This window comes from Amycolatopsis sp. NPDC051045, from assembly GCF_040682955.1.
Lineage (GTDB): Bacteria > Actinomycetota > Actinomycetes > Mycobacteriales > Pseudonocardiaceae > Amycolatopsis.
The window spans coordinates 1-56,315 of record NZ_JBFBCC010000032.1; the positions used below are offsets into that span (position 1 = coordinate 1).

A 56,315-nucleotide genomic window follows, 5' to 3' on the forward strand; every position below is an offset into this window, starting at 1 on the left:
GCAACCGCCACTGCCACCCCAAACGCCACTTCGCCGTCAACTCCAAGATCCGCCGCCCCGATTACCTACCCAACGTTGCTTGATGAAGCACTAGCTGTATGAGGCCATGACGTTGGTGACGCCGGTGTGGAGCCGGGTGACCGGCGGCTGGTTTCCAGCGGCTGTGTGTGGTCGACGGTAGTTGTAGTGGATGTTCCAGACGGCCAAGGCCGCGGTGCGATGGGCTTCGCTGAGCCAGACATGCGCGTAGAGGAACTCGTCGGCCAAGATCCGGTTGTAACGCTCGACCTTGCCGTTGTGACGCGGGGTGTAAGGCGTGATCCGCTGATGCCGGGCCCCGCGTAGCACGGTGGCGAAGTCGTTCGCGCGATAGCAGGCGCCGTTGTCGGTGACCAGGCGGTCGATGTGGGTGATGCCATGCCCGGCGAAGAACGTGCGAGCGCGGTGGACGAACCCGATCGCGGTCCGGGCTTTCTCATCGGGCAGGGCTTCGGTGTAGGCCAGGCGGGAGTAGCCGTCGACGGCGGAGTGCAGGTAGGTGTAGCGGGCCCGCTGACCTCGAGTCTTGGTGCGGGCGACTTGCCGGTCCTGGTCGCTGCCTTTGCCGTGGATGCGCCAGCCACCGCCGTCGGGGATCTGGCCGGTTTTCTTCACGTCGAGGTGGACCATGTGTCCAGGCCAGCGGGCGATGATTCGCCCCGGTTGCCGGTTGTTCTGTCCAGTCGGGTCGATGAACCGGCGACGGTTCAGCCCGAGCTGCAGCAGGTGCCGGCCGGCGGTGCGCACCGAGATGGTGACGCCCTCGGCGGCCAGCTCGGTGGCGATCCGGCGGGCGGAGTACTTCCGGGTCCGGCGCAGTTGCTCGATCCGGGCCACCACCTGGGCGGCGGTGGCGGTGGGCTGGTGGTGCGGGACGCTCGGGTGGTCGAGCAGGACGATCTCGCCGTGGCGGCGCCAGCGGTTGACCCACTTGGAGGCGCATTGGCGGGAGATGCCCATCTCGGCGGCGATGTGGGCGATCGGGCGGGTCTGGCAACGCGCGACGAGCCGGCGGCGGCCCTCGATCGACAGCGGGGCGTTACGGTGGTGCATGGACGGGTCTTTCTGCTTGGCGGACGAGTGGGTCGCACTTCTCATCCTGCCGCTGAAAGACCCGTCCCTCGTCTCAGGCCCTCGCCCACGTCACCAACGTCATGACCCGCAACAGGTAGCCGCAGATCAAGTTGCCGGTGTTTCACGGAGCTACCGAGATCCACTCGAAAGTGCCGCGTCCGCACAGCCGGCCGTGGGCGCCCTGTAGCCGCGTCCGCGGCGATCCGCCGGCGGCAACGCCCTCGCCGCGACGTTCGGGCTCGGGAACCTCACCAACCGCTACGGCGTCGACGCCACCACCGGGCGGGAGGACCTCGGCGCCGCGAAATACTTCCTGTTCCTGGGCACCCACCAGGCCGAGACCCACCCGGTCACCTTCGACTATCTGCTCAGGTCCAGGAAGAAGACCCACGCAAAGCTCGTCGTCGTCGATCCGCGCCGGACGCCGAAACAGATGGAATGGCGGTCCATGTGGCATGACAACGATGAGCTAGGTGTTGGTCGTCTGGCTACGCCAAGGTATTCGAGGTTCTGGGCATCAGATCACCAGGGCCGCGGTAAAGAAGACGAATACCGGCGTGACTCCGGCTCCGCCGAGCGCGTAACACGCCTTGTCGCTGGTGATCGAGTTGAACGGGCGCCTCGCCGAGTAGGTCGAAGCCAGTGGACCAAATTTCGATCTTGCCCGGGGCCGTATCGGTCACGCGCAGCCATGTGCCCGAGGTAGGTACTGCGCCGTACCACGTCACATCCTGCACGTCTTCGGTCTGACGACGCCAACGCCGCGAACGGCGGGCACGCGTCGGATTGGCGAACGTTTCCCAGGCTGAGCGGGATTCGGGTGTCGGCCAGTTCTCGTTGAGGGCGTAGGAGGGGTCAAGATCAGCGATCCATTGGCGCATGCCGGCCACCGAGTCGAACGTCGCGTTGGTACTCGTGGCGGCCGAAATCGCGGCGAGACGGTGGTCGAAGCCGGAGCGAATAAGGATGGATGCTGCCTGACTAAAGGTTCCCGTCTCGATCGCAGTCACCGCCGAGCCTAGCAAGGCGTCAGCGTGAGCGTTGCCCTGAGCAGCTTCGTAGACTCGGGCGGCTTCCATGCCCCACACCAGCCGGTAGACGATGTCGCCCTCGATGAACTGCGCCACCTCGACACGGTCGCCGGCAACGGCACTAAGCGCTGACCCATGTATCCAGTGCCGCAACACGTCGTCCCGATTGCCAAGCTCCGTCTCAGGCTTGAAGACCTGCATCTCGAACACGATCCCAGCAATCGCCACGAGCAGGTCAGCGGCCGTCTCGTGATCTCCTTCGGCAATGGCGGTCTCAGCTTGCCAGGCCAAGGCGATGATACGACGAGATGCCCGTGATAGTTCGGATCCGGCGTCTGCTCCCAGTCCAGCAAGGTACCAGCCGCGACGCTGGGAAGGTGTCGCTGTCCGCCACAGGTGCCTTGTCCGGCTATAGACGAGGGCACGTACTGCCCGTGCCGTCGCATCATCGGCGCGGCTGAGTTGACGCTCCCATAACGAGTTGCGGAGGGCGTCGGCGACGACTTGCGTTGCGGCATCAGCGACGACGGCCTGATCTCCGTCGCCGACGATGCTCAAGATTCCGATGTCGAGCAGTGAGAGGTTCGACCTCCAACTCTCGACTGCCGCCGAATGTGCCTCATCGGTCTCATAAGGTACGGCGGGCAAGGACCAGTCCGGCCCGCCGGTGAGATAGGTCAGAAAGGACTCGATCGAAGCCTGCCCCTGGGCCGTGATCATTCGCCGCAAGAGTTCGATGCCGACCTCGATCAATCCTGATCGTAAAGTCTTACCGCTGTCCCCTTGAGTCAGACTGATCCATTCCCGGCGTTTTCGCTCAGTGGGTTCGAAGACCGGATAGAGCACAAGGCCTTCCGTGTCGACGAATGCTCGGCCTGCTCGTCCGATCACGTTCGCGAACTCAGAGCCCTTGAGCGTGTCTCTCCCGCGACGCAGTCCGTGGAACAGCACTGCCGAAGCGGACAAGTTCAACCCTTGAGCAAGAGTCGGCGAGGCGATGGTGATCTTCAAGGCTCCTCGTTGCAGAAGCCGCTCGATCTCGCGTCGGAAAGGACCAGGTAGCGCTCCGTGGTGAATTGCCACGCCGATTCCGAGGCATCGAAGAATGGGGTGGCCAGCGCCGAACCACTCGGCTCCGACCGTCAGCGCATCTGTCAGGTCGATGCCCGGTGGCAACACCGAGGGCACCAGGTCCCGGTCGTAAAGATCGATGATCGCGCGGGCGTAGGGCTCGACGGAGTTCCGCTGGGGACAGAAGACCAGCACCGTCTGGCCTTCTTCGACCAGCCGCCACCCCGTGGCGATGACGTGCTCACGCTGATTCTGCGGGAACATCTTCTTGCGCCGGCCGGTCGGCGCCTTCTGCTCGAAGTAGCGCGGAATGTATGGCTGTTCCGCTCCAAGCGTGATGGACAACCGGGCATGGTCTCTGCGCCACTCAACGAGGCCGAAGCGCTGCTGAGTCGGGCGCCAGAACTCCCGGTGAAGGCCGTCTGCCTCGTCATCGGTGATCCAAGCGACGAAGTCGTCCAGGTCCGGCCCCGAGGGGAAAATCGCAGAGAGGCTGAGAATGCGGCGATTCGAAGCGTCCGCTCGGCGCAGCAATCGTTGGATCTGGGCTTCGTAGCGAACCTCGCGCTCGGACGCTCCGATCATGTGTCCCTCGTCCAGGACAACCAGGCCGACGTCATCGAGCACAGAGGGGTCGGACCGGAGGGCGAAGTCCAGCTTCTCCGGGGTCGCCACGACGATCTCGCTGGATACCAGGGTGTCTTCGTCAACGTCGCTCGTCCCCATGCTCCCGTACAGAGAGGACACTCGGATGCCCAGCGGCGAGAAGGTCCTGGAAAGGACGTGCTCGGTCTGTGCGGAGAGTGCCCGCAGCGGGGTGACGTACACCGTACGGCGCCGTTGCGCGAGACAAGCCAAGATCGACAGCTCGGCGATGCGGGTCTTCCCAGCGCTGGTCGGCAGTGCGACGACGAGATCGCGACGGTTCTGGAAGATCCGGTCGACAACGTGGAGTTGGGATGGCCATAGATCTATCTCGGAGCGCTCCCGCGCCAGCAAGGACGCGACGAAATTGTTTCGAAGGTAGTTCCATCGCTCGACGAGGTCAGTGGCTCCGGATGGTGGGTCGCGCGGGATGTTGGTCTCAAGACTGGTGTCGTACAGGCCACCCATTAGGTACCGGGTCAGCCGGTAGATCCACCACGGGCCGGGGGCGCTCTGGTCCGAGGACGCCTGCTCGCCATCTCGAAGCTCGTCAAGAGCACTCTCAAGGAGTGTTCGGTTGCCGACTTCGATCGCGAAGAGGCCTGCCGAGACCGCCGAAAGATAGTTTTCACTGAGAAGAAGGACGAGCGGCCCGAACTCGTCCGGGATTGTGTCCTCGTCCACGCCGCGACCTGTTGAAGTGAGAGCTGCTAACAGCGCTTCATCGGAAACTTGAGCTGAAGCTCGCAGTGTCAGGGTCCGCCGCTCTATCGAGCTCAAGTCACGCATGAGCAGATCTGTCAGCGTCTGTTCCATCGGCGTCAGTGGCCCCGATTGTCGGCTGGCCCGGATCAGTGAGAATGCTCGCGCGGCAAACCCGCCGAGGTGACTGGCCGCGCCGGCGACAAGCCCGTGAAAGACCAGGTCTGCTTCGGCGGCCGCGTTCCGGGTAGCAGCTTCGAGAGCGTAGGAGCTCTGGATGCACCCGTACTGCGCGAGAGAGATCTGCCCGGTCGAGTCGTCTTCCGCGATCTCAAGCAGTTCAAGGCTCGTGGCCAAGAGCGCATACCCGTAGTTGAGCAGGTCCGCATCTAGGAACGAACTGAAATCCGGCGCATCCGGGGGTAACACACCGTCGCGGCGGATCATCGATTGGGCTTGCCCACGAGCCAGCAGCCGACCGCGGAAACCGCCATCAGTGGCTGAAGTCAGGATCTCTACCAGTTCTCGTGCCTCACGGGCCACCAAAGATCACCTTCTCGTAGGCGTTCTTAATGAACTCCTTATGGCCCTGAACGTGCAGCGTAACCGTCAACTGCGACACGGAACCCTTATACGCTACAAGATCAGCTGCCACATACGCACTCGGGTCACTGCTCGTGAAAAGAAACATCAGATGAGCTACGCGGTCGGGGCGGACGCCCTCTCGAAGCTGCAATGTGAGCACGGCGTCACCGACGTCGCTGTCCGGGGTGGATAGGAGGCGTTCGGAGAACTGGGCGAGAGACTGAGGCGACGGCAACTCCTCGTTGCGCGCTAGGCCTTCGCGGGCCTCCGCGACAGTGCCTCCGCCCAGCCTGACGCGGCTCTTGGCTTCCGCCTTTATAATAATTAGCTTGCCGTCGTGTCCGAATTTGGCTGCGAGCGCATCGTCGCCTCTCATGGCCCACTCTTGATGGTCGCGTTCAATGAGTCGGCTTGGCCCAACTACGCATCCCTGTTCCTCGTGAAGATAGGCCGTTGCGAGGATCTCGCCCATGTCTCCAGACCGGGCGCTCGCTTTAGTAGGGAGCTTGTTGCGGAGGTGTCGCGCAACGGCATTCTTTCCTAGCCGGTCGGCGATCCGAGCGAGCGCATCGGCTCTGGCGTACGTATGCGGCAACTCTGCGGCGAGGGTCGTAGCACCCATTACGTCATCGAAGGACTTTATGACGCCTGCAAGCTGACCGCCGATTGCTGCGGGCAGCCCGACGGTACACCAGTTGTGGAAGTTGGCCATGTCCCGCCGCTCACGCATCCTTCCTCTGGTCGGCTGAGTATCAGATGTATGCGAAGATCCACTAGGAAGCCTAGCCTGGAAGGATACCTGACTATTCGAACAAAGCCTCGCGGGTGCCGTGCCCGGCGTGGAGATCAGAAAGATCCAGCCAGCGACGCCGCCGTAGTTGCGGCCGAAACAGTCCCACGGCGGGACGGTCATCAATGGCACCGCGATGACCACCGGCCTGGGAGACGCGTTCGGCGCCGTGGGGTCGGTGACCAAGGTGGTGGCGCCGGCCCCTCGGACGCCGGGCCGAGCCTGACGCCATCCGCCCCGGCGACTGCTGTGATTGCCGCCGGAATCTCACCTGGGCACGGACGCCTACTGAACCCAACATACTGCAGCGCAGCGTCGGATCTCCCGTCGATCGAAGCGACGTTTCGACTCGGCTCGCAGCGCGTGCTAACCTGCATTCATCCTCCTAGTGGGGATGCGGCCGTGTGTGAAGGGCTGCGATGGCATGAGCGGGCATGGCTCCGGCGCCCCTGCTGGCAATGCCAAGGGTGTGGGGCACCCGCTTTGCGCGTAGTGATGGAAATGATCGTACGAACGTGACCATGTGCGGGCCGGAACGCGGAATGGATCACGCATGCCCTCGTCACCCCGTCGCAAGCTGAAAGACGTCCGCCGGTCGTTCACCGGCGAGGACAAGGCGAGCGCAGCAGCCGGCGTCGGCCGGGGCGACCTGGGACTCGACCGCTGCTCAGCGCGACAGCGACGATTTCGAGCCTTCCTCGCGCTGTACCTTTTCAACGCCAACGTGCCTGACACGCCTCTCGCCGCCCAGCACAGCGCGAACGCCTTCCTCTCCTACACGATGACCCTGTCGCCGTGGTTTGACAGCCTTGTCTGCATCGTGCCTGGGGCAGTTGACAACGCCGTTGGTCGACTCTTGGCATCACCCGCACGCGGCGACCTTCAGTACGGCGTGCCAGGGTTGCGAGTCAAAGCGGCCATCGACTTCAGGACGTACCACCTCGTCCATCTACCCACTGACGCAAAGATGGTCGTGGCGTCACGCCCGGACTTTCCTCACCTGAGCGAACTCGAGCGCAGGGGCCCGTATGGCGAGACATGGAGCGCCGAGCACTACGTCGGCGCCGAAGTCCCGCTGGCCGACGTCGAACGGGACGCGCTATCCCACCTCCCCTCGATGCCCTCGGGCATCGAGGGCATCCTCGCGGCACTCGTAGCCCGGCTCGAAACACGCGATCCGTCCGGCAGCTGGGCCCTGGGCAACTGGTGGTATGACCCGCTCCTTCGCCCCCGCCCGAGCGGGTACCGCCGCGACGGCAGGATCGCGCTGTGGGGCCAAGGCCGGACATGGGAACTCCGTTGGAACGGCCAACCACATCCAGAGGATGTCATCGCGTGCCTGACCGCACCTGTCGTCGGCGTTGCTCAACTCAGCGCCACGCATCTTTCGCCATTCGAATGGGTCGTCACACTCGACGGATGCCGCCTTACTTTGAAGTACGGCGCCGCATGACAGCCGAGGACGTTGAGCACTGATCGCGAAGACGTGTATTCTTCGTCCAACACTCGGAGCGCAAGGAGCCGGGGCCGCGGCGGATCTACCCAGACGATCCCGCTAGCGGCGAGAGGGTGTGGGGCACCCACCTTGCAATTCACCGATGTGGAGTCGTCAGCATGCCTGGCGCGTGTCTACGGTCGAGTCTGGGCGACAGGAGACGCGCTATGTCTGGAAACGCTGCCCGTCGGCGCTTCGCTGGCTTCCGTAGCCGGTTCAGTCACGAACCCCACGCGCTCGCAGCACGAGCGATTCCGCGGATCACTCCCGGGACTACGCCGCCAGCCCTCGGGTTGGACACCTGTGCGCCTGCCCAGAAGCAATTCCGCGCTTTCGCTGCTCCCTTCTTGCTCAACACTCCCGCCGTGCCGCGTCACCTCAGGGTCGCCGAGCGCGCCCAGCTCGTCGCGAGCTCAGGAGCCTCGCGGGTCGGTTGGAGCAACGTCGTCGTCTCGCCACAATATGACGACCTCAGTATCCTCACGGAGGACCCCGATCACCTAGTGCAATGTCTCGCTGATACCGCCAACGACTCAGGCCACGGCATCCCCGGACTGCGACCCGTGGAGGTCGAGGGAGCTGGCGACGCGCTGTTGTTGAAGCACCACCCCACCGGCGCCCTCTTGCGGATGCGCTACCACAGCTACTACACGCCCGACCAACGAACGCCACCGTGGTTCTTCCCCACCAACTGGCGACGCTTACGACGAGACCCCCAACTGGGTACCCAAGAACGCAACGCCTTCGACGCGATCCCCTCGATGCACGAGGATGCTGTGGACCTGCTCGCCGGCCTGGTCGCCCGGTTGACGTGCCGACGCGGCGACGAGGGTTGGGCAGTCGGGTGGCTGATCAGCAACCCCACCCCACGCCCCTTTCGGGAGCAGAGCGGGTTCGACTTCATCCAGTTGTGGGGCGACGACACCAACTGGACCTTGCAATGGGGCGGCTGCAGTGCGGTACCAACGAGCGACGTAGTCCGAGTCCTGACCCACCCTGTCATCGGCATCCCCGGTGCCCGCGCCGTGACGTCAAGCGAGACTCGCGGAGAGGTCCACCTCCGGAAAGCCTCTTTGATTCTGGAACTGCACGATGTCCCTGTGTCCGAATACTTCGGAAGCGAGAATCGTGTTGAGCTCGACGAGGTGCACCGATGAGCCGCACCCAGGAACCATCCTCATGGAAGAGCATCGTGGACAGCTGCCTCCGCGACCCTCATCGCTTCCGCCGCATGCTCACGTTGATCCTCGTCCTCGCAGCCTTCGCAATCACACTCGTAGCCATCGCAGGCTGGCCGCTGGCCGGCATCGGCTCAGTAGTGATGTGTGCCTTAGCACGTCGTTCAACACGAGCGCGATCCTCGGCACGTGACCGGCGAGCACGCCACCGATGAATGGCGATCGCCTCGTGAACCACAGTTCGAGTCCTTGACTCCCGCCAGACGGCGCACCTGACCATATCGGCCGACGCGGCCGCACCCGCCGTCGAACAGCCCACCGTTTGACATGGACTCGAACCAATGCGCCGCCGACCTGGTCCGCTGACCAGTTGCACCGCGGGTGCGTCGTGAAGCCGACGGGCTCAGTACGGCAATGATCCGAGGTCACGCTCGTGCTTGGGCGCAACCTCGACTTGACCTGATCGTCCTAGTGAATCAGCCCGGATGATCGCTACGAGCAGCCTGGAGCGAGCAGCGCCGATACGGAGCTTCCGCCGAAGCGTCTCCGCGGAGATCGGTCGACGATGCGCCTCCCAATGACGCGCGTCCTCCTGCCTCGCCCGCTCAAGCAGATCGTCGTCAACCAAGCCGGACGCCGGCCGACCGCCCTGCTTCTCGGCGCCATCGGGCATCGCGTCGCGGGACGTCTCCGACACCGCCCGTCCGCTACTGAGCGGATCATCGGGACACGTGCCCTGCGCCGGCTTCACGTCGTCGGGCGTTGCTGTGGCGCGCCGAGTTGCGATGGCAAGGGCGCTCAGCAGGTCCGGGCCGACTTCAGCCCATCCAATGAGCAGCAAGGGCCCGACTGCGTCAAATGCAGCCTTGCCCCACTGATTCGCACAGATGGGATCAGCGATGTTCAGAGCAAGTGTCGCCGCGCTGGCCGCGAGCAGGAGACGCCGCGCTGGCCGCACCAGGTGACCCGGTGCGCCGTTGAGGGCAACGTGCCGTGTTCCCACCAGTAACCCCAGGACGGTCAGGTCGACCGCCGGAGCCACGAGTGGAGCGACGTAAGGGGGGACTCCGATCCGCAGCGCCAACGCTAGGACGTTCCCGAAGCCGAAGAGGAAGGTCAGACCGATGACGATGCCCATCGCCGTCGTCACGAACCTGGCCACGCCCGACGAGGTGCCCATCACGACCTCCCGCGCATCGACGAGAGGTCGTACGTGCCCTCGATGACCAGCGTCCCGGTCAGCCGGGGCCGATCAGGGTGATGATGGTCTGCGTGGTGCCCCCGACGGGACTCGAACCCGCACTGAATCGATTTTAAGTCGACTGCCTCTGCCGATTGGGCTACGGGGGCACCGCACACTCTAGGTGATGCCCTCAGTTCCGTGTCCAGGGCTGGTTCGCCGCGCCCGTGCACGTCCAGATCTGCAACGATGTGCCCCGCCGAGCTTGGGCCGGTTGCGTCCAGGCACTTGGCCGAGGCCGGGTTGATCAGCTGGTTGCCTGTGTGCGTCCACTGCTGGGCGCCCGTTCCGTTACACGTGTATAGGTCCACCGCCGTGCCGTTTGCGGATGACGCGCCGGCCACGTCGACGCACTTGCCGTCGTTGCACGTGATCGTGCCGTCACCAGCAGGCGGTGGCGGTGTGGTGCCGCCCGCTATTGGTCAGGACGGCGGCACTCAGCGAAACCGCGAAGAGTGCCGCCTCGACGTCCCAGTTGTCCAGACCATGCCGCCCACCGGCACCCAGCCGGTCATTTCCCTTGCCAGGCCCCAAAAGCCCCGAAACGACGAGAGCCCCCGGTCGCCGGACCGGGGGCTCTCCAGACGAACAGCGTCAGGACTTCGAGACGCGCGCGAACTCGTCCTTCGGGTTGTTGATCTGCCCGAGCGAGATCACCTCACGCCGGAACAGGCCGCCCAGGATCCAGTCGAACAGGATGCGGATGCGGCGGTTCCAGGTCGGCATCGCCTTGAGGTGGTAGGCGCGGTGGAACAGCCACGCCGGGAAGCCCTTGATCTTCAGGTTCAGCGCGTCGGCGACACCCTTGTGGAGACCGAGGCTGGCGACCGCGCCGAGGTTCTTGTGGTAGTAGTCCTTCGGCTGGCCGCCGCGCAGGACCTTGATGATGTTCTTCGCCAGCAGGCGCGCCTGGCGGACCGCGTGCTGCGCGTTCGGCGGGCAGGTCGCCGTCGGGTCCTCTTCGGTGCGCGAGAGGTCGGGGATCGCCGCGTTGTCGCCCGCGGTCCACACGTCCGGGTGACCGACGACCTGCATCGCGGCGGTCGCCTCGAGGCGGCCGCGCTTGTCGACCGGCAGGTCCGACTGGCCCACCACCGGGTTGGCCTTCACGCCGGCGGTCCAGATGATCGTGTCGGTGTCGAACTCGGTGCCGTCCGAAAGCACGACGTGGCCGTTCTCGAACGACTTCGCCGCGGTCGACAGGTACACCTCGATACCGCGCTTCTCCAGCTGCTCGACCGTGTACACCCCCAGGGTCTCGCGGACCTCGGGCAGGATGCGGCCGGCGGCCTCGACGAGCACCCAGCGGATGTCGGAGACCTCGATGTTCGGGTAGTAGTTCTCCACCGCGAACCGGGTCATGTCCTCGAGCTCGGCCAGCGCCTCGATGCCGGCGAACCCGCCGCCGACGACGGTGAAGGTCAGCAGGCGCTTGCGCAGCTCGGGGTCGAGCGTGCTGGCGGCCTCGTCGAGCTTGGTCATGATGTGGTTGCGCAGGTAGATCGCCTCGCCGATGGTCTTGAAGGCGATGCCCTGCTCGACCAGGCCCGGGATCGGCAGGATGCGCGCGACCGCACCGAGGGCGACGACGAGGATGTCGTAGCCGAGCTGCTCGACGTGGCCGTCGGCCGCCTCGACCGTGACGGACTTCTTCTCGTTCTCGATCTTGGTGACGCGCGCGGTCAGCACGTGGCAGCGCTTGAGCACCCGCCGCAGCGGCACGACCACGTGCCGGGGCTCGATCGCGCCGGCCGCGGCCTCCGGGAGGAACGGCGCGTAAGTCATGTGGGGCTGCGGGTCAACGACGGTCACGGAGGCCTCGTTGGCCCGGAGCATCTTCTGGAGGCCGTACGCCGTGTAGAGCCCGACGTACCCACCACCGAGGACGAGGATCCGAGTCGGTTCCGACTTCGACTTCGCAGCAGCCATGTCCTCATGGTGACACCTTCGCCGCGTCCCCGCTCGGGGGCCCCATCCGGCTGTGACCAGGGTCGCTGCGGTTTCCGTAACGATTCAGTCGTGCCCTGTCACCGAGGTCGCGGCGCGGAAGACGTCCGCCACCATGGCGTGGGTCACGCGGTGCGTCTGGACATTGCGCGGCGAGACGTGATAACAGCCGAAAACGCGCAGGTCGTCCAGTTCCAGGACCGCCCCGTGCGCGAAAGCAGGCCGCGGCTGCGGCACCGGCCAGCCGGCCGCGGCGAGCACGGGCAGCAACGCCTGCCACCCGAACGCGCCGAGCACCACGATCGCCCGCAGTGTCGGACGTAACAGTGCCAGTTCCTCCGCGAGCCACGGGCGGCACGTGTCGCGCTCCGCCGGGGTCGGCTTGTTCTCCGGCGGGGCGCAGCGCACGGGCGAGACGAGCCGGGTGCCGTACAGCTCCAGGCCGTCGCCGATCGCCGTCGACGTCGGCTGCGAAGCGAGCCCGACCTCGTGGAGCACCCGGAACAGGAAATCACCCGATGGGTCGCCGGTGAACATCCGGCCGGTGCGGTTGCCGCCGTGCGCCGAGGGCGCCAGCCCGACCACGGCGAGCGACGCGTCCGGCGGCCCGAAGCCCGGCACCGGGCGCGCCCAGTACTCCTCGCCGCGGAACGCCGCCTTGGTGCCGGCGACGCCTTCCCGCCAGGCCACCAGCCGCGGGCAGGCGCGGCACCCGGCCACCGCCGCGTCCAGCTCGGCGAGGGACCTCATCGCAGCGCCGCCCGGGACAGCCGGTCGGCCTGGCGCGTGGTCTCGGGCAGCCGGTAGCGGGGGGTCAGCGCCAGCGTCAGCCGGCAGGCGTGGGCCAGGTCGATCCGGTGGCCGGCCGAGACGTACACCGGTTTGACGCCGTCCTGGGTCCGCAGCACCGCGCCGACCTCTTCGCCGGCGTCGACCAGCGGCACCGAAGAGCCCCGGGGCTCCCCCGGGGTGCCGTGCGAGCCGACGAACCGGGTCTTGCCCACGCCGAACGCGGGCCGCCCGGTCAGCACGCCGAGGTGGCAGGCCAGGCCGAAGCGCCGGGGGTGCGCGAGGCCGTGGCCGTCGCAGACGAGGACGTCGGGCGCGCGGTCCAGCCGTTCGAGCGCGGCCAGCAGCGGCGGCAGCTCGCGGAAGGCGAACAGCCCCGGCTCGTACGGGAAGACGGCCTTCGCGCGGTGCGTCCGTTCCTCGACCACGGTGAGCCCGGCGGTTTCGAGGGTGACGACCGCCGCGGCGATGCCGCCGGTGTCGTCGTAGGCGACGTCGAGGCCGGTCACGGTCGGCGGCAGCTCGGGGCAGCGGTCGGCGAGCTCGACCCGGCCGCGGAGCCGTTCCTGCACGGCGAGCGCCTCTTCGACCGTCGCCGGCCAGTCCTCGGTGTGCACCAGGTCACCCTGCCACAGACACCGGTCCCCGCCGACTAAGTTGGGCCCATGGCGGACACCACCCCCGAAGAGGCCCCCGAGCGGAAGGCCGCGGAAACCACCGAGATCCCGGCCGACCCGACCGACGACATCGTCACGACCCAGCACACCCTGACCGTGAAGCGGAAGAAGCTCGCGTATACGGCGAAAGCGGGGCGGATCGTCCTCCGCAAGGAGATGGTCAAGGACGGCAAGTCCGAGGGCTTCAAGGCGAAGGCGGAGGTGTTCATCACCTCCTACACCCTCGACGACGCCGACCCGGGCTCGCGGCCGGTGACGTTCGCCTTCAACGGCGGGCCCGGCTCGTCGAGCGTCTGGCTGCACATGGGCCTGCTGGGGCCGCGCCGGGTGCTCTCGGGTGACGTCGACGACCTCGTCCCGCCGCCGTACGGGCTGGCCGACAACCCCGAAACGCTGCTGGTGCACAGCGATCTCGTGTTCATCGACCCGGTGTCGACCGGCTACTCGCGCGCGTCCGAAGGCGGCGAGACGAGGGACTTCCACGGCTTCAAGGGCGACATCGAGTCCGTGGGCGAGGTCATCCGGTTGTGGGTTTCGCGGCACCAGCGCTGGCTGTCGCCGAAGTTCCTGGCCGGCGAGTCCTACGGCACGCTGCGCGCCGCCGGGCTGGCCGCGCACCTGCAGGACCGGCACGGGCTCTACCTGAACGGCCTGCTGCTCATCTCGTCGGTCCTCGACCTGGGCACGCTGCGGTTCACGGAGGGCAACGACCTCCCCTACTCGCTGTACGTGCCGACGTACGCGGCGATCGCGCACTACCACGGGTTGCACGGCGAGCGCCCGCTCGACGACGTCCTCGCCGACGCCGAGGACTTCGCGGCGAAGGACCTGCCGTGGGCGTTGGCCCGCGGCGCCCGGCTGTCCACTCAGGACCGTGCCGAGGCGGTGGCCACGCTGGCGTCGCTGACCGGGCTCACCGAGTCCTATGTGGACCGGGTGAACCTGCGGATCGAGCACGTCCGGTTCTTCACCGAGCTGCTGCGCGACCGCGGCCTGGTGGTCGGCCGGATGGACGGCCGGTTCACGACGTGGGAGCCGGACGGCGGCCGCGAGCACATGAGCGACGACCCGTCGATCTCCCGGGTGGTCGGTGCCTACGCCGCGGCGTTCAACCACTACGTGCGCGCCGAGCTGGGCTACGAAAACGACCTGCCGTACGAGATCATCAGCGAGGACACGTTCAAGGCGTGGTCGTACTCGGACTTCGAGGGCCGTTCGGTGTCGGTGGTCGACTCGGTGAGCGCGGCGATGCGCGCGAACCCGCACCTGCGCGTGCACGTCGCCTTCGGCCACTACGACGGCGCGACGGCCTACTATGCGGCCGAACACGTGCTGGCCCACCTGCAGATCCCGGAGGAACTGCGGGAGAACATCGACACGGCGTTCTACCCGGCGGGCCACATGATGTACGTCCACGAGCCGACCCGGGTGCAGCAGTCGAAGGACCTGGCGAAGTTCGTCAAGAAGGCGTCGAACCGCTGAGTTCCCCGGTGGTGCCCGGTCCGGCCGGGCACCACCGTCACGCCACCGCGGCCAGGATCTTCCGGCTCCGCCGCCAATTCACGAAGCCGGCGGCGGCCTGCGTCGCCACCGCGAGGGCCGCGTACCCGATCAGCCACGGGGTGTACCCCGGCGGCTGCGCGTCGTCGGTCATCGGGTCGAAGAGCACGGGCACCGCGTAGACCGCGGGCATCGCGATGAGCAGGTCCTGGATCCGCACCGCGGCGTCCACCGCCCGGGACGTCTCGTCCTCGGCGATGACCGGGCGCCGGAGGATGCCGGTCAGGATCACCGCCGTGACGACGCCGCCCAGCGCCAGGAGGCCGAACCAGCTCCACGCGTACGTCCGGAACGGTGTCGTCACGAAGATCGTGACGGCGAGCGCGGCGCCGCCGCCGAACGTGACCAGCAGCGCCGCGATGTCCCAGCCGCCCAGTGCGAAGCCCGGCGGTCGCTCGATCGCTCGTGTCCCGAGCAGCGCCCGCGCCTGGCGGTCGCGTACTCGCACCGGCAGCCAATTGGACACCTGCAAGAAGATCATGAGGAAGAACAGGTACCCGCCGCCGGTCAGTTCCTCGCCGCGGACGCCGGGCAGGAACGCCAGGCACAGGTAGCCGACGTTGGCGGCGCACATCACCAGGATCGCCGGGACGATCCACCGCCACCACCCGGGCGGCCGGGCGCCACCGCGGAAGCCGAGGCGCAGCGCCAGCAGGTCGGTCAGCGTCGGCACCTCGACGTGGTGCTTGACCAGCCAGCGGCCGGCCGCCGCGCGCTCTGCCTCCGTCACCGCCCGGGCGCTCACGAGGCCACCGTCCCGTACCGACCGGGCGGCAGCCGGCGGCGCCGGAGCGCGATCGCGACGCCGATGTGCACGGCCGACACCAGGACGAGGTACGCCACCGGCGGTACGAACCGCGAGGGCGCCCACGGCCAGGTGGTGGCGAGGTTGATCCAGGCGAGGAACGCGAAGGAGAACGGCAACGCGAACAGCCCGGCGTCGTCGGCCCGCAGGGCCGCGTCGACGGCGCGTGAGGCCTCGTCCTCGGCGATCACCGGGGCGCGCAGGATCCGGCCGAGGACCAGCCCCACACTCGCGGCCCCGATGGCCAGCGCCGCCGCCCAGCCCGCGGCGGCCGGACCGGCGGCGAACGCCGCGCAGAGCGCCACGCCGCCGACGAAGGTGACGGCCACCGCGCTCAGGTACCACCAGCCCACCTGCCCGGCCGCCACCCGCAACGACGGCCTCGCGCCGGCGGGAACCAAGCGTGCGGCCGCGCGGTCGTGCTCGCGCACCCACCGCCACCGCAGCAGCGGGAAAGCGACGCAGACCACGCTGAACACCAGGAACCGCACGAGCACCGGGACCGGCGGGAACACGGCGGCGATCCAGCCCGCGGTGGAAAGCATGCTGTAGCCCGGATGGGACCGCACCGCCCGCACCCGGGCCCCGACGCGCAACGCGACCAGCGGCGTCGGTTCGTCCACCTCCACGCCACGCCGGGCCAGCCACGTCCGCGCTCCCTGCACGTCGGCGGCCGTCGGCCGGCTCGGTCCCTCCACGACCATCGAACCTCCCCTGTCCGTCGTACACGCTCGAAGTCCCGAAAAGGTTTACCGGTCGCAGAAACCGGGCGGCAGCCGCCGGTAGCGGCGGCGGAGCAGCAGCCAGCCGGTCAACTCCAGGCCGGCCACCACCGCCAGGTACGCCCACGCGAACCACTCCAGGAGGACGGGCGGCTCCCAGCTGACCATCAGCACCGGCATCGTGAGCAGGGCATATCCGGTGCACGAGGTGTAGCGGTGGACATCCTCGGCGCGCAGCGCTCCGTCGACCAGCCGGGACGTCCCGTCTTCCGCGATCACCGGCGAGCGGAGTGCCTTGCCGAGCACCAGCGCGGTCGCCCCGGCGCCGACGCCCAGCGCGAGGGTGTGCAGCCCGCTTTCGGCCCACGGCAGGTACCAGTGCCCCGTGGCGAACGGTGGCTCGGTCAGGAACGACGCCGCGCACAACACCGCCCCGCCGATGAAGGTGACGGCCACCGCGCTCAGGTACCACCAGCCGACCTGCCCGGCCGCCTCGCGCAGGGAGGGCGTGGTTCCGGGACCGGTGAGGCGCTCGGCGAGCTGCTCGCGGCTTTGCACCCGTCGCCGGCGCAGCAGCTGGAACCCGGCGAAGAACACAGAGAGGAACGCTGCCCGGCCGGGCAGGTCCGCGCTTCTGAGCAGGGTCGAGCCGATGGAAGCCAGGACCGCGGCAACGACGGCGTCCGCCGGTCGTCCGCGAAGCCCGTAGCCGCGCGCGCCGATGCGCAAGGCGAGCAGCCGCGTCGGCAGCCACACCGGCACCCCGCGCTTGGCCAGCCACAGCCGGGTGCTGCCGACCTCGAGCAGGGTCGGCTCGCCGGGCAGTCTCGGGTCCACCGGCAACGCCGGCTCACGCACGATCAACGGGCCCTCCCCAGTCCCGGGGTACACGCGGAACGCCCCGGACAGGTTGCCTGTCCGGGGCGCTTTGTTCCGGATGTTCCTTACTTCAGGTACTGCGACCCGCGCGTCACCGCCGCGTAGGCGTCGACCGCTCCGTGGCCGTAGAAGCCGTTGAACGACGGGTCGCCTTCACAGGTGGCCGTGAACGAGGCGTCGCGGCCCTCCTTCAGGTAGTCCACCGTCCGCGGGACCGGGCAGGCGATCTTCGCCGCCGTGCCCTCCAGGACCCGCTGGACCTTGTCCGGGTCCATGCCGAACTCGCCGTGCGCCTTCTTGCCGTACTGCGAGATGATCAGCGCCGCGACGCCGGTCGCGTGCGGGGTCGCCATCGACGTGCCCTGCAGCCACTGGTAGTAGCCGACCCGGCCGTCGGCCGCCGTCGCCTTCTTGATGCCCAGGGCGACGCCCTCCGGCGTGACGTTGCCGTCCGCGTCGATGTTGCCCTCGGCGATGCCCACGTTCTTCGGGTACGTGGAAAGGATCTCGTTCTCGACCGTGCGGTACCACGGCGTGCCGAAGCCGTCGCGGAAGAAGCCGCCCGGTGCGGAAACCGAGATCTGCTCGAGGCCGTAGTTCGAGTAGTCCGCCTTCTTCTGCGACGGCCCGAACGAGCTCACGCCGATGGTGTGGTTGCCCTCGACCGGCAGGCTGAGGCAGCTCGAGTTGTCCACCGTGCGCGGGTGCGTGCCGTTGGCCGGGTAGTCCGGGCTGGTGGTGTCCGGCTGCGGCGCGCCGAGGTCGGTGTGCTGGTTGCCCAGCGCGACCACCATCGTGACGCCCTTGCGGTGCGCGTAGTTCAGCGCCCGCTGCGTCGCCTCGATGATCGTGCGCTGCTCGGCCTGCTCGGCCGCCGAGTCGGCCGGGTTCGCCGTGCAGTTGTACAGCCACGGGTCGGTGTAGAACGACATGTTGACCACGTCGATGCCGGCGTCGCCGGCGTAGGTCAGCGCGTCGACGGTCGGCTGCAGGAAGAAGAAGCCCGAGTCCTGGCCGGCGCGGATGTTCACCAGCGTCACGTTGGGCGCGACGCCGGAGACGCCGAAGCCGTTCGCCGCGGCGGCGATGGTGCCGGCGACGTGCGTGCCGTGGCCGCCGTCGTCGTGGTTGGCCGGGTCGACGCAGCCGCGGAACTCGCACGGCCCGTCGACCTCGGCGCCGTTGACGTCGGTCGGGATGTCGCGGGTGAAGTTGCGCGAGTCGGCCAGGTCGAAGTTCGGCGCGATGTCGGGGTGCGTGCCGTCGATGCCGGTGTCGATGACGCCGACCTTGACCTGCTTGCTGCCCGGCTGCTTGGTGCGCGAGAGGTCCGAGCGGACGGACTTGAGGCCCCAGAGCTGGTCGTCCAGCGGGTCCATCCCCACAGCCTTGTTCGCCGCGGCCTTCTGCGAAGCGGCGCCGCGGCCTTCCTTCTCGACGCCGGCGTCGCCCTTGGTCTTCTTGCCCAGCTTCGGCACCGAGCCGATCGCCTGGGCCTTGGCGGCGCCGAACACGGCGCGGTTCGCCGTCACGCGCTCGGTGAACCCGGTGGCCGGAGCGCTGGCCTTGATGAGGCCGACCGCGGCGTTGGTCTCCAAGACCGTGCCACCCGCGTCGCGGATCGCCTTCTGCGCGCTCGCCACGTTCTGGACGTCCTTGGCGAGCACGGTGAACTCGGTCGCCGGGCCGGCCAGCGCGGGCTGCGCCGAAGCGGCGGGCACCGCGACGGCCGAGAGCGCCCCGAACAGCGGGACGGCCATGGCCGCGGCGAAAAGCCTGGGTCTCTTCACGATTCTCCTCCTCGGAAAGCGGTTCCTGCACCGTATAGACCGGACAATGCGTAAACAACGGCCGAACGTACGTTATGGAACAACCGACTTCTGCTCCGCGAAGTGACAAGCTGACAAATGCCCGTCCGTCCTGGGCTCGAGCGCGGGAACCTCTTCGGCGCACTTCTCCTGGGCCTTCCAGCACCGCGTGCGGAACCGGCACCCGGACGGGGGATCCAGGGGACTCGGCACGTCGCCGGTCAGCCGGATCACCTGGCGGCGCCCGCGCACGGCCGGGTCCGCCACCGGCACCGCGGACAGCAGCGCCTGGGTGTACGGGTGCGACGGCCGCTCGTAGATCTCCTCGTCGGTGCCGAGCTCGACGATCTTGCCGAGGTACATCACCGCGACCCGGTTGGACAGGTGCCGCACCACCGAAAGGTCGTGCGCGATGAAGACGTACGACAGCCCGAACTCGCCCTGCAGGTCGCCGAGCAGGTTCATCACCTGGGCCTGGATCGAGACGTCCAATGCGGACACCGGCTCGTCGCAGATGATCACCTTGGGCCGCAGCGCCAGCGCCCGCGCGATGCCGATGCGCTGGCGCTGCCCGCCGGAGAACTGGTGCGGGTAGCGGTTGAGGTGCTCGGGGTTGAGCCCGACCACCTCCAGCAGCTCGCGCACCTTGCCCGCCCGCGAGCCCTTGGGCGCGACGTCGGAATGGATCTCGAACGGCTCGCCGACGATGTCGCCGACGGTCATGCGCGGGTTGAGCGAGGTGTACGGGTCCTGCAGCACGATCTGGATCTCGCGCCGCAGCTTCCGCAGCTCGGACCCGCGCATCGCGAACATGTCGCGCCCCTCGAACCGCGCGGTACCGCCGGTCGGCTCCTCCAGCCGCATCAGGACCTGGGCGAGCGTCGACTTCCCGCAGCCGGACTCGCCGACCACGCCGAGCGTCTCGCCCGGCATCAGGTCGAACGAGACACCGTCGACCGCCCTGACCTGGCCGATCGTGCGCTTGAACAGGATGCCGGTGCGGACCGGGAAGTACTTCTTGAGGTCGGTGACCGAGAGAATCGGTTCCGCCGACGTGCTTTTCCCGGCGGAGGCGGAATCAGACACGGCCACGGGAGCTCACCACCTCTTCGGCGAAGTGGCACGCGCTCGTCCGGCCGAAACCGATCGCGTGCTGCGGTGGAACCTCCGACGAACAGCGAGCTTCGGCCCGCTTGCACCGCGGGTGGAACGGGCAGCCCGGCGGGACGTCCAGCAGGCTGGGCGGCAGGCCCTTGATGGTTTCCAGCGTCTGTCCTTTGAGGTCGAGCCGGGGCAGGGAGTCCATCAGCGCGGCGGTGTACGGGTGGGCCGGCGCGCGGAACAGCTCGACGGCGTCGGCCTGCTCGACGATCCGGCCCGCGTACATCACCGCGATCCGGTCGGCGACCTCGGCGACCACGCCCAGGTCGTGGGTGATGAGGACGAGCCCCATCTTCCGCTCCGCCTGGATCTCCTCCAGCAGGTCCATGATCTGGGCCTGCACGGTGACGTCGAGGGCGGTGGTCGGCTCGTCGGCGATGAGCAGGTCCGGGTCGAGCGCCAGCGACATCGCGATCATCGCGCGCTGGCGCATGCCGCCGGAGAACTGGTGCGGGTAGTCCTTGATCCGCTGTTCCGCGGCCGGGATGCGGACGGTGTCGAGCAGCTCGATCGCGCGCTTCCGGGCGTCCTTTTTGGACATGCCGAGCCGGACGCGCAGCTGCTCCTCGATCTGGAAGCCCACCGTGAACACGGGGTTGAGCGCGGACAGCGCGTCCTGGAAGATCATCGCGATCTCGCTGCCGCGCACCTCGCGACGGCGTTCCTCGGACGCGGTCAGCAGGTCCTCGCCGCGCCAGCGCACGGCCCCGCCGGTGATCACGCCGGGCGGCGTGTCGAGGATGCCCATCACCGTCTGCGCGGTGACGCTCTTCCCCGAGCCGGACTCGCCGAGCACGGCCAGCGTCTCGCCCGCGTGCACCGAGTAGCCGACGCCGTTGAGGACGTGCGCGATGCCGTCGGACGTCCGGAACTCGACGTGCAGGTCGTCTACTTCGAGCAGGAGTTCGTTGTCGGACAAGGGAACTACCTCGACTTCGGATCGAGTGCGTCGCGGATGCCGTCACCCAGCATCACGAAGGCCAGCACGGTCAGGGTGACGAAGGCGCCGGGGAACAACAGCATGTGCGGGTCGTTCCGGAAGTAGTCCCGCGAGTCGGCGATCAGCACGCCCCACGAGATCACCGGCGCGCGCACGCCGATGCCGAGGTAGGCGAGCGTCGCTTCGGCCCCGATGAACGCGCCGAGCGCGATGGTCGCGTACACCAGCACCGGCGCGATCGTGTTCGGCAGCAGGTGGCGGAAGATGATCCGCGGGGTGCTCGCGCCGAGGCCGCGCGCGGCCTTGACGTAGTCGAGCTGCTTGGCCACCAGCGTCGCCGAGCGCATGATCCGCATGCCCACCGGCCAGCTCAGCACCGCGATGGAGCAGACCACCTGGACGATGATCGTCACCGCGCCGGGGCTGGCGCCGGGTGCGTTGAACGTCGTCAGGATGACGATCGCGCCGAGCACGAACGGCAGGCCGGCGAAGATGTCGCCGAAGCGCGACAGCAGGCTGTCGACGAGCCGGCCGTAGTAGCCGGCGACGATGCCGATCACCGAGCCCAGCAGCACGGTCACCAGCGTCGAGAACAGCCCGACGAGCACCGACGCGCGGGTGCCGTAGATCGTGCGGGCGTAGACGTCCTGGCCCTGGTTGTCGTAGCCGAACCAGGCGTCCGCGGACGGGCCTTCGTTGGCGTGCGTGAGGTCGCTGAAGCCCGCCTCGCGCGAGCTGAACAGGCCGGGCGCGATCGCGATCAGCACGATGAACAGGATCATCACCGCCGAGGCGATGACCGCCGGCTTGCGCCGCAGCTGCCGCCACGCGTCGCCCCACAGGCTGCGGGGCTTGTGCGGGCCGGTGGCGGAGTCGTCCACGCGGGACAGCTCGGCCGCGTCGGCCCCGCCGCCGGCCACCAGGTTCGGGTCAGTCATAGCGGATCCTCGGGTCGAGAACGGCGTAGAGCAGGTCGACGACCAGGCTCATCAGCAGGTAGACCAGCACCAGCAGGACGACCACGCCGACGACCGTCGCGCTCTCCCGGTTCTGGATGCCGCGGAAGATGAGCCCGCCCAGGCCGTTGATGTTGAACACGCCTTCGGTGACGATCGCGCCGCCCATCAGCGCGCCCAGGTCGATGCCGAGGAAGGTGAGCACCGGGATCACCGAGTTGCGCAGCAGGTGGACGAGGACGACGCGGCTCTGCGGCTGGCCCTTCGCGATCGCCGTCCGGACGTAGTCGGCGCGGCGGTTCTCGGCGATGCTCGTTCTCGCCAGCCGGGCCACGTACGCCATGGACAGGCTGCCGAGCGCGAAGCCCGGCACGATGAGTTCGCCGATGCCCGGGTCGTCCGACACGCTCGCTTCGATCCAGCCGAGGCCGTTGCTGCCCAGGGCGAGCTGCAGCACGATCGCGGTGACGAACACCGGCAGCGAGATCAGGAACGTGGTCGAGACCAGCACCAGGTTGTCGAGGAAACCCTTGCCGCGCAGGCCGGTCAGCACCCCGGCGGTCAGCCCGATGACGGCTTCGATCGCCACCGCGATCACGGCCAGGCGCAGCGTGATCGGGTACGACGTCGCGATCAGTTCGCCGACCGAGGTGCCGTTGAAGGTTTCACCCCAGTCGCCGGTGAACAGGCTCCCGAGGTACTTGAAGTACTGCACGAAGATGTTGTCGTCGAGGTGGAACTTCTCGGTCATCTGGGCGACGTAGGCCGCGGGGCAGGCGGCCTGGCCGCACTTGCCGGAGAACGGGTCGCCGGGCACGGCCCAGACCAGGACGTAGATGAGGAACGTGGTGCCGAAGAACACCGGGATCAGCTGGAGCAGCCGTCGCAGGACGTAGCGGATCATGACGAGTTCCTAGCTTTGAAACACTTCAGTGCGCGCCGGGCGTCGTGGGCGGGAATGCGTCCCCGCCCACGACGCCGTGGTGGTGGGTGCGGCTTCTCAGCGCGTCACTACTTCTTCAGGACCTCGATGGAGGGGTAGTCCGGCATGCGCCGGAAGTCCAGGCCCGCGGACTTGAGGTTCTTCGACTTCGCCGCGGTGCCCTTCTCGTCCCACACCGGGATCGTCGGCAGGTCCTGCGCGATCAGGTCCTCGGCCTGCTGGTACAGCTTGACCGCGGCGTCCTTGTCGACGGTCGAGTCCGCTTGGGCGAGGATGGCGTCCACCTTCGGGTTCGAGTACGTCGAGTCGTTCGAGGACCCACCGGTCTTGAAGATCGGGTTGAGGAAGTCCTCGATGGACGGGTAGTCCGCCGACCAGTCCGACCGGCCCATGCCGGTGAGCTTGTGGCCGGTCACGATGCTGCGCCACTGGCCGAAGTCGGTGGCGGGCACGAAGTCGCACTCGACGCCGAGGGTGTTCTTGATGCTGTTGCACGCCGCGACCAGCGGTTCCTTGCGGCCACCGTCCGCGTTGGACGCGATGGTCAGCTTGCCCTTGAAGCCGGACTTCTGGAAGGCCTCCTTGGCCGCCGCCGGGTCGAAGTGACAGAACTTGCAGACACCTTCGCGCGCACCCGGGATGCCCTGCGAGATGTAGCCGTCCGCCGGCACGTAGGTGTCGTTCATGACGGTCTTGGTGATCTGCGCGCGGTCGATCGCCATCGAGATGGCCTTGCGCAGCTCCAGGTTGTCGTAGCCGGGCACGTAGTAGGGCACGGCGATCGTGCTGATCCCGAGCAGGTGACCGGTCACCAGCCGGTCGCCGAGGTCGGCCTTGTACTTGCCGCCCGCGACCGCCGACGGCGGCAGCGCCTCCATGAAGTCGAGCCGCCCGCTCAGCAGGTCCTGGTAGGCGGTCTCCTGGCTGGCGTAGATCTTGATGTCGAGGTTCTTGAACTGGACCTTGTCGTCACCCTTGTAGTCGTCGTTGCGGGTGAGCTTGATGTCCTGGTTGGGCGACCGCGAGACGAACTTCAGCGGGCCGTTGCCGATCGGATGCTGCTCGAAGGCCTTGGGGTCCTTGAAGAACGAGTCGGGCAACGGCGCGAAGGCGTGGTAGCCGATCTTGATGTCGAAGACCGAAAACGGCGCGGTCAGCGTCACCTGGAACTCGTAGTCGCCCTTGGCGACCAGGCCGGACATCTTGTCGGTGGCCGGCTTGGCGTTCTCGTCCTCGGGGTGGACTTCGGCGTAGCCCTGGATGTTCGAGAAGAAGTCGGTGTTGAGCTGGCCGTTGGGGCCGTAGGCGCCGTAGTTCCAGGCGTCGATGAAGTTGTGCGCCTTCACCTCGGTGCCGTCGTGGAACTTCCAGCCCTGCTTGATCTTGATGTCGTAGACCTTGGAATCGGTCGTGGTGATCGACTCCGCCATCACGTTGAAGGGCTTCGCGTCCGCGCCCTTGAACCCGACCAGCGTGGCGAACATCGGCTGGACCGCCTTGGTGCCGCCCAGGTCGTTGATGTTGGTCGGGATCAGCGCGTTCTGCGGTTCGGTGCCGTAGACGCTGACCGTGCCGTCCGGATCCGTTCCGCCGGCGCCCGTGGAGCTGCCCGAACCGCCGCCGCACGCGGCGAGCGCGAGCGCCAGCGAGGTCATCACCACCGTGGGTCCCCAGAACCTGCGCGAACGACGCATGATCCCCTCCATCTCCGTCTGCCCGAAAGATGGGACGCACGCTATCGGGGGCGGTGAAGGCGATCACAGGACTGCGGTGTTGCAAATGTGTGACGACCGTCAGGACCACCTGGTTGGAGCACAACCAACGTAGGAATCCGGATAGGCCGGATGGCCTAGCGCGGACAGGTGGTCATCACGCGCTCACCCTCGGTTCCGTTACGGCACAAGCCCTTTCGGGTGGCCGAACGGTCGGTCAGGCGAGCGACAACGCGATGCCGTCGAGGATGTCGTGCTCGCTGACCACCAGCTCGGTCGGGCCGCCGCGGGCCGCGAGCTGCTCGGCGAGGGTCTGGACCACTACCGCGCCGCCGCCGATCACGTCGACGCGGCCGGGGTGGATCACCGGGTTCGCCGCGCGGGTGGCGTGGTCCTCGCTGAGCAGGCGCGTCGCGAGCCGGTCGATGTCCGCCGAGTTCAGTTTGGACAGGTGCACGCGGTCGCGGTCGTACTCCGGCAACCCCAGCGCGATCGCCGACAGCGTGGTCACCGTGCCCGCGACGCCGATCCAGGTCTTGGCCCGGGCGACGTCGACGACGTCGAACGCGTCGGTGAGGACCTTGCCGGCCAGGTCGCGGGCGGCGGCGATCTCGTCCGCGGACGGCGGGTCGCCCTTGAGCGCGCGCTCGGTGATCCGGACGCAGCCGATGTCGACGGACTTCGCGGCGAGCACCTCGGCCTCGCGGCCGTCCCAGGTGCCGAGAACCAGCTCGGTCGAGCCGCCGCCGACGTCGACCACGACGAACGGGCCGTCGTCCGGGTCCTGCTCCCCGACGGCCCCGGTGAAGCTCAGCCGGGCCTCTTCGTCGCCGCTGATCACCTCGGCCTCGACGCCGAGGGTCTCGCGGGTCATGCGGAAGAAGTCGTCGCGGTTCTTCGCGTCGCGAGTCGCGGAGGTGGCGACCATCCGCACCTTCTCCACGCCCTTGCGCCGGGCGGCGATCGTGTAGTCGGCGAGCGCGGCCCGCGTCCGCTCCAGCGCTTCCGGAGCGAGCTGCCCGGTGGCGTCGACGCCCTGGCCGAGCCGGACGACCCGCATCTCGCGGTGCAGGTCGCGCAGGTCCACCGTGCCGTCGTGGCGCGGGGTCAGCTCGGCGACGAGCAGGCGGATGGAGTTGGTCCCACAGTCGATCGCGGCAACACGAGGCATGCGATCAGCCTAACCGGCGCGACCGGCCGATCCGGAACGACTCACGTCCGTCCAGGACGGCGTCAGGGCGCCGGCTACCCGCCCGGGCCGCGCTCGTGGGCCTGCCGCCATTGCTCGGCGGCCTGGATCATGGCGTGGCCGACGTGGTCGAAGAACTCGCCGATGTCCCGCAGCCGGGCGCCGGCGTGTGAGGTGGCACCGAGAGCCGCCGCCCCTTGCCGGGCGAACTCGGCGAGCACGGTGTTCTGGCGGGCGCTGGCCAGCCAGCCGCGGAACCAGGCGTCGGCGTCGATGACGTACCGGTCGCGCCGGCGGCGGGGATCGCGTTCCCGGCGGATCAGTTCCTGTTGTTCGAGATCGCCGATGGCCTTGGAGACCGAGGCCGGGCTGACCCGGAGGCTCCGGGTGAGGTCGGCGGCGGTCAGGCTGCCGCTGTCGGTGAGGTAGAGGCACGCGAGCACCCGCGCGGTCATGCGCGTCAGCCCGGTGGTGATCATGATCGCGGTGAGCTGCTCTTCCAGGTCACGAACGACCTCGTGACCGGACGCGTCGGCGTGAGCCGGCGTCCGGCGGCTTCGCCGAGCACGTTCCCGGGTGGCCTGCTGCGCCTGGCCCGCCTGGTAGCCGTCGGGGCCGCCATTGCGGGCCACTTCCCGGGTGATGGTGGACGGTGGCCGCTGCAGACGTTCGGCGATCTCGGTGTAGCTGTGCCCTCGGGTCAGTCCCTCGGCGATCTGCCGGCGCTCCTGGTGGGTCAGTCTGCTTCCGGGCACGGGCCGGGCCTCCTCGTCGTGGGCCACTGGTCTGCGGCGGTGCAGACAGTCTTGCGTTCGAAGTCAACTCATTGCAATCCGGGGAGCCTGTTCTTTGCGTTCAGCCTCATTGTCATTGCAAAAAATGCGGTATTTACCTTCATCTGCGCGGATTTTGAGGCGCAAAATGTTGACTGGTCAGTGAACGCAAAATAGCTTTTCGTCAGATTCGAACGTTGAGCCCGCTCGCGATCGAGGCATTCGCCCACCTCCGAAAGGACATGTCATGACCTCACCCCCCGGCCCGGCGGACGACGCCGCCGGCCACGCCGGCGTGCAGCGCGCGCTCGACGCCGCCGTGCGAGCCGGTACTCCCGGCATCGTGGCCGAAATCCACGACCACCGCGGGCCGTGGTTCGGCTCCGCGGGTTCGGCGGACACCCGGACCGGCCGGAAGCGCGAGCCCCGAGACCGGTTCCGCATCGGCAGCGCGACCAAGGCGTTCACGGCCACCGTCGTCCTGCAGCTGGCGGCCGAACGCCGGCTCAGCCTCAACGACACCGTCGAACGCCGGCTGCCCCGGCCTGGTCCGGGGCAGCGGCAACGACGGCGGCGAGATCACCATCCGGCACCTGCTCAACCAGACCAGTGGCCTCTTCAACTACGCCAACGACCCGGAGTTCTTCGCCAAGGGCGTCGGTTCCGAATGGTTCGAACACCGCTACGACCGCTACACCCCCGAGCGGTTGGTGGAGATCGCCGTGGCCCACCCACCCCACGCCGCGCCCGGCGAGAGCTTCCACTACTCCAACACCAACTACATCCTGGCTGCCATGATCGTCGAAAAGGTGACCGGCCGGACCTACGGCCAGGAACTCACCCAGCGCATCACCCGCCCGCTGGGCCTGACCGGAACCGCACTCCCGGACGGACCCGGGATCCACGGGAGCCACCCCGTGCACTACTCCACGCTCTTCTCCCCGGACCCCGAGCCCACCCACGACGCCACCGAGATGGACCAGTCCTTCGCCTGGTCCGCGGGCGGGATCACCTCCACCACCGGTGACCTCCACCGCTTCTTCGGCGCGTTGCTGGGCGGCCGCCTCCTGCCACCCGCTCAGCAACGGGAGCTGCTCACCACCGTCCCCACGGACGGGTCGAACTGGATCCCCGGCACCCGGTACGGCCTGGGCGTCTTCTCGCAGAAGCTCCCGAGCGGGGTCACCGTCTGGGGCAACGGCGGCGCCACCTACGGCTCCTGGACCTACGCCATGGGCGCCCGGGACGGCACGCACCTGCTCACCAGCAACATGAACGGCGACTGGAGCGGCTTGGGGCCGTTCATCGACGTGCTGACCGCGGAATTCGCCCCCGCCGAGTCGTCGGCGGCCGCGAGCTGACCTCAGTGCCGAACGGCCCGGTCGTCCAGGGCCGGTGGCCACGCGGCGGGCCGCGTCAGGGCGTGGCCGGCGCCGTGATCGTGACCGGGATGACCGACGTGCTGACCGAGGTGACCGTCGCCCCGCAGCCCGGCGTGGTCGTCGGAGCCGGAGGGGTCGTCGGCGTGCTGGTTTCCACCGGCGTGCTCGTCGGCGCCGGGACGGTCGTGACGCTCGTGATCGTCGTCGGGATGACCTTCGTGGTCGGCGGTACGCACGTCGGCTCCGACGTCTTGGTCGTCGGCGACGTCGTCGTGCCCGGCGTGGTCGGCGGGGCGCTCGTCGGCGTGGTCTCCGGGACCGGCGGGGGCGGGACCTCCGGCGGGGCCGGCGCCAAGGCGGCGTTCGGGGCGCCGACCGGAACCGTGCTGTCCGGCACCTGCATGATCCCGTTGCGGTAGGCCTCGGCCCAGAGGATCACGGTGTTCACGTACGTGTCGGAGTTGTTGTAGCGGTAGATCGCTCCGCGCAGCTGGTCCGGTTTCGCCAGGTCGAACCCGCCGGAGCAGAGGTACCGGCCGGTGGCCAGGGCCGCGTCGAAGAGGTTGTTCGGGTCGGACTTGCCGTCGCCGTTGCCGTCGGAGGCGTAACCCTTCCAGGTTCCCGGGATGAACTGCGTCGGGCCGACCGCGCGGTCCCACACCGGGTCGGTGTCGAGCAGGCCCTGGTCGGTGTCCGGGATCGCGGCGAACCCGCCCTGGCCGTTGAGCTGCGGGCCGAGGATCGGCTCGCGCGTGGTCCCGGCACTGTCCACGTAGCCGCCGCGGGCGTGGTTGGACTCGATCCGGCCGATGCTGGCGATCAGGGACCAGTCGATGTGGCAGGCGGGCTGCTCGCGGCCGAGGATGCCGGCGGCGTTCTTGTACGCGGCGAGCGCGGTGGCGGGGATGCCGAGCGGGCCGTCGGGCAGCTCGTAGGCCGGCAGCGGCAGCGGGGTGGGCGCGCCGGGGAGGGTGCCGTCGACGGCGATCTGCTGCATGGCGGCGTGCCCGGGGTCGTAGCCCTGGCCGAGCGCGGCGTCGCGGGTGTGCTCACCGCTCCCGCCGAGCCAGCCGAGGGTGCCACCACCGGCGACCAGCGCCGGGACCACGGCCAAGATGCCGGTGATCAGGGGGTACGCGGTGCGGTGGCGGATCCCGAATCTCCGGGCGAAGCTCCCGACTGCGTCTGGCAGCCGCCGCACACGCATGTCTCAGAGCCCTCCTGGCCGGATCGATCACACCCTCGGGTGACAGCCTGCCGTAAGTGCGGCAAGGTTTCATCCCATCGAGAGACGCGATCGAGGTTTTCGCTCACCCAGACCAGTTATCTGTTCACGCGGCGCGAGTGTTACGCGGCGCAGTCACCCGTGGGCCACCCGTTCGACTTAAGCAGGGCCAACGTCTCGTCACCGAACGGGTTCACACCCGGGCCGACGGCCAGCGAGTGGGCGACGTGCACGTGCAAGCACTTGACGCGGCCGGGCATGCCCCCCGCCGTGACCTGGTGGCCGAGGGGCTCGATGGCGTCCCGCTCGGCGAGGTACGCCTCGTGGGTGCGCTGGTACTGCGCGGCCAGCTCCGGGTCGGTGGTCAGCCGCTCGGTCATTTCCTTCATGATCCCGGAGGCCTCGATGGTGCCGATCATCGAGTTCAGCTTCGGGCAGGTCAGGTAGTAGAGCGTCGGGAACGGCGTGCCGTTCTCCAGCCGCGGGCTGGTCTGCACCACGGAAGGGTGCCCGCTCGGGCACCGCGCGGCGATGGCGCGCAGCGCTCGCGGCGGCCGCCCCAGCTGCTCCGCGATGATCTCGCGGTCGGCTTCGGTGACGGGCTCGAACCGGTGCTGCTGCGTGCTGTTCACGCCGACCAGGTTAGAGCGTGCCCCGGCTCCCCGCCCCAAGCGGGGCTCAGCCGCTCGAGACCTGGTTCCACAGGTTCTCGTACCAGGAGCCGCCCGTGGCCGGCTGCTGGCCCGGCTGCGGGACGGCGTCGGGCGCCTTGTCCTCCGGCAGCTGGACGATGTACGGCGTCTCGCCCGGCTTGACGTACCGCAGCCGCCGCCGGGCTTCGGCCTCGATCTGCGCCGGGTCGCTCAGCTCCGCCTTGCGGCCCTGGAGCTGAGCGACCTCCTGCTGCAGCTGGGCCTGCTGGGCCTGCTGTTCGCGGACCTGGGTCCGCTGGGAGAGGTACGTGCGCAGGGGCACGGCGATGGTGAACGCCAGCGCGCACACCACGATCGCCACCACCGCCGCGCGGCGGGTGGTGGACATGCCGAGCACCTTCGCCGCACCCGACGCCCGCTTCGCCGCCAGACCCCGGCGCAGCCGGGCCCTGGCGGTTTCCGCGTCGCCCGTGCGGCGCCGCGCGGCTTCGGGGCGGCGGGCCGGTGCGGGCCGGTTGGCCCGCGATGCCCCGCCGCCACCGCCGCGGCGGCCGCGCGTCCTCCCCCGGTCCGCCATGCGGCTCAGCCCTCGGCGCTGAACCGCGGGAAGGCCAGCTCGCCGGCGTACCGGGCGGCGTCACCGAGGGTCTCCTCGATGCGCAGCAGCTGGTTGTACTTGGCGATCCGCTCGCCGCGGGCCGGGGCGCCGGTCTTGATCTGGCCGACGCCGGTGGCGACCGCCAGGTCCGCGATGAACGTGTCCTCGGTCTCGCCGGAGCGGTGGCTCATCATCGACTTGTAGCCGAACGACGTGGCCAGCGAGATCGCGTCGAGCGTCTCGGACAGGGTGCCGATCTGGTTGACCTTCACCAGCAGCGCGTTGGCGGCGCGGCGGGTGATGCCCTCTTCCAGGCGGTCCGGGTTGGTGACGAACAGGTCGTCGCCGACGATCTGGACCTTTTCGCCGACGTCGGCGGTCAGGGTGACCCAGCCGTCCCAGTCGTCCTCGCTCAGCGGGTCCTCGATCGACACCAGCGGGTAGTCGCGCAGCAGTTCGGCGTAGTACGCCGACATCTGCTCCGCGCTCTTCTTGCTGCCCTCGAACGTGTACGCGCCGTCGGCGAAGAACTCCGTCGCGGCGACGTCGAGCGCGAGCGCGACGTCGCGGCCCGGGGTGTAGCCGGCCTTCTCGATGGCCTGCAGGATCAGGTCGAGCGCCTCGCGGTTGTTCGCCAGGTTCGGCGCGAAGCCGCCTTCGTCACCGAGACCGGTCGAAAGGCCGCGGCCCTTCAGCACCGACTTCAGCGAGTGGTAGACCTCAGCGCCCCAGCGCAGGGCCTCGCGGAAGGTCTCCGCGCCGATCGGCGCGATCATGAACTCCTGGACGTCGACGTTGCTGTCCGCGTGCGAACCGCCGTTGAGGATGTTCAGCATCGGCACGGGCAGCACGTGCGCGTTCGGGCCGCCCAGGTAGCGGAACAGCTCCAGCTCGGCCGACTCGGCGGCGGCCTTCGCGACGGCCAGCGAGACGCCGAGGATGGCGTTCGCGCCGAGGCGGGACTTCGCCGGCGTGCCGTCGAGGTCGACCAGCTTCTGGTCGACGATCCGCTGGTCGACGGCCTCGATACCGACCATCTCCGGGCCGATCTCGTCGAGCACCGCGGCGACCGCGCGCTCGACGCCCTTGCCGTTGTAGCGGCCGATGTCGCCGTCCCGCAGCTCGACCGCCTCGTGCTCGCCGGTCGACGCACCCGACGGGACCGCGGCCCGCGCCAGGGTGCCGTCGTCGAGAGCCACCTCCACCTCGACCGTCGGGTTGCCGCGCGAGTCCAGAATCTCGCGCGCGCCTACCTGCTCGATGAGAGCCACGCCATGCTCCTCGGTGCGTCGTGCCTGTGTTGATGCCGAACGTCGGCGGTGGTAACGCGCCCAGCCTAGCCGTCGTGGCAGGTCACCCGTCGGAGGACTCACCGCCCGCGCGGATCGCCCGCCAGCCGGGCGGCAGCTCGACGGTCTCGGACGTCTGCTGCCAGAACGTCCAGCTGTTGCCGCCGAGATCGGCGACGGTGAACACCCGGGCGCCGTACGGCTGATCCTGCGGCGGTTCCAGCTCGCACTCGTCGCGGAGGACGGCCTCGATCCGCTCGTAGTGGTCGTCGACGTCGTCGACGTAGAGGATGTTGAGCTGGCCGACCGGGCCGTCGACGCCCTTGGCCTGCCAGTAGTCCGGCCCGACGCCCGCGATCTGGATCCGCGCGTCGCCCGCCCGCAGCGTCGCCTGGAAGACCTCGCCGGCCGCGTCGCAGAACCGGACCTCCTCGGTGAACCCGAAGACCCTGGTCAGCCAGGCGAGCGCCGCCGTGGCGTCGGCGTAGTAGAGGTAGGGCGCCAAGCCCCGGTACCCGCTGCTCATGGCGGCACAGTCCATCACGTTCCGTTCGCCAGGCGTGTGCAACCCCCCTTTCCCCGGGTAACGTGGGAGTGACCATGACGGACGCCGCAGCTGCTTCGCAGCCTCCCGAGGAGTCGCGGTTCCATGCCTTCCGCCAGGCCGAAGAGCTGGTCGGCCGCCGTCGCCCGCTCGACGCGCTGAAGGCGTTGCAGCCCGTGCTGGAGTCCGAAACGGACAAGCCGTCGGTGCACCTGCTGGCCGGGCGCGCGTACTTCCAGTCCGCTCAGTTGCGGCGCGCCGAACAGGCGTTCACCAGGGTGCTCGAGCTGGACCCGACGGACCACTACGCGCGGTTCATCCTCGGCCGTACCCTGCAGCGCCTCGGCCGGTTCGTCGAAGCGCTGGCGCAGATGCGGATGGCGTCGGCGATGAACCCGGTGCCGGAGTACCTCGAGGCGATCAACGAGGTCAAGGCCCGCATCGCGCTGCGCGAATCCTGAGCAAGCAGGGCCGAACGACCCGGGTCACCTCGGCCGTTCGGCCGACCGGGCCGGGCCCCTTGACCGATCCCGCGCACCCCCTCTTCCGGCGATGCTGGTCCCAGACCGAACGAGAGGGACCACGATGTCGATCTTCGCCACGTTGGGTGCGTACGCCGGCTTGCTGCTGCTGGTGCTGATGGCCATCACGCCGTTGCTGGCCGACCGGGAACTCTGACTCAGGGCGCGACGCTCGCCTCCGCGTAGGCGTCCGCCGCGCTGAAGACGTCCTGGCCGTACGCCAGCGCCGGGTTGTAGAACAGCATCGCCCGCCACCAGCCGGCCGGCGTGCCGAGGTCGTCACCGCCGGAGCACAGGAAGCGGGCGGCCGTGAAGGCCGCGTCGTCGACGTTCTGCGGGTCCGGCGGGCCGCCGTCGCCGTTCGCGCGCTCCTGGTACTTCTTCCACGTCGACGGCAGGAACTGCATCGGGCCGATCGCGTGGTCCCACGACTTGTCGCCGTCGAGTTTGCCGCCGTCGCTGTCGTGCACCGCCGGGACACCCGGCGAGCCGTCCAGCGGCGGGCCGACCACCGGCTTCGCCACCCGGCCGTCCGCACCGATCGCCGCGAGGTCGAACTCCCCGCGCTCGGTCTCGACCCGCCCGATCCCCGCGAGCGTCGCCCACGACAGGTGGCACGTCGGCTTCTGGCGCTGCATCCACATCTCCGCCCGGCCGTAGGCCGTCAGCACGCGCGCCGGGACGTGCGTCTTGTCCGAGACGCGGGTCGCCCACGCGTCCAGCTCGGCCCGGTCGGACACCTGCGGCCGGTCGACCGGCGCGGCGAGCCCGGCTCGCGGCGCTTCGGCGCCGGGCTGCGGACGCTGCTCGGGGATGGCGAGCGCCGGCTGGACCGGCGGCGATGCGGTCGGCGCGGCCGGATTGCGGACGCCGATGGTGAGGACCAGGACCACGCCGGTGAGCACGAGCCCGAGCGCGAGGGCCGCCCGGCCGAGATAACGCCGCGGGGGGACACCCGAAGGCGGCGTTCCCGGAGGCGTGACGGTCGGCTGAGCGGTATCGGCCACCCGATCAGGGTACGGACGCACTCAAGGGGGGACCCCCGAGCGGCTGAACAGGCAAGCGGACGGTAAAAACCCTCCCCCTGCCAGCAATATCACAAATTTCGTTATCGAGTCGACGCGCAGGCCTCTGACCTGCGGTTACCCTAACCTAACTTCGACGCCCTGCCCTGTTTGCCGGTTTTATCCGGCTCCCGCGAACGTAGGATCACTGGACTTACAGGTGAGCCTTACCTAAAAACGCTACGGACCAGAAAACAGGGAGGCGGACCCGTGTTGTTCTCGAGCGCGCTGATCGGGCTGCGCGAAGGCCTGGAAGCCGCGCTGGTCGTGAGCATCCTGGTGGCCTTCCTCGTCAAGACCGAGCGGCGGCACGCGCTGCGCTGGGTGTGGCCGGGCGTCGGCGCCGCGGTGGCGCTGTCGATCGCCGTCGGCGCGATCCTCACCTACACGACCGCCCAGCTGTCGTTCGAGCACCAGGAGCTGCTCGGCGGGAGCCTGTCGATCGTCGCCGTCGTGTTCGTCACCGCGATGATCTTCTGGATGCGCAAGGCGGCCAAGAGCATCGCCGCCGAATTGCGCGGGAAGATGGACGACGCGCTGGACGTCGGCCCGGCGGCCGTGCTGCTGCTGTCGTTCCTCGCGGTCGGGCGCGAGGGGCTGGAGACGGCGGTGTTCTTCTACTCCACCGTCCAGGCCGCGCAGTCGGACACCGTGCAGCCGCTGATCGGCTTCGCCGTCGGCATCGCGGCCGCGGTGGTGCTCGCCTGGCTGCTCTACAAGGGCGCCGTCCGGTTCAACCTGACCAGGTTCTTCATGATCACCGGCGTCCTGCTGGTGTTCGTCGCCGCGGGCGTGCTCGGCTACGGCCTGCACGACCTGCAGGAGGCCGCGTTCCTCCCCGGCATCGGCACCCTCGCCTTCGACGCTTCGGCCACGCTGCCGGAGACGTCCTGGTACGGCGCGCTGCTGAAGGGCATCTTCAACTACTCGCAGCAGACGACCGTGCTGCAGGCCGTCGCCTGGGTCGCCTACGTCGCCATCGTGCTGCCCCTGTTCCTCAAGCCCAGCAAGAAGACCGCGCCGGCCCCCGCCGCCGTGGCCGCCTCGAAGGAGTGACCGTGCGCAAGACCCGTCGAACCCCGCTGGCCCTGCTGGCCGGCGCCACCGCACTGGTGGCGCTCGCCGCGTGCGACAGCAAGAGCGACACCTCGGGCGCCGCGGCGGACGGCGGCCCGATCAAGGTCGAAGCGACCGACACGGCGTGCAACGTCTCCGCCACCACGGCGGGTGCGGGCAACGTGACCTTCGAGATCACCAACAAGGGCACCAAGGTCACCGAGTTCTACCTCTACGCCGAGGGCGACCGGATCATGGGCGAGGTCGAGAACATCGCCCCCGGCCTGAACCGGCGGCTGATCGTCGAGGTCGCCGACGCCGGCAAGTACCAGACCGCGTGCAAGCCGGGCATGGCCGGCAACGGCATCCGCGCCGACTTCATGGTCACCGGCGGCGTCGCGAAGCAGAACGACGCAGACGCCCAGAAGGCGCAGGCCACCAAGAGCTACGCGGAGTACATCGCGAACAACACGGCCGCCCTGCAGGACGAGACGGCGAAGTTCGCCGACCTCGTGAAGACCGGCAAGGTCGACGAGGCGAAGGCCGCGTACGCGCGCACCCGCGTCTACTACGAGCGGATCGAGCCGGTGGCCGAGAAGTTCGGCGACCTCGACCCGGCCATCGACGTCCGCGAGGCCGACCTCGAACCGAACCAGCAGTTCACCGGGTTCCACCGGCTGGAGAAGGACCTGTTCAAGACGGGCCTGCAGCCGGACAGCGGCCAGATCGCCGACAAGCTGGTGACCGACGTCAAGGACCTGGTCGCCAAGACCAAGACGCTCGAACTGTCCGCTTTGGACCTGGCGAACGGCGCGAAGGGCCTGCTCGACGAGGTCGCGACCGGCAAGATCACCGGCGAGGAAGAGGCCTTCTCGCACACCGACCTCTGGGACTTCCAGGCCAACGTGGACGGTTCGAAGGGCGCGATCACCTCGCTGCGGCCGGTCCTGCAGGCGAAGGACGCCGCTCTGGTGTCCACTTTGGACAAGGAGTTCGCGAACGTCCAGGGCCTGCTCGACAAGCAGCGCGCCGGCGACGGCTTCAAGCTGTACACCGATCTTTCCCAGGACCAGGTCAAGGAGTTCGCCTCGGCCGTCGACGCGCTGAGCGAACCGCTGAGCAAGGTTGCGGAGGTCGTCTCCAAGTGACGTCGACAGAGGGCACGCGCGTCTCGCGGCGGAAGCTCTTCGGCTTGGCGGGCGCGGGTGTCGCGCTCGCCGGGGCCGGGGCCGCCGCCGGCATCGGGATCGACAAGGCGACGAGCGGCAACGCCGAGGCGTCGACGAACACCGTCGACTTCCACGGCGAGCACCAGGCCGGGATCGTCACCCCGGCGCAGGCCAACCTGCACTTCGCGGCCTTGGATGTGACAGTCACCGACCGCGAGAAGCTGCGGCAGCTGCTCAAGACGTGGACCGACGCGTCCCGCCGGATGACGGCGGGCCAGGAGGTCGTGGCGAACGGCGCCGTGGGCAGCGGCGCGTACGCCCCGCCCGGCGACACCGGCGAGGCGCTCGACCTGCCGCCGTCGAACCTGACGCTGACCATCGGGTTCGGGCCGTCGCTGTTCGACGGCCGGTTCGGCCTGGCAGCCAAGCGCCCGCCGCAGCTGATCGACTTGCCGCTGTTCCCGAAGGACAAGCTCGACCCGGCCCGCAGCGGCGGCGACCTGTGCATCCAGGCCTGCGCGGACGACCCGCAGGTGGCGGTGCATGCGGTCCGCAACCTGGTGCGGCTCGGCTTCGGCGTCACCGAGGTCCGCTGGTCCCAGCTCGGCTTCGGCCGCAGCTCGTCGACTTCGCGGGCGCAGCAGACGCCCCGGAACCTGTTCGGCTTCAAGGACGGCACGAACAACATCAAGTCCGAGGACACCGACTTCCTGCGCGACCAGGTGTGGGCCGAGGCCGGCGACGGCCAGGCGTGGATGGCCGGCGGCTCGTACCTGGTGGCGCGCCGGATCCGGATGCACATCGAGACGTGGGACCGCGAGACCCTCGACGGCCAGGAGAAGATCGTCGGCCGCACGAAGGGCACCGGCGCCCCGCTGGGCCAGACCGCGGAGTTCGACGAGCTGGACCTGGACGTCGGCGGCGCGGGCGGCGAGAAGGTGATCCCGGAGGACGCCCACGTCCGGCTGGCCTCCCACCAGGCCCTGAACGGCGTCCGGATCCTGCGCCGCGGCTACAACTTCGTCGACGGTTCCGACGGCCTCGGGCACCTCGAAGCGGGCTTGTTCTTCCTGGCGTTCAACCGCGACACCCGGAAGCAGTACGTGCCGATGCAGCAGGCGCTGTCGTCGAAGGACGCGATGATGGAGTACGTCCAGCACACCGGCTCCGCGCACTTCGCGGTCCCGCCGGGCGTGACCCGCGAGGCGAGCTGGGCGGACGCCCTGTTCTCCTAAAGCCTTTAGGATGATCTACACTCTCTTTAGGCAAAAGGGAGTGAGCTCATGGTCCGAGCCGGGTTGACCACGGAACGCGTCGTGCGCGCCGGGGCGGAACTGGCCGACGAAGCCGGCTTCGAGCACGTGACGCCATCGGAGCTGGCGCGCCGGTTCGACGTCAAGGTCGCGAGTCTGTACTCGCACGTCAAGAACGCGCACGACCTGCGGACGAAGATCGCTCTGCTCGCACTGGACGAGCTCGCCGACCGCGCCGCCGCCGCGCTGGCGGGGCGGGCCGGCAAGGACGCGCTCGTGGCCTTCGCCGACGTCTACCGCGACTACGCCCGGGAGCACCCCGGCCGGTACGCCGCCGCGCGGTTCCGGCTCGATCCGGAGACGGCGGCCGCGAGCGCCGGCGTGCGGCAGGCGCGGATGATGCGCGCGATCCTGCGCGGCTACGACCTCGCCGGGCCGGACGAGACACACGCCGTGCGCCTGCTGGGCAGCGTCTTCCACGGGTACGTCGACCTGGAGGCCCACGGCGGATTCGACCACAGCTCTCCCCCCTCGCAGGAGTCCTGGACCCGGATCCTCGCCCTGCTGGACGCCGTTCTCCGCGATTGGCCCACCTCATGATCGACATTCCCCTGACCGCCGACCTCGTCCGCGGCGCCCTCGAACTCGAACGCACCGAGCGCGGCCTGGTGCCGCACCGGCTCCCGGCCCGCGCGCGGGCGCAGAACAGCGATCCGCGGCTCGCCATGGCCGAGGCGCAGCCCGCGGGCGTCCGGCTGCGGTTCCGCACGCGGGCGGACGTCGTCGAACTGGAGACGCTGCCGACCAAGCAGGTGTACGCCGGTGCCCCGCCGCGGCCGGACGGGGTGTACGACCTGCTCGTCGACGGCGAGCTCACCGCCCAGGCGAGCGTGGCCGGCGGCAACACCCTGACCGTCGACATGGCGACCGGTGCGGCCTCGCACGCCGCGGGCGCGCCGGGTGCCGTCCGGTTCGCCGGGTTGGGCGGGCACCTCAAGGACGTCGAACTCTGGCTGCCGCACAACGAGCTCACCGAGCTCATCGCCCTGCGCGCCGACGCGCCGGTCGAGGCCGTGCCCGGTGATCGCCGGGTGTGGCTGCACCACGGCAGTTCGATCAGCCACGGCTCGAACGCCGCGAGCCCCGCGACGACGTGGCCCGCGCTCGCCGCGACGGCCGCGGGTGTCGACCTGATCAACCTGGGGTTCAGCGGCAACGCGCTGCTCGACCCGTTCACCGCCCGCGCGCTGCGGGACACCCCCGCCGACCTGATCAGCGTCAAGCTCGGCATCAACGTCGTCAACGCCGACCTGATGCGCCTGCGCGCGTTCGGCCCGGCCGTGCACGGGTTCCTCGACACCATTCGCGAGGGCCACCCTTCGGCGCCACTCCTGGTCGTCTCGCCGATCCTCTGCCCGATCCACGAGCAGACCCCCGGCCCCGGCGACTTCGACCACGACGCGCTCGCCGCCGGTGAGGTGCGGTTCCGGGCGACCGGCGACCCCGCCGAGCGGGCCGCGGGCAAGCTGACGCTGGAGGTGATCCGCGACGAGCTCGCGCGCATCACGGCCGAGCGGGCGGACCCGAACCTCCACTACCTCGACGGCCTCGAGCTGTACGGCGAAGCCGACTTCGCCGAGTTCCCCCTGCCGGACGCCTTGCACCCGGACGCGGCGGCCCACCGCCGGATCGCCGAGCGGTTCACCGAACACGCCTTCGGCGGCCCGTTCGCTTGACTTCAAGCTCCCTTGAAGTTGAATGCTTCGTGGCATGTTCACCGAAGCAGAACTCGCCTACCTCGACGCCCAGCCGCTGGGCCGGCTGGCGACCCAGCAGCCGAACGGCACCCTACAGGTCAGCCCGGTCGGTTTCCGGTACAACGCGGAAGAGAAGACCATCGACGTCACCGGGCACAACCTGCGCAACAGCAAGAAGTTCCGCAACGTCCTGGCGAACGGCCGCGTCGCGTTCGTCGTCGACGATCTGCCGGCCACCGACCCGTGGCGGGTGCGCTGCCTGGAGATCCGCGGCCGAGCCGAGGCGCTGACGGGGGTGAACGAACCCGACGGCCACCTCGACGACGCGATGATCCGCATCCACCCGGAGCGGATCATCGCCTTCGGCGTCGAGGACTGGGACCGGGAGCCCCTCGAACTGGAGACGAACATCCGCAACGTCTGAGGTGGTTCCCGTGGCGGCCGCCGCCGGTGTTCAGCGGCGGCCGCCCCAGGCGGTGTACGCCAGCGTGCCCGAGACGGCCAGCACCACCGCCGTCCACGTGGCCGCCGTGGCGTCCGGCGGTTGCAGCATCCACGCCGCGATCCGGTTGACCGTCGCGTCATCGTGCGGAACGAACGGGCTGATCGCGCACCAGAGCAGCGGGAGCGTCCAGCCGAACTGGCCGCCGCCGACCGTGGCCGCGAGGCCCGCCAGCCCCAGCAGGCCCGCCGCGTCGCGCGAGATGATCGCCAAGCCGACCGTCGACGAGCCCAGCTCCTGGACCGCCAGCACCGCACCCCCGGCCGCGAGGCCGATCAGGGCCAGGTGGGCGAACCGGCGGATCGGCCACGGCAGCGCCGCGGCCCGGTCGAGGTCGGGGTCCTGGCCGCTGAGGCCGATCGCCGCCACCGCGACCCCCGCGGCCAGCGTCAGCGTGACCGGCAGCGTCGACCACGAGCCGCGCGTCAGGAACCACAGCCCGGCCGTCGCCACCAGCAGGGCCGTGAACGCCGCCGGGGCCTGCCGCGAACGCACGTAGAGCGCTGCCCATCTCATCGCACGGCCCCCGGGACCAGCGTGTCCATCGGGTCGCCCTGGCACGTCGAAAGCACCTGGCGCAGCGCGACGATCCGGGCAAACCGAACCTCCGCCGGCAAGGCGCGGAACTTCGCCCACACCTGCTCGACCAAGCCGCCTTCGCGGGCGACCCAGCGCGCGCCGAACTCGGGCAGCGGCTTCAGCTCACCGGTGAAGTACGCCGCCGCGATCATCCGGGCGCCTACGTCGGCCAGGCTGCCGCCGTACGGCGGATCGCACGAGGGCAGCCCGGCGCCGGACAGCACCGCGAGCCGCAGGTCGCCGGCGTCCGCCGTGAGCAGGCCGTCGTTGCGCTGGAAGTCCAGGTAGACGACGCCGGGATCGCGGGGGGCGGGGCCGTCGATCGAGTTCGGCGCCGTCTGCTCCTCGATCCGGGTCGGTGCGCCGGGCAGCTTCGCCAGCATGGCCAGCGCTTCCCGGCCCGGCCCGGCCAGCGCGGCCAGCCTGTCCTCGTGCGCCCGGCTGACGCAGATCGGTCCGTCGCAGACCTTCCGGGCGGCGATGCTGTCGGGGACCAGGAGCCCGTCGGCGGAAGCCGGGAAGACCGGCAAGGCGATCGCGGCCCCGGCCACCACCGGGAGCAGCCCGAGGAGCCGGGCCCGCGCGGAGTCCGCGGCCAGCAGCAGGAACCCGGTGGCGGCGAGGCCGGCGAACCACACCACCTGCCCGAGGTCCACCGAAGCCGCCGTCGTCACCAGTGCGCCCCGCGGCTGCCCCAGCGCCGCGGCCAGCAACCCGAATCGGCTGTACGGCACCGACAGCACACCCTCTTCGAGCGACATCCAGGCCACGATCGACGCGGCCAGCGTCACCACGGCCAGCGCGGGCGCGGTCAGCGGGTGCGGCAGCAGCCGGCCGATCGCCAGGCCGACCCAGGTCCCCGCCACGACGGCGAGCAGGCCGACGAGCACGATCGGCGCGAAATTGGCGGAGACGAACCCGCCGTTGCCGAGCACCTCGGCGAAGCCGACGCCGAACACCACGAGGTAGCCGAGCGCGCTCAACGCGCCGACGGCACCGGCGAGTTTCGCCGCCCGGTGCCGGCTCGGCCGGGACGTCGTGACCAGCAGTTCGACCATGCCGGACCGGCTGTCGCGCATGCCCTGGATCGCCCCGGCGCCGACGGTGACCGGCCACACGAACACCAGCAGGAACCGCAGCCACAGCGCGGTGGTCGTGGTGTGCCCGGTCCACGGCGCGGGTACCTTCCACCACGGCCCGGACAGCAGGAACAGGAAACCGAGCGAGACCACGAGCAACGCCAGCCCGGCCCAGGGCGCGATCGAGCGCCGCAGTTCGGTGCGCAGGATCATCACCACGCCCCCTTGCTCTGCACGTGGTTCAGCAGCGCCGAATAGCCGCGCTCGATCGGGCTGTCACCCGTGTGCTGCGGGGTGCCCGCGGCCGCCAGCTCGTCCGGGGTGCCCTGGAACACCAGCTTGCCCTCGGCGAACAGGATGACGTCGGAGCACGCCGTGCCCACGTCTTCGACCAGGTGCGTCGAGATCAGCACGCACGAGTCCTGGCCGAGTTCCTGCACCAGTTCGCGGAACCGCACGCGCTGCGCCGGGTCGAGCCCGGCGGTCGGCTCGTCCAGCAGCAGGATGTCCGGGTCGTTGACGATCGCCTGCGCGATCCCGACCCGCCGCACCATGCCGCCGGACAGCGTCTTCATCCGGTCGTCCGCGCGGTCGGCCAGCCCCACCCGCTCGATCGCGCGCTGCACCGCACCCGGGATGTCCTGTTTGGACACTTCTTTGAGCCAGGCGATGTACTCGACGAACTCACGGACGGTGAACCGCTTGTAGAACCCGAAGTTCTGCGGCAGGTAGCCGATCCGGCGGCGCAGGCCGCGCTGCCCGGTGTGCCCCCCGACCGGCGCACCGAGCAACGACAGCCTGCCTTCCGCGGGCCGGAGCACCGTCGCCAGTGCCCGGATCAGCGTCGTCTTGCCCGCCCCGTTCGGCCCGAGCAAGCCGTGCACCCCCTTGCCGAGCGACAGGTCCAGCCCGTCCACGGCCATTTTCCGCCGTCCCACCCGCACCTTCAGCCCTTCCGCCTGGATCTCCCAGGCGTAAGCCGTTGGCGCGACCTCGGCGGCTCCGACAGCACGCATGTTCTTCCTCCCTAGTTGCGCGCGCCGAGCCGGGTGAACGCGCCCTTGTGCAGGGCGACGACCACCGTCGTCAACGCGAAGATCCCCGCCCACACCGGCAACGCACCGGTGGTGAGCGCAAACGTGGGCCGCTGGGCCGCCACCGTGGGCAGGACCAGCAACGCGCCCCACATCGCGATCAGCGCGTACGCCGCTCGCGTCATGCCGATCAGCCCGCCCAGCGCGAGCGTCCCCGTGGTGAAGGCCAGGCTCGGCAGCAGCCAGAGCGCGAACGCCGTCCCGGTCAGCCACCCGGCGACGCCGAGCACCGGCAGGACGACGAGGAGCACGGCCAGCGTCCGCCGCGCGATCAGGTACAGCCCGGCGCGCGGCGTCGCGACGACGACTTCGTACGCCGGATCCAGCCCCCGCGCCCACGACACGGCGACGCCGAGCACCGGCAGCACCGGCGCGAAGAGCTGCACCGCCGTCACGTCCAGCACCGAGTGCGCGACGTGGTCGAACACCACCGCCAGCAGCGTGACCAGCACGATCATCGCCAGCCACGGCAGCATCACCGGGGTGGCCCAGGTGGCGAGCCACCGGCCGAAGCGGCGCCGCGCCGGGTGCGCGGGAACGGCCGGCGGCTCGAGGTCCGCCGCGAGCCGCGTCCAGACGAGGTCCACCACCGGCTGGACCGGCGCCACGGCGGCGAGCCGCGCCCGGCACGCCCCGCACGTCTCGAGGTGGGCTTCGAGGCCCCACAGCTGGTCGCCCGGGAGGTCGTCGCCCGCCACGTACGCGGCGATGAGCCGGTCCGGCGCATGGTTCATGACAGTGCCTCCCGCATCGCGATCCGCGCCCGGCGGGCGCGGGTCTTGACGGTTCCTTCCGGCAGCCCCAGCAGGACGGCGGTCTCGCGGACGGTCAGCCCGTCGAGCACCATCGCCTGCAGCACCTCCCGCAACTCGGGCGCGAGGTCGCGCAGCGCGGTGCCGACCTCGTCGCCGATGGTCGCCGCCAGCGCCTCGTCCTCGGCCGCGACCGCCGGCGCGACGTCGAGGGCCACCTGCGGCGGCGGCTGCGCGTGGTGCGCCCGGCGCCGGAACGCGTCGACCAGCCGGCGTGCGGCGATCGTCCACACCCAGCCGACCGCGCTGCCGCCGGTGGCGGCGCCCGCGAACGAGCCGGCCGCCCGCCAGACGGCCAGGAACGTCTCCTGCATGACCTCGGCGACGATCTGGTCGTCCGCGCACCGGCGGCGCAGGCGCACGGCGAGCCAGGGCGAAGTGCGGCGGTAGAGCTCCTCGAACGCCGCGCGGTCGCCCTTGGCCGTGCGCCGGACGAGGTGCTCCTCGTCGGCGTCCTCCAGTGGCTTCTGTCTCACACCAGGCAAGACGCCGGGTGACCGAAAACGGTTCTCACCCGATTGTGCGCTGCGTCACACCGAGGGCGAGGGCCAGAACTTCCGCCAGCCGTCGGCCTCCAGGGTCGTCGGCTCCAGCCCGGCGTCCCGGGCGGCCTGCTCAGCGGCCTGGATGTCCTTCGCGAACTGCTTCGCCAACGCCCTCAGCTCGCCCTCGGCGTCGACCCCGGCACGGCGCGCCGTGGCCGCGATGCGGAACAGCTGGGCGGCGGCCCCGACCCCTTCGGGGAAGAGGTCGAGCGGAATGCCCGCGCGCCCGGAGCGCTGCCCCAGCTTGCCCGCCAGCGCGACGGCGGGCTGGCCGAACGCCACGCCGTCCACAATGGACCGGCGCTGCTTCTCGCGCTGCTTCAGCTCTTCCCACTTGAGGTTCTGGTGCTCGACCGTGTGCACCCGGTCGGCGCCGGCGAAGACGTGCGGGTGCCGGCCGACCAGCTTCGCGACGAGCGCCGCGGCGACGTCGTCGATGCCGAACGGGTCTTGCGCGTCCTCGGCCGCGACCCGCGCGTGGAAGAGCACCTGCAGCAGGACGTCGCCGAGTTCTTCGCGCAGCGCCTCGCGGTCGCCTTCCTCGATGGCGTCGAGCAGCTCGTAGGTTTCCTCGACCAGGTACTGCCGCAGCGAATCGTGGGTCTGCACCGCGTCCCACGGGCAGCCTCCCGGCGAGCGGAGCCGGTCCATCACCTCGGCGGCCTCGACCAGGGGCGGCACCGGCGTCTCGATGACTTCCGCGCCGGTCGCGATGAGCAGCGACGCCGCGGGCTCGTCCCGGGACCCGGCGAGCAGCACGACGTCCTTCAGCGAAGGCGCCTCGGTGACGGCCGGGACCCCGAACGCGGCCGGATCGACGTCCGTGGCCGCGTAGACAGCGGGAGATTCACGCAGGATCTTGAGTGCCGCACCGGGCAGCGTCGTCCCGCGGACGACTACGACGACACCCGTGCTCACTGCTGGGTGCGGCCGGAACCGCCCGGGGGCAGCACGACGCCCTGCGTGGAGTCCTGGTTCGGCGCGACGTTCATGGCCACAACATCCCACACGCCGTACCGCTTGTTGACACGCACACCCAGTTCGTCGAACAGCGGCTGCAGCTGCCGCATGCCGATCGCGGTCTTCGTGGCGGCGTCGGGCGCCGCCGCCTGCTCCGTGGCGACGGGCTTGTCGTCCGTGCGCTGCCGGACGACCGCGATGAACCAGGTGCCGTCGCCGTTCGGGAACGGGAAGACCATGGCGGTGCCGGCCGGCGAACCGAAGAGCGGGGTGGCGGCGAACGTGCCCGCCTGGGTTGCCGCCAGCACCTCGCCGACACCGGCGAACGGCGGGACCGACTCGGGGCTCTGCCCCGTCTGGGACGCCCGCTGCCGCAACGCCGTCAGGTACTGGACGTCCGAGCCGATCCGCTTGGTCGCCCCCGCCGGGTCGGCGGCGAACTGCCGGGCGAGGTCGAAGGCGGTCTTCTTCGCCTCGGGACCCTGGGGCGCGGAGCCGGTGGCCGGGTCCGGCACCAGGCCGACCGAGGTGTAGTCGAACGTGACCGAGGTGTTCGGCATGGCCTTGTCGGCCAGCGCCTGGGCGAGGTAGGTGTCGGTCAGTTCCTCGCGGTGGTCACGCGTGCGGGCGACGACCTGGCTGACCGCCTGGGCCTCGTTGCTCGCGTCCGCGGGAACCGGACCGTTGAGGGGGTCCTTCGCCAGCTGGGCGTCGATCTGCGCGTAGTTCGGGGTGATACCCTGCTTCTGCGCGGCCTTCAGGAGCAGCTCGTGCAGGACGAGCTGGCCGACGACGGCCCGGCCCACCGCCTCGAGCTTGTGCTCACCGGCGAGCTTCTTGGCGTACGGCTGCTCACGGACGGCTTTGTCGATCAGATTCTGCACCTGGTCGATGGAGATGACCCGGTCGCCGATGACCGCGGCGGCACCGACCTGGCTGGGGCCCGAGCCGCACCCGCCGAGGAGAAGTGCACCGGCAACGACCGCGACCAGCGCGCGAGGGCGCCCCATGATCCGCATCACAGCGCATATCCTCTCACACCATCGCCCCCGAACCGCAACACCCATGAGGTCACGGCGGCGGTAATGTCGACATATGGACCATTGGCTGACCATCGAGGTGTTCGACGGGGAACGTTCGGCTTCGCTGTGGCGGCTGGCCCACGGTGACGCGCTGACCGAAGCGGCCCTGACGAACGGCGCCGAGCAGTGGGTTTGGCACGAGCACCGGTGGGGTGTGGTGCTCGAAATCGAGTTCGGGACCGAGGAGCGCCGCGACGCGTTCCGGGCCCTGCCGGTCGTGACGGCGGCACTGGACGCGGTCCCGGACCCGGCGCGGGGATTGCTGGTCTACCCGGGACGGGGTGGCGGCGCGGGGACGCGGATGCCGCGAACACCCCGGCCGTTGCCGATGTCGGGGGCCGGGGCGGTTCCGGTACCGGTGGAGTCGGTGCGGATGGGGCTGGCGGAGGCGTTGCCGCCGATGTTCAGCGATGCCGGCTAGCGGAGCCGGCCGAGGAGTTCGCGCCAGGCCGGGGTGGCGGCGGTGAGGGTGCCGCCTTCGCGGTCCTTCGTGTCCCGGACGAGGACTTCGGGGCCGGCGGCCACCTCGGCACATTCGCCACCGTTGGTGCGGTAGCTGCTCTTACGGCTACGAAACCGGCGCCGGCTTCTTCGTCAGCTGCACGAGCAGCTTCGTGCACCACTCCAGCAGCTGTTCGTCCCGCAGGGTGGGCGCGCCGATCCGGCCGCCGGCCGGGCCCTCCGTGGGCTTCGGAACCGACACCGTGTTCGTCACCGCCTTGAACGTCGCCTTCGGGTACAGCCGCTTCAACCGGACCATCTGCGAGTCCAGCAGCGGCAACGGCGCGAACCGGATCGTGTTGCCCTGGATCGCCACCTCCGTCACGCCCGCCTCGCGGCAGGTGTGCCGGAACTTCGCCACCGACAGCAGCCGGTTGACCGGCGCCGGCGGCTGGCCGTAGCGGTCGATCAGCTCTTCGCGCACCGCGTCGAGCCCCGCGGTGTCCCGCGCCGCCGCGATCTTGCGGTACGCCTCCAGGCGCAGCCGCTCGCCCGGCACGTAGTCGTGGGGGATGTGGGCGTCGATCGGGAGGTCGACGCGGACGTCGGCCATCTCCTCGTCCTCCGCCGGCTCCGCGCCGGCGTGGCGCCGGAAGGCGTCGACCGCCTCACCCACCAGCCGCACGTAGAGGTCGAACCCGACGCCCGCGATGTGCCCGGACTGCTCCGCGCCGAGGATGTTCCCCGCGCCGCGGATCTCGAGGTCCTTCATCGCGACCGCCATGCCCGCGCCCAGCTCGGTGTTCTGGGCGATCGTCGCCAAGCGGTCGTGGGCGGTCTCCGTCAGCGGCACCTCCGGCGGGTACAGGAAGTACGCGTACCCGCGCTCGCGCCCGCGTCCCACCCGGCCGCGCAGCTGGTGCAGCTGGGCCAGACCCAGCAGGTCACCGCGCTCGACCAGCAGCGTGTTGGCGTTCGAAATGTCCAGCCCGGTCTCGACGATCGTGGTGCACACCAGGACGTCGTACTCGTTCTCCCAGAAGCCCTGGATGATCTTTTCGAGCTTGTCCTCGTTCATCTGGCCGTGCGCGGTGACGACCCGCGCCTCCGGCACCAGCTCGCGGATCCGCCGCGCCGCCTTCTCGATCGAGGAGACGCGGTTGTGGACGTAGAAGACCTGCCCGTCGCGCAGCAGCTCGCGCCGGATGGCCGCGCCGACCTGCTTGTCGTCGTACGCGCCGACGTACGTCAGGATCGGGTGGCGGTCCTCCGGCGGGGTCAGGATCGTCGACATCTCGCGGATGCCGGCCAGCGACATCTCCAGGGTGCGCGGGATCGGCGTCGCCGACATGGTGAGCACGTCGACGTGCGTGCGCAGCGCCTTGATGTGTTCCTTGTGCTCGACGCCGAACCGCTGCTCCTCGTCGACGATCACCAGGCCCAGGTCCTTCCAGCGGACGCCGGTCTGCAGCAGGCGGTGGGTGCCGATGACGATGTCGATCTCGCCGCTGGCCAGCTGCTCCAGGGTCGCGTCGGTCTCGCTCTTGGCGGAGAACCGGGACAAGCCGCGGATCTTCACCGGGAACGAGCGCATGCGCTCGGTGAACGTGTTCAGGTGCTGCTGGGCGAGCAGCGTCGTCGGGACGAGGACCGCGACCTGTTTGCCGTCCTGCACCGCCTTGAACGCGGCCCGGACGGCGATCTCGGTCTTGCCGTAGCCGACGTCGCCGCAGATGACGCGGTCCATCGGGACGCCGCGTTCCATGTCCCCCTTGACCTCGTCGATCGCGGCGAGCTGGTCGTTCGTCTCCGTGAACGGGAAGGCGTCTTCCAGCTCGTGCTGCCACGGCGTGTCCGGACCGAACGCGTGCCCGGGCGCGGACTGGCGCGCGGCGTACAGCTGCACCAGCTCCGCGGCGATCTCCTTGACCGCCTTCTTGGCCCTGGCCTTGGTGTTCTTCCAGTCGGAACCGCCGAGCTTGTTGAGCGTGGGCAGCTCACCGCCGACGTAGCGGGAGACTTCGTCGAGCTGGTCGGTGGGGACGAACAGCCGGTCGCCGGGGTGGCCGCGCTTCGACGACGCGTACTCCAGCAAGAGGTACTCGCGGGTGGCGCCGGCGACCGTCCGCTGGACCATCTCGACGAACCGGCCGATGCCGTGCTGTTCGTGCACCACGTAGTCGCCCGCCTTGAGCGCGAGCGGGTCGACCGCGTTGCGCCGCCGGGACGGCATCTTGGTGTTCAGGTCCTTTGTGGACGTCCCGGCGCCCGCGCCGCGGCCGGTGAGGTCCGCTTCGCTCAGCACGACCAGGGCGCGCTCCGGCGACAGGAACCCGTCGGTGAGGCCGCCGCAGGTGACCGTGACCATCCCCGGCGCCGGGACGCTCTTCAGGCCGTCACCGGCCTGGGTCGCCGCGACGTCGGCGGCCGAGAGCTGCTCCACCGCCCGCGCCGCGGTGCCCTGGCCGGCGACGACGAGCACCGCCGTGCCACCCGACGCGGTGTGGGCGCGCAGATCCGTCATCGCGCGCTCGAGCTCGCCGCGGTAGGCGGGCGCGGCCTCGATCGAGACGCGGTAGACGTCCGGGTCTTCGCTGGTCAGCTGGGTGAGCGTCCACCAGGCGCGCTTGGTGTCCTGCGCGTGGGAGGCGATCTCGTCGAGCCCGCGGTAGGCCGACGCGCCGAGGTCGATCGGGGCCTGGCCGCCCGCCGCGGCCGTCGTCCAGGACGCTTCGAGGAACTCCTGGCCGGTGCGGACGAGGTCGGCGGCGCGGGCGCGGATCTTCTCCGGGTCCGTGAGCAGCACGTGGGTGCCGACCGGCATCGCGTCGGTGAGCAGCTCGAGCTCGTCTTCGCAGAGGACCGGGATGAGCGCCTCCATGCCCTCGACCGGGATGCCGTCGGCGAGCTTGGTCAGCATCTCGGCCAGGTGGGCGTCGGCCTCGTACGTCTTCGCCAGCTCCGCGGCCTTCTCCTTGACCGGCGGCGAGAGCAGCAGCTCGCGGCACGGTGGCGCGGTGACCCGCGCGATCTCGCCGGGCAGCGACCGCTGGTCGGAGACGGCGAACGCGCGGATCTCGCTGACCTCGTCGCCCCAGAACTCCACCCGGACGGGGTGCTGCGCGGTGGGGCCGAACAGGTCGAGGATGCCGCCGCGGACGGCGAACTCCCCGCGCTTCTCGACCATGTCGACACGGGTGTAGGCCAGCTCGACCAGCCGCTCGAGCAGCTCTTCGAACGGCTGCTCCTCGCCGACGACGAGGTCGATCGGCTCGAGCGAGCCGAGCCCGGGGGCCATGGGCTGGATCAGGCTGCGGACGGTGGCGACGACCACGCGCAGGTCGTCGTCCCCGGTCTTCAGCCGGTGCAGCACCTCGAGGCGGCGGCCGACGGTGTCCGCGCGCGGCGAGAGGCGCTCGTGCGGAAGGGTCTCCCAGGAGGGGAAGTCGGCTACTTTTCCGGCGCCGAGCAGGGCGCCCAGTGACGCGGTCAGCTCGTCGGCCTCGCGGCCGGTCGCGGTGACGGCGAGCACGGGCTTGCCGGCGCCGTCATCGGCCGCGAGAACGGCGGCGACGAGCTGCCTGGCGGCGATCGGCCCCTGCAGCTCGAGCAGCGGCGCGCCGGCGCGCTCGACCACGCCGCGCAGGGCCGGGTCGGGAAGGATGGCGGTGAGGAGTCCGGACAGTGGAGCGTCGGTCACGGGTCCCAGCCTACGTGCCACCCCCGACAGGTTTCCGCTCACGGCCGGTCGTGCGGGGAGTTCGTGAATGCCACCTTCACGGATGTTACGTCCCTGAATGTGGCATTCACGGACCTTGGGGCAGGCGCAGCAGGTTCACCACTTCGGCGACGCGGGGCAGCTGCTCGTCGAACACCTTCGGGTCCGTGCTCGCGATCCGGAGCAGGAAGTGCTCCACCCCTTCGTACTTCCGCAGCTGCGCGGCCACCTCCGCGGCACTTCCGCGCACCTGCATCTGAATCCCCTGGACGAACGCCGCCGGGCGGCCGTAGTTGCGCTCGCAGTACTCCTCCAGCAGCTCGCCGCCGCGCACCGGGTCGTCCTCCACCAGGACCGTCGCGAACAACGCCGGTGTCACCGGGCGCGACGCCGTGGCCCGGATCCGCGAGAGACCCGTCCCGTAGTCCGCCGGGTCCGGCGGGTAGGGCAGCCAGCCGTCGTACAGCCGTCCGACGCGCTCCAACGCGCCCGGCGTGTACGCCGCCAGCCACACCGGCGGGCCGCCCGGGCGGGCCGGTGCCGGGAACACCGGGAGCGTGTCGTGGTGCAGCACCGAACCGTGGAAGGACGTCGCCCCGCTCCACACCGCCCGCCACAGCGCCACGATGTCGTCCAGGCGGGCCCGGCGACGCTCCCACGGCACGCCCGCGAACGCGAATTCCGGCTCGCTGCGCCCGGCGAACCCGGCGCCGACCGCGACCGTGAGGCGGCCGGAACTCAACAGATCGAGGGAAAGCAGCTGGTTCGCCGTCAACAGCGGGTTTCGCAGGGCCGGGAGGAGCGCCGACGTCCCCAGTGTCACCCGTGAAGTCCGGGCGGCGAAGGCAGCCAGCACGGTGAGCGCGTCCAGCGGCGCCCGCGCGAGGGTGTCGCCGACCCAGACCGAGTCGAGCCCGAGCCGTTCGGCTTCGACGGCGGTCGCGACCAGCTCGGGCGCGGTCCGCCCGGCGTCGAGGATGGGCTGGTAGGTCGGGATGACCAAGCCGTAGTTCGTCATGGCGCCAGCGTCACCCGAACCGGGTATGCGCTCAATTCCCCGCGGGGAATGGACCGGCCGAGCAGGATGGACCCGTGGACTTCGGAACGGCGCTCAAGGACTGGCGCACCCGGCGGCGGCTCAGCCAGCTCGACCTGGCGTTGCGCGCGGGCACGACGCAACGGCACGTGAGCTTCATGGAGAGCGGGCGCTCGGTACCCGGGCGCGGCATGGTCCTGCGCGTCGCCGAGTCCCTCGAACTCCCCCTGCGCGAGCGCAACGGCCTGCTCCACGCCGCCGGGTACGCGCCGACGTACCCCGAAACGCGGCTCGACGACCCGGCGATCCGGCCGGTGCTCGACGGGCTGCGGCGGCTGCTCGACGGCCACCGGCCCTACCCCGCGATCGTCGTCGACCGCTACGGCGTGCTGGTCGCCGCGAACGACGCGTTTCCGCTGCTCACCGAGGGTGTCGCGGCGGAACTCCTCGAAGCGCCGGTGGACACGCTGCGGCTCGCGCTGCACCCGCGCGGGATGGCGCCGCGCGTGCGGAACCTCGACGACTGGGCGCGGCACATCCTCGAGCGCCTCCGCAACGACCTGGCCCGGACCCCGGACGAACGGCTGGCCGCGCAGCTGGCCGAACTGGAGGGATACCTGCCGCCGGCGTCGGTGCCCGGTCCGGAGCACCTGGGGTTCGCGGTGCCGGTCCGGCTGGCCACGCCGGCCGGCGAGCTGCGGCTGATCACGGCGATCACGACGTTCGCGACCGCGGCGGACGTGACGGTGTCGGAGCTGAAGCTGGAGACGTTCCTGCCCGCGGACGCCGAGACCGCGGAACGCCTTCACAGCATCAGCGCCGTGGTGTGACCGACCAGCAGTTCCGCGCTCGCCCACAGCACGGCCGCAGCCACGCTGCCCGCCGCGAACCGGCGGTACGGCATCGCCGCCGAGCCCGCGACGCGCGGGACCAGCGTCCGGACCCCGGCCAGACAGCGGCCCGCGATCACCGCCGGGACGCCGTAGCGCGCGACCGCCGTTTCCGCGCGCTCCCAGCGGTCGTCGCCGGCGCGGCGGGCCAGGCGCGGCCCCCAGCGGCGCCCCTCGAGGTAGGCGAGCTGGTCGCCGAGGACGGCCGCGGCGACGGCGACCAGCCAAGCGAGTCCGAGGTGGAGGGTGCCCCGCTCGGCGAGAAAACCCATCAGCAGCACCGTCGACAACGTCGGCAGCGCGATGCCCGGCAGCAGCGCGGTTTCCGCCGTGATCACCAGGGCGCAGACCAGGTAGACGACCACCGGGGACGCGTCAAGCAGGGGCCGCAGCAGGCTGTCCACGCCGGACCCTCCCCACCGTCACCGGCAAGGCCGCGCGGTAGACGAACGCGGGCGGCAAGTTGCCCCAGACGACCGGAGTGCGCTCCACGACGGCGAAACGGCTTCGCAGTGACGCGGCGAAGCGGCGCCCGGGCGGTGTCCAGGCCGCGTGGGCATACGCGAACGTCGTGAACCGGCCGTTCGGGGCCAGTGCCCCGGTCACGGCGTCGAGGATGCGCTGCTGCCGGGTCGCGGTCATGGCCGTCCACGGCAGACCGGACACGACGACGTCGACGTCGTCCAGCGCCAGGTGCTCGGCCGAGCCGGTGACGACGTCGACCTGTGGATAGCGCTCACGCAGCGAAGACGCGAAACGCGGGTTGATCTCTACGGCCGTCAAGCGCGCTTCGGGGCGAAGCAGCGCGAGGACCGCTTCGGTGAACACGCCGGTGCCCGGACCCAGCTCGGCGACGTGGGCCGCGCGTTCCAGGCCGAGGCCCGCCGTCATCTCTTCGGCCAGCCGCGGTGAGCTGGGCGCGATCGCCCCCGTCAGCAGCGGGTGGCGGAGGAATTCCCTGGTGATCGACATGTCCCCGACGCTAGGAACGGCCGGGGTGGCCGCGAATCCGCCGGATCGATCGCTCTTGTCCTCCTTCGGGAGGAGGAGGACGGACCGGAGGAAGGACGCCAAGAGCCGGTGCCGGGCATTACGTTCGCGGTGTGGAACGACTCGTGATGTGGGTACGCAGGCACCGGTGGACGGTCGACCTGCCGCTGTACGCCGTGTTCCTCTTACTGGGCCCGAACTGGAACGGCACCGGCTCGTGGGGCGTCCGGGCGATCCCGATGCTGTTCCTGCTTCCGCTGCTGGTCCGCCGGCGGTTCCCGCGGATCGTCGCGGTGCTGATCATCGCCGGCGCGGCGTCGGTGTACTTCAACGAGATCTGGGCGTACGACCGCGGCCGCACCGAACTGGCCATGGCGGTCGTGCTGTTCAACCTCGTGAAGCTGGGACACCGGTGGTTCGCCGCGTCGATCGCCGTGGCGATCGTCGTCCTCGACGTCCAGTGGGTCGCCCTCTATGCGACGTACTCGGACAACCCCACCTTCACGATGATCAGTGTCCTGCCGCTGCACATCGCGGCGTGGGCGCTCGGGGAGTTCTTCCGCAAGCAGGACCAGCTCACCGCCGAAGAGAAAAGGCGCGACGACGCCCAGTCCCGGGCGGCGGTCGCCGAGGAGCGCACCCGGATCGCGCGCGAACTGCACGACGTCCTGGCGCACAGCATGACCGTGATCGTGCTGAACGCCGAAGGCGCGAAGCTCGCCCGGCACCGCGACCCCGAAGCCGTCGACCGCACGCTCGACACGATCGTCCACACCGGCCGGGACGCACTGGCCGAGCTGCGGCGGCTCCTCGAAGTCCTGCACGCCGGACAGGCGGCACGCAGTCCCCAGCCGACGCTCGCCGAACTGCGCGAGCTCGTCGACCAGTCCGGGCGCGAGGTCGCGCTCGACGTGACCGGCGACCCGGGCACGCTGCCCGCGAGCGCCGCGCTGCAGGCGTACCGGATCGTCCAGGAGGCACTGACCAACATGATCAAGCACGCTCCCGCCGACGCGACCGGCCGCGTCGGCGTCGCCTTCGAACCGCCGGAGGTCCGGATCGAGGTGACGAACACGGGCGGCCACGCGGCGCCGGCCCCGGCCCTGCCGTCGTCCGGACGCGGGCTGGCCGGGATGCGCCAGCGCGTCGAGATGTACCACGGCGAGCTGACCACCGGACCGCTCCCCGGCGGCGGGTACCGCGTGAGCGCGACCCTGGTGGTGCGGCCGTGACCACCCGGATTCTGCTCTGCGACGACCAGCAGCTCGTCCGCGTCGGCCTGCGGATGATCGTCGAAAGCCAGGACGACCTCGTCGTCGCGGGCGAGGCGGCCAACGGCGAGGAAGCCGTCGACCTGGCCCGGGAGCTGCGGCCGGACCTGGTGCTGATGGACGTCCGGATGCCGGTGCTCGACGGCGTCGCGGCGACCGCGCGGATCTGCGCCGAGCTGCCGGACGTGCGCGTTCTCATCATCACGACCTTCGACCTCGACGAGTACGCGTACGCCGCGTTGCGGGGCGGCGCCAGCGGGTTCCTGGTTAAGGACGCGCCGTCGGAGGAGATGCTCGTCGCGATCCGCGGTGTGCTGCGGGGCGACTCGATGGTTTCGCCGTCGGTCACGCGGCGGCTGCTCGACCGGTACCTCGACGACGACCGCGACCCCGTGGACGTCGCGAAGCTCGACGTGCTGACCGAACGCGAGAAGGACGTGCTGGGGCTCATCGCGCGCGGGCTGTCGAACGGCGAGATCGCCGCGAAGCTGTACATCGGCGAGACGACGGTGAAGACGCACGTCGGGCGGATCCTCGGCAAGCTGCGGCTGCGCGACCGGGTGCACGCCGTCGTCTTCGCCTACGAGTCCGGCCTGGTCCGGCCAGGTACCTGATTGTTCCCCATAATCCTACTTGATAAGGAGTGATAAGGTACTTTGCATGACGATATACAAGTCCGCAGCCGGTGCTCAGCTCCTGCGCGAGCGGTACCTCGACGCCCTGCGGGCCTGGCCCGTACCGCACGACGAAGTGCGCGTGCCGACACCGGAAGGCGAGACGTTCGTCCTCGCTTCGGGTCCGGCCGAAGCCCCGCCGCTGGTCCTGCTGCACGGCTCCGGCAGCAACTCCGCGGAATGGGTGCCCCGGATCCCGTCGCTGGCCGAGCGGTTCCGGGTGTACGCCGTCGACATCATCGGCGAGCCGGGGATGAGCGCCGAGACCCGGCCGCCGCTCGACAGCGATCGGTACGCGCGCTGGCTGGAGGCGGTCCTGGACCACTTCGGCGTCGCCGGGGCCGCCTTCCTGACGTCGTCGCTGGGCGGCTGGCTCGCGCTCGACTTCGCGATCCGGCGGCCCGGGCGCGTCACCGCGCTGGCGTTGCGGTGCCCGATCGGCCTCGGCCCGATGAAGAAGGGGTTCGTCGTCAAAGCCGTCCTGCTGGCGCTGCTCGGCGAGAAGGGACGGCGGAAGTCCGTGGCCGGCACGATCGGGGCACCGGAGACGTCGCCGGTCGTCGAGCACCAGCTGCTGGTGTCCGCGAACTACCGGTACCGCACCGGGCCGTTCCCCGTCTTCGGCGACGCGGCCTTGGGCCGGCTGACCATGCCGGTGTACGCCGTCGCCGGGGCGGAGGACGCGATGGTCGACTCCGCGACGACGAAACGGCGTCTCGAAGCGGCGGGCGCCGCGGTGGACCTGGTGCCCGGCACCGGGCACCTCATCCCCGGCGAGGCGGACCTGGAGTTCCTCACGCGCGTGGCTTCGAACGGCGATTTCACCGCTTGATGGCAGGATGAGCCATATGCGTCGTGCGCTGGGTCTCATCGGTGTGGTGTCGTTGGCGGTCCTGGGCTGTTCGGGGGCGGCGAGCGAGCCGGTCCAGAGCATCCCGCCCGCGGCCTCCCCGGCTGCCGCGACCGGGAAGTTCAAGGTCGAGACGGTGACCGCCGGGCTGGAGCACGGCTGGGACGTCGGCTTCCTGCCCGACGGCGGCATCCTCGTGCCACAACGGCCCGGCAAGCTCGCGCTGGTCCGCGACGGGCGGGCGGCCGAGGTGCGCGCCGACTTCTCCGACGTCCTCGTCAAGGGTGAAGGCGGGCTGCTCGGCATGGCCGTCAGCCCCGACTTCGAGACCAGCCGCGAGTTCATCACCTGCCAGGACCACCAGGAGGGCAGCAAGGCCGTCGACATCCGGCTGGTCACGTGGCGGCTGGCCGACGACGGCGCGAGCGCGACGAAGGTCAAGGACCTGCTGACCGGGCTGCCGGTGAACCCGAGCGGACGGCACTCGGGCTGCCGCCCGACGTTCGCCCCGGACGGCGCGCTGCTCGTCGGCACCGGCGACACCGCCCGCGCGTCGATCTCGCAGGACCG

The 56,315-nt window shown here is 69.9% G+C and carries 52 protein-coding genes, 1 tRNA gene and 3 pseudogenes (1 of these 56 running past the window's edge); 18 read left to right on the forward strand and 38 right to left on the reverse strand.

Going from position 1 to position 56,315, the window contains the following annotated elements:
* Positions 1-90: 90 nt before the first annotated feature.
* From AB0M80_RS39980 to AB0M80_RS39990, 3 genes are all read right to left on the reverse strand, one after another.
* The gene (locus AB0M80_RS39980; RefSeq protein ID WP_364575354.1) at positions 91-1,092 is read right to left on the reverse strand and encodes an IS481 family transposase; all 1,002 of its coding nucleotides are present in this window, start codon (positions 1,090-1,092) and stop codon (positions 91-93) included.
* Positions 1,093-1,601: 509 nt separating this feature from the next.
* A complete protein-coding gene (locus AB0M80_RS39985) occupies positions 1,602-5,105 on the reverse strand; it encodes a DEAD/DEAH box helicase (RefSeq protein WP_364575356.1) in 3,504 nt (1,167 codons plus the stop codon).
* Complete coding sequence (locus AB0M80_RS39990) at positions 5,095-6,060, reverse strand: Hachiman antiphage defense system protein HamA (protein ID WP_364575358.1); 966 nt, start codon at positions 6,058-6,060, stop codon at positions 5,095-5,097. The genes AB0M80_RS39985 and AB0M80_RS39990 overlap by 11 nt, the downstream gene beginning before the upstream one ends.
* Before the next feature lie 430 nt (positions 6,061-6,490).
* Here AB0M80_RS39990 and AB0M80_RS39995 point away from each other — a divergent pair, with 430 nt between their 5' ends.
* Together AB0M80_RS39995 and AB0M80_RS40000 are read left to right on the forward strand one after the other, a co-directional pair.
* Positions 6,491-7,390: a hypothetical protein gene (locus tag AB0M80_RS39995; RefSeq protein WP_364575360.1), complete on the forward strand. Its 900-nt coding sequence runs from the start codon at positions 6,491-6,493 to the stop codon at positions 7,388-7,390.
* A 407-nt stretch (positions 7,391-7,797) separates the two neighbouring features.
* Positions 7,798-8,589 (forward strand): hypothetical protein, encoded by a 792-nt coding sequence (locus AB0M80_RS40000; RefSeq protein WP_364575362.1) that lies wholly within the window; start codon positions 7,798-7,800, stop codon positions 8,587-8,589.
* A gap of 424 nt (positions 8,590-9,013) precedes the next feature.
* Here the strand turns inward: AB0M80_RS40000 and AB0M80_RS40005 are convergent, their stop codons facing one another.
* From AB0M80_RS40005 to AB0M80_RS40030, 6 genes and pseudogenes are all read right to left on the reverse strand, one after another.
* Entirely contained in the window at positions 9,014-9,790 is a 777-nt protein-coding gene (locus AB0M80_RS40005; protein WP_364575364.1) for a hypothetical protein, read from the reverse strand.
* A gap of 93 nt (positions 9,791-9,883) precedes the next feature.
* A tRNA-Leu gene (locus tag AB0M80_RS40010) sits at positions 9,884-9,960 on the reverse strand.
* Between the two features lie 23 nt (positions 9,961-9,983).
* Positions 9,984-10,233, reverse strand: a pseudogene (locus AB0M80_RS40015) (ricin-type beta-trefoil lectin domain protein); the annotation flags it as partial.
* A 211-nt stretch (positions 10,234-10,444) separates the two neighbouring features.
* The gene (locus AB0M80_RS40020; protein ID WP_364575366.1) at positions 10,445-11,779 is read right to left on the reverse strand and encodes an NAD(P)/FAD-dependent oxidoreductase; all 1,335 of its coding nucleotides are present in this window, start codon (positions 11,777-11,779) and stop codon (positions 10,445-10,447) included.
* Between the two features lie 84 nt (positions 11,780-11,863).
* A complete protein-coding gene (locus AB0M80_RS40025) occupies positions 11,864-12,547 on the reverse strand; it encodes a uracil-DNA glycosylase (RefSeq protein ID WP_364575368.1) in 684 nt (227 codons plus the stop codon).
* Positions 12,544-13,203: an endonuclease V gene (locus AB0M80_RS40030; protein WP_364575370.1), complete on the reverse strand. Its 660-nt coding sequence runs from the start codon at positions 13,201-13,203 to the stop codon at positions 12,544-12,546. The genes AB0M80_RS40025 and AB0M80_RS40030 overlap by 4 nt, the downstream gene beginning before the upstream one ends.
* Positions 13,204-13,251: 48 nt before the next feature.
* On the opposite strand from AB0M80_RS40030, the gene AB0M80_RS40035 reads away from it, so the two are divergent.
* The gene (locus AB0M80_RS40035) at positions 13,252-14,745 is read left to right on the forward strand and encodes a peptidase S10 (protein ID WP_364575372.1); all 1,494 of its coding nucleotides are present in this window, start codon (positions 13,252-13,254) and stop codon (positions 14,743-14,745) included.
* A 37-nt stretch (positions 14,746-14,782) separates the two neighbouring features.
* Here AB0M80_RS40035 and AB0M80_RS40040 read toward each other — a convergent pair whose 3' ends face one another.
* The 11 genes from AB0M80_RS40040 to AB0M80_RS40090 all read right to left on the reverse strand — a co-directional run bounded on the left by AB0M80_RS40040 (position 14,783) and on the right by AB0M80_RS40090 (position 26,693).
* Positions 14,783-15,568, reverse strand: coding sequence for a hypothetical protein (locus AB0M80_RS40040; RefSeq protein ID WP_364575374.1), 786 nt, complete (start codon positions 15,566-15,568; stop codon positions 14,783-14,785).
* Complete coding sequence (locus AB0M80_RS40045) at positions 15,565-16,332, reverse strand: hypothetical protein (protein ID WP_364575376.1); 768 nt, start codon at positions 16,330-16,332, stop codon at positions 15,565-15,567. The genes AB0M80_RS40040 and AB0M80_RS40045 overlap by 4 nt, the downstream gene beginning before the upstream one ends.
* Before the next feature lie 45 nt (positions 16,333-16,377).
* On the reverse strand, positions 16,378-17,214 hold the full coding sequence (locus AB0M80_RS40050) for a hypothetical protein (protein ID WP_364575378.1): 837 nt from the start codon (positions 17,212-17,214) through the stop codon (positions 16,378-16,380).
* An 80-nt stretch (positions 17,215-17,294) separates the two neighbouring features.
* Complete coding sequence (locus tag AB0M80_RS40055) at positions 17,295-18,989, reverse strand: S8 family serine peptidase (protein ID WP_364575466.1); 1,695 nt, start codon at positions 18,987-18,989, stop codon at positions 17,295-17,297.
* 102 nt (positions 18,990-19,091) lie between these two features.
* Positions 19,092-20,129 carry a dipeptide ABC transporter ATP-binding protein gene (locus tag AB0M80_RS40060; protein ID WP_364575380.1) on the reverse strand — a complete coding sequence of 346 codons (1,038 nt, stop codon included), beginning with the start codon at positions 20,127-20,129 and terminating at the stop codon, positions 19,092-19,094.
* The gene (locus AB0M80_RS40065) at positions 20,116-21,117 is read right to left on the reverse strand and encodes an ABC transporter ATP-binding protein (RefSeq protein ID WP_364575382.1); all 1,002 of its coding nucleotides are present in this window, start codon (positions 21,115-21,117) and stop codon (positions 20,116-20,118) included. The genes AB0M80_RS40060 and AB0M80_RS40065 overlap by 14 nt, the downstream gene beginning before the upstream one ends.
* 5 nt (positions 21,118-21,122) lie before the next feature.
* Positions 21,123-22,076, reverse strand: a complete 954-nt coding sequence (locus AB0M80_RS40070) for an ABC transporter permease (protein ID WP_364575384.1) — start codon at positions 22,074-22,076, stop codon at positions 21,123-21,125.
* Positions 22,069-22,998, reverse strand: coding sequence for an ABC transporter permease (locus AB0M80_RS40075; protein ID WP_364575386.1), 930 nt, complete (start codon positions 22,996-22,998; stop codon positions 22,069-22,071). Before AB0M80_RS40075 ends, AB0M80_RS40070 begins: the two co-directional genes overlap by 8 nt.
* A 107-nt stretch (positions 22,999-23,105) precedes the next feature.
* On the reverse strand, positions 23,106-24,731 hold the full coding sequence (locus AB0M80_RS40080; protein WP_364575388.1) for an ABC transporter substrate-binding protein: 1,626 nt from the start codon (positions 24,729-24,731) through the stop codon (positions 23,106-23,108).
* 235 nt (positions 24,732-24,966) lie between these two features.
* Positions 24,967-25,920, reverse strand: coding sequence for a Ppx/GppA phosphatase family protein (locus tag AB0M80_RS40085; RefSeq protein ID WP_364575390.1), 954 nt, complete (start codon positions 25,918-25,920; stop codon positions 24,967-24,969).
* 74 nt (positions 25,921-25,994) lie between these two features.
* The gene (locus AB0M80_RS40090) at positions 25,995-26,693 is read right to left on the reverse strand and encodes a MarR family transcriptional regulator (protein ID WP_364575392.1); all 699 of its coding nucleotides are present in this window, start codon (positions 26,691-26,693) and stop codon (positions 25,995-25,997) included.
* A gap of 265 nt (positions 26,694-26,958) precedes the next feature.
* Between AB0M80_RS40090 and AB0M80_RS40095 the strand changes: the two are divergent.
* Together AB0M80_RS40095 and AB0M80_RS40100 are read left to right on the forward strand one after the other, a co-directional pair.
* A pseudogene (locus tag AB0M80_RS40095) lies at positions 26,959-27,201 on the forward strand (serine hydrolase); the annotation flags it as partial.
* A 103-nt stretch (positions 27,202-27,304) separates the two neighbouring features.
* Positions 27,305-28,072 carry a serine hydrolase domain-containing protein gene (locus AB0M80_RS40100; protein ID WP_364575468.1) on the forward strand — a complete coding sequence of 256 codons (768 nt, stop codon included), beginning with the start codon at positions 27,305-27,307 and terminating at the stop codon, positions 28,070-28,072.
* A gap of 55 nt (positions 28,073-28,127) precedes the next feature.
* On the opposite strand, the gene AB0M80_RS40105 is transcribed toward AB0M80_RS40100, so the two are convergent.
* The 5 genes from AB0M80_RS40105 to AB0M80_RS40125 all read right to left on the reverse strand — a co-directional run bounded on the left by AB0M80_RS40105 (position 28,128) and on the right by AB0M80_RS40125 (position 32,384).
* Positions 28,128-29,300, reverse strand: coding sequence for a lytic transglycosylase domain-containing protein (locus tag AB0M80_RS40105; RefSeq protein WP_364575393.1), 1,173 nt, complete (start codon positions 29,298-29,300; stop codon positions 28,128-28,130).
* A 140-nt stretch (positions 29,301-29,440) separates the two neighbouring features.
* Positions 29,441-29,950, reverse strand: a complete 510-nt coding sequence (locus AB0M80_RS40110; protein ID WP_364575395.1) for a DUF501 domain-containing protein — start codon at positions 29,948-29,950, stop codon at positions 29,441-29,443.
* Between the two features lie 46 nt (positions 29,951-29,996).
* Entirely contained in the window at positions 29,997-30,359 is a 363-nt protein-coding gene (locus AB0M80_RS40115) for a septum formation initiator family protein (protein WP_364575470.1), read from the reverse strand.
* Positions 30,360-30,553: 194 nt separating this feature from the next.
* Positions 30,554-31,840 carry a phosphopyruvate hydratase gene (eno, locus tag AB0M80_RS40120; protein ID WP_364575397.1) on the reverse strand — a complete coding sequence of 429 codons (1,287 nt, stop codon included), beginning with the start codon at positions 31,838-31,840 and terminating at the stop codon, positions 30,554-30,556.
* An 82-nt stretch (positions 31,841-31,922) separates the two neighbouring features.
* On the reverse strand, positions 31,923-32,384 hold the full coding sequence (locus tag AB0M80_RS40125) for a VOC family protein (protein WP_364575399.1): 462 nt from the start codon (positions 32,382-32,384) through the stop codon (positions 31,923-31,925).
* Between the two features lie 74 nt (positions 32,385-32,458).
* Here AB0M80_RS40125 and AB0M80_RS40130 point away from each other — a divergent pair, with 74 nt between their 5' ends.
* Positions 32,459-32,863: a tetratricopeptide repeat protein gene (locus tag AB0M80_RS40130; protein WP_364575401.1), complete on the forward strand. Its 405-nt coding sequence runs from the start codon at positions 32,459-32,461 to the stop codon at positions 32,861-32,863.
* A 218-nt stretch (positions 32,864-33,081) separates the two neighbouring features.
* Here AB0M80_RS40130 and AB0M80_RS40135 read toward each other — a convergent pair whose 3' ends face one another.
* The gene (locus AB0M80_RS40135; RefSeq protein ID WP_364575472.1) at positions 33,082-33,828 is read right to left on the reverse strand and encodes a murein transglycosylase; all 747 of its coding nucleotides are present in this window, start codon (positions 33,826-33,828) and stop codon (positions 33,082-33,084) included.
* A gap of 369 nt (positions 33,829-34,197) precedes the next feature.
* On the opposite strand from AB0M80_RS40135, the gene efeU reads away from it, so the two are divergent.
* Genes efeU through AB0M80_RS40165 form a run of 6 tightly spaced genes read left to right on the forward strand, consistent with a single transcriptional unit; the run spans position 34,198 to position 39,646 of the window.
* Positions 34,198-35,043, forward strand: coding sequence for an iron uptake transporter permease EfeU (efeU, locus tag AB0M80_RS40140; RefSeq protein ID WP_364575403.1), 846 nt, complete (start codon positions 34,198-34,200; stop codon positions 35,041-35,043).
* Positions 35,040-36,191: an iron uptake system protein EfeO gene (gene efeO, locus AB0M80_RS40145; RefSeq protein ID WP_364575405.1), complete on the forward strand. Its 1,152-nt coding sequence runs from the start codon at positions 35,040-35,042 to the stop codon at positions 36,189-36,191. The genes efeU and efeO overlap by 4 nt, the downstream gene beginning before the upstream one ends.
* Entirely contained in the window at positions 36,188-37,447 is a 1,260-nt protein-coding gene (gene efeB, locus AB0M80_RS40150; protein WP_364575407.1) for an iron uptake transporter deferrochelatase/peroxidase subunit, read from the forward strand. The genes efeO and efeB overlap by 4 nt, the downstream gene beginning before the upstream one ends.
* A 48-nt stretch (positions 37,448-37,495) precedes the next feature.
* Positions 37,496-38,065, forward strand: a complete 570-nt coding sequence (locus AB0M80_RS40155; protein ID WP_364575408.1) for a WHG domain-containing protein — start codon at positions 37,496-37,498, stop codon at positions 38,063-38,065.
* On the forward strand, positions 38,062-39,201 hold the full coding sequence (locus AB0M80_RS40160; protein ID WP_364575410.1) for a GDSL-type esterase/lipase family protein: 1,140 nt from the start codon (positions 38,062-38,064) through the stop codon (positions 39,199-39,201). The genes AB0M80_RS40155 and AB0M80_RS40160 overlap by 4 nt, the downstream gene beginning before the upstream one ends.
* A 34-nt stretch (positions 39,202-39,235) precedes the next feature.
* Entirely contained in the window at positions 39,236-39,646 is a 411-nt protein-coding gene (locus AB0M80_RS40165) for a PPOX class F420-dependent oxidoreductase (RefSeq protein WP_364575412.1), read from the forward strand.
* Between the two features lie 30 nt (positions 39,647-39,676).
* On the opposite strand, the gene AB0M80_RS40170 is transcribed toward AB0M80_RS40165, so the two are convergent.
* The 7 genes from AB0M80_RS40170 to AB0M80_RS40200 are packed head-to-tail and all read right to left on the reverse strand — an operon-like array spanning position 39,677 to position 45,803.
* A complete protein-coding gene (locus AB0M80_RS40170; protein ID WP_364575414.1) occupies positions 39,677-40,240 on the reverse strand; it encodes a hypothetical protein in 564 nt (187 codons plus the stop codon).
* Positions 40,237-41,595, reverse strand: a complete 1,359-nt coding sequence (locus AB0M80_RS40175) for a hypothetical protein (RefSeq protein ID WP_364575416.1) — start codon at positions 41,593-41,595, stop codon at positions 40,237-40,239. Before AB0M80_RS40175 ends, AB0M80_RS40170 begins: the two co-directional genes overlap by 4 nt.
* Positions 41,595-42,398: an ABC transporter ATP-binding protein gene (locus tag AB0M80_RS40180; protein ID WP_364575418.1), complete on the reverse strand. Its 804-nt coding sequence runs from the start codon at positions 42,396-42,398 to the stop codon at positions 41,595-41,597. The genes AB0M80_RS40175 and AB0M80_RS40180 overlap by 1 nt, the downstream gene beginning before the upstream one ends.
* Positions 42,399-42,409: 11 nt before the next feature.
* Entirely contained in the window at positions 42,410-43,210 is an 801-nt protein-coding gene (locus tag AB0M80_RS40185) for a zf-HC2 domain-containing protein (RefSeq protein WP_364575420.1), read from the reverse strand.
* Positions 43,207-43,764, reverse strand: a complete 558-nt coding sequence (locus AB0M80_RS40190) for an RNA polymerase sigma factor (RefSeq protein WP_364575422.1) — start codon at positions 43,762-43,764, stop codon at positions 43,207-43,209. Before AB0M80_RS40190 ends, AB0M80_RS40185 begins: the two co-directional genes overlap by 4 nt.
* 54 nt (positions 43,765-43,818) lie before the next feature.
* Entirely contained in the window at positions 43,819-44,751 is a 933-nt protein-coding gene (locus tag AB0M80_RS40195) for a MazG family protein (RefSeq protein WP_364575424.1), read from the reverse strand.
* Positions 44,748-45,803 carry a SurA N-terminal domain-containing protein gene (locus AB0M80_RS40200; protein ID WP_364575426.1) on the reverse strand — a complete coding sequence of 352 codons (1,056 nt, stop codon included), beginning with the start codon at positions 45,801-45,803 and terminating at the stop codon, positions 44,748-44,750. The genes AB0M80_RS40195 and AB0M80_RS40200 overlap by 4 nt, the downstream gene beginning before the upstream one ends.
* 85 nt (positions 45,804-45,888) lie before the next feature.
* Here AB0M80_RS40200 and AB0M80_RS40205 point away from each other — a divergent pair, with 85 nt between their 5' ends.
* Complete coding sequence (locus tag AB0M80_RS40205; RefSeq protein WP_364575428.1) at positions 45,889-46,296, forward strand: hypothetical protein; 408 nt, start codon at positions 45,889-45,891, stop codon at positions 46,294-46,296.
* Here the strand turns inward: AB0M80_RS40205 and AB0M80_RS40210 are convergent.
* The 3 genes and pseudogenes from AB0M80_RS40210 to AB0M80_RS40220 all read right to left on the reverse strand — a co-directional run.
* Positions 46,293-46,430, reverse strand: a pseudogene (locus AB0M80_RS40210) (DUF397 domain-containing protein); the annotation flags it as partial. The gene AB0M80_RS40205 and the pseudogene AB0M80_RS40210 sit on opposite strands and share 4 nt — an antisense overlap.
* A gap of 13 nt (positions 46,431-46,443) precedes the next feature.
* A complete protein-coding gene (mfd, locus tag AB0M80_RS40215) occupies positions 46,444-50,001 on the reverse strand; it encodes a transcription-repair coupling factor (RefSeq protein WP_364575474.1) in 3,558 nt (1,185 codons plus the stop codon).
* Positions 50,002-50,122: 121 nt separating this feature from the next.
* On the reverse strand, positions 50,123-51,052 hold the full coding sequence (locus tag AB0M80_RS40220) for an LLM class flavin-dependent oxidoreductase (protein ID WP_364575430.1): 930 nt from the start codon (positions 51,050-51,052) through the stop codon (positions 50,123-50,125).
* 74 nt (positions 51,053-51,126) lie between these two features.
* Between AB0M80_RS40220 and AB0M80_RS40225 the strand changes: the two genes are divergently transcribed.
* Entirely contained in the window at positions 51,127-51,900 is a 774-nt protein-coding gene (locus tag AB0M80_RS40225; RefSeq protein ID WP_364575432.1) for a helix-turn-helix transcriptional regulator, read from the forward strand.
* Here AB0M80_RS40225 and AB0M80_RS40230 read toward each other — a convergent pair.
* Together AB0M80_RS40230 and AB0M80_RS40235 are read right to left on the reverse strand one after the other, a co-directional pair.
* Positions 51,876-52,364, reverse strand: coding sequence for a DedA family protein (locus tag AB0M80_RS40230; protein ID WP_364575434.1), 489 nt, complete (start codon positions 52,362-52,364; stop codon positions 51,876-51,878). The genes AB0M80_RS40225 and AB0M80_RS40230 overlap by 25 nt on opposite strands.
* On the reverse strand, positions 52,336-52,932 hold the full coding sequence (locus AB0M80_RS40235; RefSeq protein WP_364575435.1) for a methyltransferase domain-containing protein: 597 nt from the start codon (positions 52,930-52,932) through the stop codon (positions 52,336-52,338). Before AB0M80_RS40235 ends, AB0M80_RS40230 begins: the two co-directional genes overlap by 29 nt.
* 146 nt (positions 52,933-53,078) lie before the next feature.
* Between AB0M80_RS40235 and AB0M80_RS40240 the strand changes: the two genes are divergently transcribed.
* The 4 genes in view from AB0M80_RS40240 to AB0M80_RS40255 are tightly spaced (at most 46 nt apart) and all read left to right on the forward strand, a layout consistent with a single transcriptional unit that may run on beyond the window.
* Entirely contained in the window at positions 53,079-54,182 is a 1,104-nt protein-coding gene (locus AB0M80_RS40240; protein ID WP_364575476.1) for a sensor histidine kinase, read from the forward strand.
* Positions 54,179-54,835 (forward strand): response regulator transcription factor, encoded by a 657-nt coding sequence (locus AB0M80_RS40245; RefSeq protein ID WP_364575436.1) that lies wholly within the window; start codon positions 54,179-54,181, stop codon positions 54,833-54,835. The genes AB0M80_RS40240 and AB0M80_RS40245 overlap by 4 nt, the downstream gene beginning before the upstream one ends.
* Before the next feature lie 46 nt (positions 54,836-54,881).
* On the forward strand, positions 54,882-55,727 hold the full coding sequence (locus tag AB0M80_RS40250; RefSeq protein WP_364575438.1) for an alpha/beta fold hydrolase: 846 nt from the start codon (positions 54,882-54,884) through the stop codon (positions 55,725-55,727).
* 16 nt (positions 55,728-55,743) lie between these two features.
* Positions 55,744-56,315, forward strand: the 5' portion of a protein-coding gene (locus tag AB0M80_RS40255) for a PQQ-dependent sugar dehydrogenase (RefSeq protein ID WP_364575440.1). It continues 610 nt past the right edge of the window; 572 of the gene's 1,182 nt are visible here — the first part of the coding sequence; its start codon is at positions 55,744-55,746; the stop codon falls past the right edge of the window.

Excerpts from the sequence above, each read along its gene's own strand:
- AB0M80_RS39980 (WP_364575354.1), bottom strand. The coding sequence starts at position 1,092 with ATGCACCACCGTAACGCCCCGCTGTCGATCGAGGGCCGCCGCCGGCTC.
- AB0M80_RS39990 (WP_364575358.1), bottom strand. The coding sequence starts at position 6,060 with ATGACCGTCCCGCCGTGGGACTGTTTCGGCCGCAACTACGGCGGCGTC.
- AB0M80_RS39995 (WP_364575360.1), top strand. The coding sequence starts at position 6,491 with ATGCCCTCGTCACCCCGTCGCAAGCTGAAAGACGTCCGCCGGTCGTTC.
- AB0M80_RS40005 (WP_364575364.1), bottom strand. The coding sequence starts at position 9,790 with ATGGGCACCTCGTCGGGCGTGGCCAGGTTCGTGACGACGGCGATGGGC.
- AB0M80_RS40020 (WP_364575366.1), bottom strand. The coding sequence starts at position 11,779 with ATGGCTGCTGCGAAGTCGAAGTCGGAACCGACTCGGATCCTCGTCCTC.
- AB0M80_RS40025 (WP_364575368.1), bottom strand. The coding sequence starts at position 12,547 with ATGAGGTCCCTCGCCGAGCTGGACGCGGCGGTGGCCGGGTGCCGCGCC.
- AB0M80_RS40035 (WP_364575372.1), top strand. The coding sequence starts at position 13,252 with ATGGCGGACACCACCCCCGAAGAGGCCCCCGAGCGGAAGGCCGCGGAA.
- AB0M80_RS40045 (WP_364575376.1), bottom strand. The coding sequence starts at position 16,332 with ATGGTCGTGGAGGGACCGAGCCGGCCGACGGCCGCCGACGTGCAGGGA.
- AB0M80_RS40055 (WP_364575466.1), bottom strand. The coding sequence starts at position 18,989 with ATGGCCGTCCCGCTGTTCGGGGCGCTCTCGGCCGTCGCGGTGCCCGCC.
- AB0M80_RS40070 (WP_364575384.1), bottom strand. The coding sequence starts at position 22,076 with ATGACTGACCCGAACCTGGTGGCCGGCGGCGGGGCCGACGCGGCCGAG.
- AB0M80_RS40075 (WP_364575386.1), bottom strand. The coding sequence starts at position 22,998 with ATGATCCGCTACGTCCTGCGACGGCTGCTCCAGCTGATCCCGGTGTTC.
- AB0M80_RS40080 (WP_364575388.1), bottom strand. The coding sequence starts at position 24,731 with ATGCGTCGTTCGCGCAGGTTCTGGGGACCCACGGTGGTGATGACCTCG.
- AB0M80_RS40085 (WP_364575390.1), bottom strand. The coding sequence starts at position 25,920 with ATGCCTCGTGTTGCCGCGATCGACTGTGGGACCAACTCCATCCGCCTG.
- AB0M80_RS40105 (WP_364575393.1), bottom strand. The coding sequence starts at position 29,300 with ATGCGTGTGCGGCGGCTGCCAGACGCAGTCGGGAGCTTCGCCCGGAGA.
- AB0M80_RS40115 (WP_364575470.1), bottom strand. The coding sequence starts at position 30,359 with ATGTCCACCACCCGCCGCGCGGCGGTGGTGGCGATCGTGGTGTGCGCG.
- AB0M80_RS40125 (WP_364575399.1), bottom strand. The coding sequence starts at position 32,384 with ATGAGCAGCGGGTACCGGGGCTTGGCGCCCTACCTCTACTACGCCGAC.
- AB0M80_RS40130 (WP_364575401.1), top strand. The coding sequence starts at position 32,459 with ATGACGGACGCCGCAGCTGCTTCGCAGCCTCCCGAGGAGTCGCGGTTC.
- AB0M80_RS40155 (WP_364575408.1), top strand. The coding sequence starts at position 37,496 with ATGGTCCGAGCCGGGTTGACCACGGAACGCGTCGTGCGCGCCGGGGCG.
- AB0M80_RS40160 (WP_364575410.1), top strand. The coding sequence starts at position 38,062 with ATGATCGACATTCCCCTGACCGCCGACCTCGTCCGCGGCGCCCTCGAA.
- AB0M80_RS40165 (WP_364575412.1), top strand. The coding sequence starts at position 39,236 with ATGTTCACCGAAGCAGAACTCGCCTACCTCGACGCCCAGCCGCTGGGC.
- AB0M80_RS40170 (WP_364575414.1), bottom strand. The coding sequence starts at position 40,240 with ATGAGATGGGCAGCGCTCTACGTGCGTTCGCGGCAGGCCCCGGCGGCG.
- AB0M80_RS40175 (WP_364575416.1), bottom strand. The coding sequence starts at position 41,595 with ATGATCCTGCGCACCGAACTGCGGCGCTCGATCGCGCCCTGGGCCGGG.
- AB0M80_RS40180 (WP_364575418.1), bottom strand. The coding sequence starts at position 42,398 with ATGCGTGCTGTCGGAGCCGCCGAGGTCGCGCCAACGGCTTACGCCTGG.
- AB0M80_RS40185 (WP_364575420.1), bottom strand. The coding sequence starts at position 43,210 with ATGAACCATGCGCCGGACCGGCTCATCGCCGCGTACGTGGCGGGCGAC.
- AB0M80_RS40200 (WP_364575426.1), bottom strand. The coding sequence starts at position 45,803 with ATGGGGCGCCCTCGCGCGCTGGTCGCGGTCGTTGCCGGTGCACTTCTC.
- AB0M80_RS40205 (WP_364575428.1), top strand. The coding sequence starts at position 45,889 with ATGGACCATTGGCTGACCATCGAGGTGTTCGACGGGGAACGTTCGGCT.
- AB0M80_RS40220 (WP_364575430.1), bottom strand. The coding sequence starts at position 51,052 with ATGACGAACTACGGCTTGGTCATCCCGACCTACCAGCCCATCCTCGAC.
- AB0M80_RS40235 (WP_364575435.1), bottom strand. The coding sequence starts at position 52,932 with ATGTCGATCACCAGGGAATTCCTCCGCCACCCGCTGCTGACGGGGGCG.
- AB0M80_RS40240 (WP_364575476.1), top strand. The coding sequence starts at position 53,079 with ATGTGGGTACGCAGGCACCGGTGGACGGTCGACCTGCCGCTGTACGCC.
- AB0M80_RS40250 (WP_364575438.1), top strand. The coding sequence starts at position 54,882 with ATGACGATATACAAGTCCGCAGCCGGTGCTCAGCTCCTGCGCGAGCGG.